General features: G+C 47.0%; 37 protein-coding genes (1 of these 37 running past the window's edge). 13 read left to right on the forward strand and 24 right to left on the reverse strand.

Annotation, left to right across the window (positions count from 1 at the left end):
- Positions 1–321, forward strand: a 321-nt coding sequence (locus tag HQM11_16595; protein MBF0352653.1) for a hypothetical protein, incomplete at its 5' end; no start/stop codon positions are given.
- A 72-nt stretch (positions 322–393) separates the two neighbouring features.
- Here HQM11_16595 and HQM11_16600 read toward each other — a convergent pair.
- The 9 genes from HQM11_16600 to HQM11_16640 all read right to left on the reverse strand — a co-directional run bounded on the left by HQM11_16600 (position 394) and on the right by HQM11_16640 (position 10,167).
- Positions 394–2,613: a hypothetical protein gene (locus HQM11_16600; GenBank protein MBF0352654.1), complete on the reverse strand. Its 2,220-nt coding sequence runs from the start codon at positions 2,611–2,613 to the stop codon at positions 394–396.
- A gap of 18 nt (positions 2,614–2,631) precedes the next feature.
- The gene (locus HQM11_16605; GenBank protein MBF0352655.1) at positions 2,632–4,776 is read right to left on the reverse strand and encodes a chemotaxis protein CheA; all 2,145 of its coding nucleotides are present in this window, start codon (positions 4,774–4,776) and stop codon (positions 2,632–2,634) included.
- Positions 4,773–5,138 carry a response regulator gene (locus tag HQM11_16610; protein ID MBF0352656.1) on the reverse strand — a complete coding sequence of 122 codons (366 nt, stop codon included), beginning with the start codon at positions 5,136–5,138 and terminating at the stop codon, positions 4,773–4,775. The genes HQM11_16605 and HQM11_16610 overlap by 4 nt, the downstream gene beginning before the upstream one ends.
- 26 nt (positions 5,139–5,164) lie before the next feature.
- Positions 5,165–6,232, reverse strand: a complete 1,068-nt coding sequence (locus HQM11_16615; GenBank protein MBF0352657.1) for a chemotaxis response regulator protein-glutamate methylesterase — start codon at positions 6,230–6,232, stop codon at positions 5,165–5,167.
- A gap of 40 nt (positions 6,233–6,272) precedes the next feature.
- Positions 6,273–7,112, reverse strand: a complete 840-nt coding sequence (locus HQM11_16620) for a protein-glutamate O-methyltransferase (GenBank protein ID MBF0352658.1) — start codon at positions 7,110–7,112, stop codon at positions 6,273–6,275.
- Between the two features lie 11 nt (positions 7,113–7,123).
- A complete protein-coding gene (locus HQM11_16625; GenBank protein ID MBF0352659.1) occupies positions 7,124–7,720 on the reverse strand; it encodes a chemotaxis protein CheD in 597 nt (198 codons plus the stop codon).
- A gap of 80 nt (positions 7,721–7,800) precedes the next feature.
- Entirely contained in the window at positions 7,801–8,289 is a 489-nt protein-coding gene (locus tag HQM11_16630; protein ID MBF0352660.1) for a chemotaxis protein CheW, read from the reverse strand.
- 100 nt (positions 8,290–8,389) lie between these two features.
- Positions 8,390–8,698: an STAS domain-containing protein gene (locus HQM11_16635; GenBank protein ID MBF0352661.1), complete on the reverse strand. Its 309-nt coding sequence runs from the start codon at positions 8,696–8,698 to the stop codon at positions 8,390–8,392.
- A 14-nt stretch (positions 8,699–8,712) separates the two neighbouring features.
- Complete coding sequence (locus HQM11_16640) at positions 8,713–10,167, reverse strand: diguanylate cyclase (protein ID MBF0352662.1); 1,455 nt, start codon at positions 10,165–10,167, stop codon at positions 8,713–8,715.
- A gap of 172 nt (positions 10,168–10,339) precedes the next feature.
- On the opposite strand from HQM11_16640, the gene HQM11_16645 reads away from it, so the two are divergent.
- Positions 10,340–11,098, forward strand: a complete 759-nt coding sequence (locus HQM11_16645; protein MBF0352663.1) for a PrsW family intramembrane metalloprotease — start codon at positions 10,340–10,342, stop codon at positions 11,096–11,098.
- A 31-nt stretch (positions 11,099–11,129) separates the two neighbouring features.
- On the opposite strand, the gene HQM11_16650 is transcribed toward HQM11_16645, so the two are convergent.
- The 4 genes from HQM11_16650 to HQM11_16665 form a co-directional block, all read right to left on the reverse strand.
- Positions 11,130–11,873 carry a hypothetical protein gene (locus tag HQM11_16650; protein MBF0352664.1) on the reverse strand — a complete coding sequence of 248 codons (744 nt, stop codon included), beginning with the start codon at positions 11,871–11,873 and terminating at the stop codon, positions 11,130–11,132.
- 14 nt (positions 11,874–11,887) lie between these two features.
- Positions 11,888–12,430 carry a protoporphyrinogen oxidase HemJ gene (hemJ, locus tag HQM11_16655; GenBank protein ID MBF0352665.1) on the reverse strand — a complete coding sequence of 181 codons (543 nt, stop codon included), beginning with the start codon at positions 12,428–12,430 and terminating at the stop codon, positions 11,888–11,890.
- A 67-nt stretch (positions 12,431–12,497) separates the two neighbouring features.
- The gene (locus HQM11_16660) at positions 12,498–13,337 is read right to left on the reverse strand and encodes a 23S rRNA (adenine(2030)-N(6))-methyltransferase RlmJ (GenBank protein MBF0352666.1); all 840 of its coding nucleotides are present in this window, start codon (positions 13,335–13,337) and stop codon (positions 12,498–12,500) included.
- 18 nt (positions 13,338–13,355) lie between these two features.
- Positions 13,356–16,007, reverse strand: a complete 2,652-nt coding sequence (locus HQM11_16665; protein MBF0352667.1) for a nitrate- and nitrite sensing domain-containing protein — start codon at positions 16,005–16,007, stop codon at positions 13,356–13,358.
- Between the two features lie 117 nt (positions 16,008–16,124).
- Between HQM11_16665 and HQM11_16670 the strand changes: the two genes are divergently transcribed.
- From HQM11_16670 to HQM11_16680, 3 genes are all read left to right on the forward strand, one after another.
- Positions 16,125–17,654: a glycosyltransferase family 39 protein gene (locus HQM11_16670; GenBank protein MBF0352668.1), complete on the forward strand. Its 1,530-nt coding sequence runs from the start codon at positions 16,125–16,127 to the stop codon at positions 17,652–17,654.
- A gap of 272 nt (positions 17,655–17,926) precedes the next feature.
- Positions 17,927–19,618, forward strand: a complete 1,692-nt coding sequence (locus tag HQM11_16675) for a LysM peptidoglycan-binding domain-containing protein (GenBank protein MBF0352669.1) — start codon at positions 17,927–17,929, stop codon at positions 19,616–19,618.
- 129 nt (positions 19,619–19,747) lie between these two features.
- Positions 19,748–22,348 carry a tetratricopeptide repeat protein gene (locus HQM11_16680; GenBank protein ID MBF0352670.1) on the forward strand — a complete coding sequence of 867 codons (2,601 nt, stop codon included), beginning with the start codon at positions 19,748–19,750 and terminating at the stop codon, positions 22,346–22,348.
- Positions 22,349–22,710: 362 nt separating this feature from the next.
- Here HQM11_16680 and HQM11_16685 read toward each other — a convergent pair whose 3' ends face one another.
- Together HQM11_16685 and HQM11_16690 are read right to left on the reverse strand one after the other, a co-directional pair.
- Positions 22,711–25,287: a hypothetical protein gene (locus HQM11_16685; protein ID MBF0352671.1), complete on the reverse strand. Its 2,577-nt coding sequence runs from the start codon at positions 25,285–25,287 to the stop codon at positions 22,711–22,713.
- Positions 25,288–25,409: 122 nt separating this feature from the next.
- Positions 25,410–26,807, reverse strand: a complete 1,398-nt coding sequence (locus tag HQM11_16690) for a B12-binding domain-containing radical SAM protein (protein MBF0352672.1) — start codon at positions 26,805–26,807, stop codon at positions 25,410–25,412.
- Between the two features lie 529 nt (positions 26,808–27,336).
- Here HQM11_16690 and HQM11_16695 point away from each other — a divergent pair.
- Complete coding sequence (locus HQM11_16695; GenBank protein ID MBF0352673.1) at positions 27,337–31,464, forward strand: response regulator; 4,128 nt, start codon at positions 27,337–27,339, stop codon at positions 31,462–31,464.
- A gap of 16 nt (positions 31,465–31,480) precedes the next feature.
- On the forward strand, positions 31,481–33,871 hold the full coding sequence (locus HQM11_16700; protein MBF0352674.1) for a CHASE domain-containing protein: 2,391 nt from the start codon (positions 31,481–31,483) through the stop codon (positions 33,869–33,871).
- Positions 33,872–33,949: 78 nt separating this feature from the next.
- On the opposite strand, the gene HQM11_16705 is transcribed toward HQM11_16700, so the two are convergent.
- The 7 genes from HQM11_16705 to HQM11_16735 form a co-directional block, all read right to left on the reverse strand.
- The gene (locus tag HQM11_16705; GenBank protein MBF0352675.1) at positions 33,950–34,375 is read right to left on the reverse strand and encodes a response regulator; all 426 of its coding nucleotides are present in this window, start codon (positions 34,373–34,375) and stop codon (positions 33,950–33,952) included.
- Entirely contained in the window at positions 34,356–37,508 is a 3,153-nt protein-coding gene (locus HQM11_16710; GenBank protein MBF0352676.1) for a response regulator, read from the reverse strand. The genes HQM11_16705 and HQM11_16710 overlap by 20 nt, the downstream gene beginning before the upstream one ends.
- Positions 37,509–37,664: 156 nt before the next feature.
- A complete protein-coding gene (locus HQM11_16715) occupies positions 37,665–40,319 on the reverse strand; it encodes a response regulator (protein MBF0352677.1) in 2,655 nt (884 codons plus the stop codon).
- A gap of 84 nt (positions 40,320–40,403) precedes the next feature.
- The gene (locus HQM11_16720) at positions 40,404–40,820 is read right to left on the reverse strand and encodes a hypothetical protein (protein ID MBF0352678.1); all 417 of its coding nucleotides are present in this window, start codon (positions 40,818–40,820) and stop codon (positions 40,404–40,406) included.
- 120 nt (positions 40,821–40,940) lie between these two features.
- On the reverse strand, positions 40,941–42,272 hold the full coding sequence (locus HQM11_16725) for a PAS domain S-box protein (protein MBF0352679.1): 1,332 nt from the start codon (positions 42,270–42,272) through the stop codon (positions 40,941–40,943).
- Positions 42,269–42,652, reverse strand: coding sequence for a hypothetical protein (locus tag HQM11_16730; GenBank protein MBF0352680.1), 384 nt, complete (start codon positions 42,650–42,652; stop codon positions 42,269–42,271). The genes HQM11_16725 and HQM11_16730 overlap by 4 nt, the downstream gene beginning before the upstream one ends.
- Positions 42,653–42,755: 103 nt before the next feature.
- Positions 42,756–45,491, reverse strand: coding sequence for a PAS domain S-box protein (locus HQM11_16735; protein MBF0352681.1), 2,736 nt, complete (start codon positions 45,489–45,491; stop codon positions 42,756–42,758).
- A 168-nt stretch (positions 45,492–45,659) separates the two neighbouring features.
- Here HQM11_16735 and HQM11_16740 point away from each other — a divergent pair, with 168 nt between their 5' ends.
- The 3 genes from HQM11_16740 to HQM11_16750 all read left to right on the forward strand — a co-directional run bounded on the left by HQM11_16740 (position 45,660) and on the right by HQM11_16750 (position 49,719).
- Positions 45,660–46,763: a DUF2817 domain-containing protein gene (locus tag HQM11_16740; protein ID MBF0352682.1), complete on the forward strand. Its 1,104-nt coding sequence runs from the start codon at positions 45,660–45,662 to the stop codon at positions 46,761–46,763.
- A gap of 330 nt (positions 46,764–47,093) precedes the next feature.
- Positions 47,094–48,986 carry an aminotransferase class I/II-fold pyridoxal phosphate-dependent enzyme gene (locus HQM11_16745; protein MBF0352683.1) on the forward strand — a complete coding sequence of 631 codons (1,893 nt, stop codon included), beginning with the start codon at positions 47,094–47,096 and terminating at the stop codon, positions 48,984–48,986.
- Entirely contained in the window at positions 48,973–49,719 is a 747-nt protein-coding gene (locus HQM11_16750) for a hypothetical protein (protein ID MBF0352684.1), read from the forward strand. The genes HQM11_16745 and HQM11_16750 overlap by 14 nt, the downstream gene beginning before the upstream one ends.
- Positions 49,720–49,876: 157 nt before the next feature.
- Here the strand turns inward: HQM11_16750 and HQM11_16755 are convergent, their stop codons facing one another.
- On the reverse strand, positions 49,877–50,674 hold the full coding sequence (locus HQM11_16755) for a hypothetical protein (protein ID MBF0352685.1): 798 nt from the start codon (positions 50,672–50,674) through the stop codon (positions 49,877–49,879).
- Between the two features lie 575 nt (positions 50,675–51,249).
- Here HQM11_16755 and HQM11_16760 point away from each other — a divergent pair.
- Entirely contained in the window at positions 51,250–52,467 is a 1,218-nt protein-coding gene (locus HQM11_16760) for an iron-containing alcohol dehydrogenase (GenBank protein MBF0352686.1), read from the forward strand.
- A gap of 105 nt (positions 52,468–52,572) precedes the next feature.
- On the opposite strand, the gene HQM11_16765 is transcribed toward HQM11_16760, so the two are convergent.
- Entirely contained in the window at positions 52,573–54,942 is a 2,370-nt protein-coding gene (locus tag HQM11_16765) for a CZB domain-containing protein (protein ID MBF0352687.1), read from the reverse strand.
- A 265-nt stretch (positions 54,943–55,207) separates the two neighbouring features.
- Here HQM11_16765 and HQM11_16770 point away from each other — a divergent pair, with 265 nt between their 5' ends.
- Positions 55,208–56,350: a hypothetical protein gene (locus HQM11_16770; GenBank protein ID MBF0352688.1), complete on the forward strand. Its 1,143-nt coding sequence runs from the start codon at positions 55,208–55,210 to the stop codon at positions 56,348–56,350.
- Between the two features lie 98 nt (positions 56,351–56,448).
- Positions 56,449–57,671, forward strand: partial view of a DUF3488 domain-containing protein gene (locus tag HQM11_16775; GenBank protein ID MBF0352689.1) — the 5' portion only. Its footprint extends 817 nt past the window's final position; the window shows 1,223 of its 2,040 coding nt (coding positions 1–1,223); its start codon is at positions 56,449–56,451; the stop codon falls past the right edge of the window.

The raw sequence follows: 57,671 nt of genomic DNA on the forward strand, positions 1-57,671 counted from the left end.
AAAAAGGTTTTTTATATAAATGAAGTCCTCCGTGAAACCCTGATTTTCAAGTTTTCTGGTGCATATTCCCTTTTTTACTTTGTGTTCTTCGTGTACTTCGTGGCTAAAAAAGTACCTGCACAGCTCGAAAAATTCCTGTGCGAAATTCAGGCTGCTGAACTGCGTGATGAAAAAATCATTGTGGGGATTGCCCTGTTTTTTGGCCATAGCTCGGATTTTTCACAAGGTGGAGGCTGGACTACGTCTATAACTGGCCGGACTTGTAACCCACCTCTTCCTGAGAGTAAAGCAGGATTTGTGGAGGCCGGTTTTTGTCAATGATTGTTGTGGTCTAATAACTTTGGAACAAGCCGATGATCTCAGGGAGAAAAAAGCGGTGGAACTGGAATCAGCTTAAAACAAATCAACATTGTCGCCAAGATCAACAGTCGCTTCTTTTTCCTGCTTTTTGGGAGTCGGGGATTGTGCGGTTTCAGCATCAGGAGTTTCCTGATCTGGTTCCGTTGCGGGCGAGGCCGAATCAAATAAGTCGACATTTTCTCCGATATCCTCACTGACGGCAGAAGGCTCTGTGTCTTGAGTTTCAGTAGTTTCCGGGTTCTCTGTCGAATCAAACAAATCGACATTGTCATCATCCTCCACTTTGTTGGATTGATCCTCCGAATCAAACAAATCAATATTGTCATCATCCCCGGTGCTTTGCTGATCGTCATCAGAACCAAACAAAAAGACATCCTCCACATCTTCGTGTTTCATGGAATAAACATCAGAAGACGGTTTAGCTCCATTTTCAATAAGCAGTGAGGAAACTTCTGCTGCCTGCGCTTTGACAGGTTTGATGTTCTGCTTTTTGCGGGCATTCCGTTGTGCGAGAAATTTTTGGTGAATTTCCCGCTGACTGTGCATGGTATAGCGTTGGGCCAGTTCTTCGAGATCCTGATCCAGTTGAGAATATTCATCTTCCAGACCACCGGGAACCAGTTTACCAACCTGATCGTGAATCACTTTAAGACTACGGATGATGGCCTGAAGCTTGGTTCGCATCACCTTGTCAAACTGGACACTCGCAATCACACTGGCAATTTCAGTTTCCAGTCTTTTGGAAATATTGGAAACTTCAACCATCGATTGCATGACGGTTTCGTCATCGTTGATAATTTTTTGAACAGCTTTGCGGGTTCGTTGATAGGTTTTGTCAGTGGTTTGAAGCTGCTGATTGAGTTTTTCCGTCAGATCACGTTCATACTGCGCAAAGCTATGCAGTATTTCATTGATCGCGATGGTTTTTTCATTGAGTTCTTTTTGGGCACTGTTGGACAGTCTGCGGATGTTTTCAGACAGCACACTCAATACTTTGCCTTCTTCACCGGCACGGATGGCTTTGATGACAGCATTCAGTGTCAGATCATCCAGATCTTCCTGGATTTCTTCAATGTTGGCCACCTGTTCAGCCACCAGCCCAACCTGTTTGCTGACAATACCGATAGATCCTACAATCCGGGTTGTAATATCTTTGCTGGAAGATAAGGTTTTCAGCAGGGTTTTGAGTTGGTTGTCTGTCACTTCAACACGTTCCGTACTGGAATTCGCCATTCGCAGAATATGATCCGCTTCCATGCTCTGAGATGTAGCAACTTCAGAAATCACCGCAAGATGTGATGAAATCTTGTTGGCTGTCTGGTCGGTTTCCCCGAGAACATGTTCAATCTGGATAATCTGGAGTTCTACAACCTTGCTCATCCAGTAATAAAACAACGTTTTTTCTTTTTTCCTGGCATGCAGGGCATCTCCGAGTCTGGCAACAATTTCTTCAAAAGCCTGGCTCACATGTTCCACCTGCTGACGGGAGATGTCATGATATTGCAAAGCTGTCACCACCTCGCTCATTTCCGGAGTGATTCTGGAGGCCAGTTTCTGAATGTTTTTACAATGTTTGCGGGTGTCCAGGGTCGCGTTTGAAAGTTCATTGATGATGTGCTGAACACTATGACGGCTGGAATCCAGCTCTGAGTTGAAGGTGTTGAGGTGTCTCAGGCTTTCTTTGCCAATTTCCGTAATTTGCTGGGTGGCCTGCCTGGTGGTGGAATAAATGGCATCAATATACTGAATGATTTGTCGATAAAGATTTTCTACAGATTCTGCCACCGCATAAAAATCATGTTTGCCGACCCTGGCAATTTCGATTTTCATTGAAACACCAAGGAACCGTATGGAGTGGCATAATTTTTCCAGAATCTCGGTCAAGGTGGTAACGGAAGCCATTTTCACATTCAGCTCTTCCAGTCCATTCAACACATTTTCAATTCTCTCAGACGCTGATCCCACCTGATCATAAGCATGATCAAACGATTTACGGAAGGCATCAATATTCAGTCCATCCCCGCTTTCAATCATACGGATGATGTCACTGGCACGACTGAGATTTTGAGAGCATAAACCGAAAAATTCATTGAGACGACTGCCAATGGCCAGAAACTCACTTTCAGTTTCCTTGGAGAGTGAATTCATGGCGTGAATGGCCTCTTTCAATTGACGTTCCCAGGTCCGATGTCCGCCAAGACGAAATTTCATCCAGGAAACCCGGGTTTTAATATGATGATAAATCGCGGCCATGAGCTTCAGACAATAAAATTAATGGACAAGGGAAGATTCGATTTCTTCCGCAGAATGAGTCAACTGATTGATATCCAGAATCAACGCTACCGTGCCATCCCCGAGAATGGTGGCACCTGAAATTCCTTCCACATCACGATACATTTTTCCGAGCGATTTGATCACGGTCTGGTGTTCGCCGATGACATAATCCACAACAAATCCAACCCTGCGGTTACTGACTTCAGTGATCACAACCTGTTCAATTTCAGGGGGTTCGCCATCCAGTCCGAATTGCTCCCGCAAGCGGATATATGGTATGATTTCGTTGCGGACATAGGCCACATGTCGATTATGCGCCTTGGCCACATCTTCTCTGCTCAATTCAACACATTCTTCGACAGAAGAAAGCGGAAGCACAAAGAATTCCCTGTCAATTTTTACCAGCAGACCATCAATGATAGCCAATGTCAGCGGTAATTTCAGGGTGATGGTGGTTCCCTGTCCCATTTTGCTCTGGATATCGATACTGCCCCGGAGCGCATTGATACTTTTTTTCACCACGTCCATGCCGACACCACGACCTGAGACACTGGTGACTTGCTTTGCGGTTGAAAAACCCGGCGCAAAGATCAGATTAAAAATCTCCGTATCCGACATTTCCGTATCATGATAGAGGAGTCCACGTTCCACAGCCTTGCTGCGAATGGCGTTAACATTCAGGCCCGCACCATCATCCTGAATCTGAATGAGCACATGGGCGCCGGAATGCGCGGCTGTCAACAGGATTGTTCCCTCCTCAGGTTTGCCTTCAGCAATGCGGGTTTCAGGGGATTCAATACCATGATCGATAGAATTGCGGATAATGTGAACCAGTGGATCATTGAGTTGTTCAATGACAGTCTTATCCAGTTCGGTTTCAGCACCTTCAGTTTGAATCACAACTTTTTTGCCAAGATCATTCGATAAATCACGGACCAGTCGGCGGAATTTATTGAAGGTTGAGCCAATCGGCAACATTCGGACACTCATGGTATTATCTCTGAGTTCCGTTGTCAGTCGTTCGACTTCTTCAGAAATCAGGGTGAGGTCTGAGTCACTTTTCATGTTGGCCCACTGGGTCAGTCGGGCCTGAACAGTCACCAACTCGCCAACCAGGTCAACCAGTTTGTCCAGTTTTTCGGAATCAACACGGATGCTTGAGGACGATTCACCCTGCTGTCGTTTTTCATGGGTATCACGAACCCGGTGCTGTTCCGCCAGAGCGGATTGAATTTTATCCGGAGGCACCAGTCCTGAATCTTCCAGTATTTTACCGATGGGCTTTTGTCCGCCCAATACCTGCTGAAGATCTTCCGGTTTGAGATCTCCGCGTTCAATCAGAATTTCGCCGAGTTTTTTATAGTTACCCTCCTGAAATGTCGCATCATCAATGACATCAATGTGAACCTCACAGACATCTTCGACAAAAATAAAAACATCCTTGATCGCATTGATGCCCCGATTGGTCGTCAACAGAATATCCCAACTCACATAACACAGTTCAGGGTCCATCTCTTTAATGGGTGGAATCAGATGCGTGTCCGCAATGATCACGGCTTCGCCAAGCTCCTGTAATTCTTTGAGCAACGGTGCCGGATTAGTACCATTGGCAAAAATGTCAGTGGAGGGCGTAAACCGTATACGGAAGGTGATGGTTTTTTCAGGATCAGTGTCTTGCTCCAGAGCAGGCTGCTGTTTTTCCTGACGTGACTGTTGTGCTTTGGGTTTTTCTTCAGGTTGCGTTTTTTCTATGGGTGCGGAAAGCAGATTGCGAAATTCCAGGACGATTGCTTCACCAATGGACATATCCACACTTCCCGGTTTGTCATGTCCTTCAAGCAAAGCTTTGATATGATCATGCGCGGACAATGTCAGCGCGATCAATTTGGGGGTGACCGGCAAATCGCCATTCCGGACACGGTCATAGGTGCTCTCTACTTCATGGGTGAATTCAGCGATGTCATCGTGGCCGAACATGGCGCCTGAACCTTTGATGGTGTGCATGGCACGAAACGCGCTGGCAATAATGTCCATGTTTTCCGGATCCTGTTCCAGTTCCAGCATGGCGTTTTCCAGTTCGGCCAGTCGTTCAGTCGCTTCTTCCCGATATACCTCTTTGATTCTATCAAATTCGTCACTCATCCCATCACCTTTTTAACCACCGCTATGAGTTGATCCGGTTTGAAGGGTTTGACAATCCACCCTGTCGCTCCGGCACTTCGTCCTTCCTGTTTTTTAGTATCCTGGGACTCGGTCGTAAGCATGACGATTGGTGTGAACTTGTGGGCAGGATTCGCGCGCAGTTGTTTGATAAGCTCAATCCCGTCTACATTCGGCATGTTCAGGTCCGTGATGACCATATTCACACTGTGTTGCTTGACCTTGTTTATCGCATCAGCACCATCTACAGCCTCAACCACCTCATATCCCGCGTTTTTCAGAGTAAATGTCACCATTTGCCGGATACTGGGCGAATCATCGACGGTCATTATCACTTTGCCCATTTTGCTCCTTCTGTCTTGATTTCTGGTTAATTACAAAGCTTGATCACTTCACGGGCAATGCTCTCCAACGGAAGAACCTTGTCCACACATCCTAATTTGACGGCTTCTTTCGGCATACCATAAACCACACAGGAAGCCTCATCCTGCGCGATGTTATAGCTTCCCATTTCTTTCATTTCAAGCATTCCTTTGGCGCCATCATCCCCCATTCCTGTCATAATTACACCCACCGCGTTTTTACCAGCGTATCTTGCGGCTGAGCGAAACAGGACATCCACCGAAGGACGATGCCTGGTGACCAGTGGACCATCTTTCACTTCCACATAATAACGGGCACCGCTTCGTTTGAGCAGCGTATGTTTGTTGCCCGGAGCGATCAGTGCGCGTCCCCTGACAACAGAATCGTTATTTTCCGCTTCCTTGATCGAAACCTTGCACAAACTGTCCAATCTGCGAGCGAACGCCGCGGTAAAATTTTCGGGCATGTGTTGCACAATTACAATTCCCGGAGAATCCTCAGGAAGTGCTTCCAGAAAAACTTTCAAGGCTTCTGTTCCGCCGGTCGAGGCCCCGACGATCACGACCTTTTCAGTTGTCTGGATCATGGAATGTGTTGGCGCTCTGGCAATCACCGCATCCGCGGTCAGTTTAGGCTGTGGGGTGGAAGAGGCCCTGGATGAAATTTTCCTGGCCTTTGCCATGGCGGCACCTTTCACCACATCACAAATCATGATCTTGGCTTCTTCCAGAAATTGTTTGGTTCCCAGCCTGGGTTTGTGGATGATATCAATCGCGCCCAGTTCCAGTGCTCTTAAAGCGGTTTCAGAGCCTTTGTCGGTGAGACTGGAACACATCACCACCGGTATCGGATGTTGGCTCATCAGTTTCTGCAGGAACGTGATGCCATCCATTCTCGGCATTTCCACATCCAGTGTGATCACATCAGGAATCACGCTTTCCAGTTTATTTGCGGCCACCAATGGATCACTGGCCATTGCCACTACTTCTATCTCCGGATCCGATGAAAGAATCTGTTCCAGGGTTTGTCGGACAATGGCAGAATCATCAATGATCATAACCTTGATTTTATTCATGATAACCGTCAGCTCAATGGTTGAAAATAAAGACTTCGAATCACTTCTTTTTATAAATGGTAGGTGAAACCTGCACCAGCGGAACGTCCATCCCATGCAAGGTTTCTGAGTGGCCTACAAACACATAGCCACCATCATTCAGATTGCGGCAAAACTTATGAAATATTTTTTCCTGAGTAGGTCGATCAAAATAGATAATCACATTACGGCAGAAAATAATGTCATACCGCTCTTTCAAGCCATAGTCTCCATCCATGAAATTCAAACGGCCAAACGTAATCAGACGTCGTAATTCAGGCACGACTCTCAAATTCGGTTTTGCTGGATTCTTGCTTTTCATGAAATATTTATGTTTAAAATCCAGGGGGATCCCGACCACCCGATCAGGGGGATAAACCGCCCTGTGCGCAATTTCAAGGACTTCCATGGAAATGTCCGTTGCCAGAATTGAAAACCCTGAAATAGCTGATTGATTTCTGGAATGGAACTCGGAAAGGACCATGGCCAGGGTATAAGGTTCTTCGCCACTTGAACATCCAGCACTCCAGACTTTCAGGCTTTTTCGTGAACCGTGCTGTTGCACCAGGTCAGGGATTGCGGTGCGAGTCATGTAGTCAAAATGGCCGGCTTCCCTGAAAAATTCGGTTTTGTTGGTAGTGACCTTGTTAATGAACGGGATCATTTCCTGCGCTTTCCCTTCAGGGCTGAACAGAAAATCAATGTATTCGGTGAAAGAATTCAACCCGAGCAGTCGCAGTCGTTTCTGCAGACGTGATTCCAGCAACACTTTCTTGATCGGAGGCATCTTGATGCCAAACTCCCGATGAATGAACTGGCTCAAACGCTGAAAATCATGCTCACTTAACGTGTTGTTGATCATAGGGGGATCTCTTACCACAAATCAATTTCAGTTGTTTCTTTCTCCTGTTTTTCAAGAGAACGTTTCCAGTATTGTTCATCACGTTGGACAATCTCTGTTCCATAGGTTTTCTGGATTTTTCGAACATGCACAGAAAAATCCATGGCGGAAAAGTGTATCACGCGGCCATTGTCTCCGCCCAGATCAGCCGCGATCAGCGGAATTTTTTCTGTGGCCAGATACTCCCGAATAAAGCGCGCGTTCACTTGCCCCACGCAGAAAAAATTAGTCGAATCATTAGAATTCTGAAGCATATTACCCCCACCGAAAGCCTTGGCCTTCAGATATTCTTTGCGTGCGCCGTTTTTGATCATTTCATTGATCAGCAATTCCATGGAATGAATCCCATACCGACCCGCTTCGGTGATCTCAACCGGTAAGGCTTTTGAATAACGCTTATTGCTCAGCAAAAAGTGGTTCATCCCAATAATTTTCCGGACAGGATCATACAGGCATGCGGCAACACAGGATCCCAGCAACGTGGAAATGATAATAGGCTCTTTTGTCGCGTGAAACTCCCCCGGATCAATCGTGATTTGGGGGTGTCCTCTCCAGATTCTTTGTCGCAAATATTCCTCATTTAAAAGAGTGACCTTTTTATTTTTCCGCAAACATCAGGTGCCGTCAGCCAATCGCCCGTTCACAGGTTTCAACCATTGAGCATTCCCAGAGATTCTGAATCAAAAATTTTATTGATATTCAGGATGATAATAAAATTATCTCCGTGCTTCCCCATGCCGTCAATAAATTCAGTATTCAATCGGGTTCCGATTTTAGGTGCCGCTTCAATTTCAGAAAGTTCCAGAACCTCCTGAACTGAATCCGCAATCGCCCCCAGCAGCAGATGATCGCCTTCCAGTGTGATTTCCACAATGATAATGCAGGTATTGATGGTTTTTTCTGTGCGGGTCATTCCCAGTTTCAGTTTCAGATCTACAACCGGAACCACGCTTCCACGCAGATTGATCACACCTTTCATATAGTCGGGTGTCTGTGGAACCCGTGTCACAGACTCAAATTCCAGCACTTCCCGTATTGAACCGATATCCAGCGCGAAGATTTCATCATCCAGTGTGAACGTCAGATATTGTTCTACGTTATCCAAACTTTCATTTTTTGATTTTTCGTTATGTTCCATGGGCATACCTCTGGACCGGGCCTTCTACCTTCGATGTGAATAAACAGGATTTCCATGGATAGACAAGATTTAGAAATCCAATGCAGGACAGTTGCTTCTGTCAACCGAAACAAAGCCATTTTTTCTGGTTGAAACCAACGGTGTCTACCAATTGACGTAATAGCGCGGGGCAAAGGCCATCCAGTTGGACGGTTTTTCCTGATTTGGCCGCTGTTTGAGACAAAGAATAGAGCAATTGTACAAAAGATAAATCAGCCTCGGTCAAGCCACTTAAATCCAGTTTGAGAAGCTGAACTTTATCCAGTGCCTCGACCAAGCCTGTTTTCAACTCTTTGGCATAACCAATCGTTGAGTGGCCCTGGATGCGCAGTTTTCCTGTCTGATTATCTTCTGAAATAAATTCTAACATGGTTTCCTTTGTTATTATTCTTGCGGATGTAACGGTTCAGCGGCTACCACAATATTGCGTCCAGATTCCTTTCCGCGATAGAGGCAATCATCCGCTTTTTTCAGGAGCATTTCAACATCTGTCGCATCATCCGGATAGGTCGCAACCCCTATTGTTACCGTGAGATTTCCTGTGGGTTGCATTTCCTGGTGAGGTATGACTTCATCCTCAATCGCTTTTCTGAGTTTTTCAGCGACCTTGATCGCCGCGTCTTTATTGCAATTGGGAAGGATTACGACAAATTCCTCGCCACCAAATCTCGCGGCAAGATCCCCGTTGCGAACATTCTGGGCAAACACAATTGCGACGGTGGCCAACACCACATCGCCCATCTGGTGTCCATGGGTGTCATTGTAAAATTTGAAATTATCCACATCTGAAATGATAAAGGAAAACGGTTGTTTGGTGTCAGGATACAAAGTCAGCAGGGCACTGACGAATTCATCCATTCTGCGGCGATTCGCCAATCCGGTCAACCTGTCTGTATCGGCCGCCCGTTCAACCCGGTCCAGTTCACGATGCTTGTAATACCAGATCCTGAATTTGGTCATGGCATGTTTAAGATCAAACACCGAGTAGGGTTTTCCCAGAAATTCGTCTATTTCCCGTTCTACCAGCAACAACCGGTTGAGCGAGTTGTTGCAGTAATTACTGATGATAAAAATCGGTGCCCCATGAACTTTCAGGGCATTGATCAGGTTTTCAACAGCCGCCAGTTCTGATTCCATCATGTGAGGATACTGGACATCGACAATCAGGAGGTCAAACCTGTGGTCCAGCGGACTATCCAGATATTCCTGCGGATCCGCATAGATGACAGGTTCACATTCGCTCCATTCCGAATAAAGCGCACCCTGGATGATCATACGATCTGATTCATTGACATCAATGATCGCGACTTTGGGTTTGTCAGACGAATGGACTCTCTGATTTTTGCGAATCATCGACTGTGCGGTGGTGAGCTTCAATTTTTCAGCGAGAATATGCGCGAACAAAAAATAAAAGACCGGCACCAGTTCGTCATCATTCTGAACCTTGAATACTTCATGTGGAAACGAAACCAGTTCACAATCGCTCTGCGCGATCACATCGGCAGATCTTGGTCCCGGTGAAATGACCGACATCTCACCCGCAATGTCTCCCGGACGTTCCAGACGCAGGATGAATTTTTCCTGGCTCATCACATCCAGTGTTCCTTCGACCAGAATAAACATTTCCGGAGGCATGGTGTCGCCATCCTTGATCAAGACTTCATCTTTTTTCAAATGCAGGAGATAGCCTTGTTGAAGAACCTTTCGCAGAACAAGTTTTCCCGCCTTCTTAAAATACCTGCTTTCCTGGAGAATATTCAGGATCACTTCCAGGCGTGGATGAGTCACCAACAGTTTCGGATTATTTTTATCTGGTACTGATAAAGGGGTACGAAGCATAGATCTCCTCTTGACATTCCATTGTGGTTTTGTAGGGTTTATTCACCAGTCATGCCATAAAAATCAAGAGGATTGTATGTTTATACGGATCCGGGGTAAAAATAAAATAGTTGTAAACCATTTATGACGTATTGAATATTCTCCTGTCAATTAAAACTTCTGGAAATCGTTTATGCTAATGTATGTGATCAGCTTTGTTGTGACACCACTGTTGCTTTGGGGGTGGGGATTGTTACGGTTTCATCGTTACAAACGGTTGAACCTTAAGGTGTTAATGCTATTTTTTGTTGCGGGAGCCGTCAGTGGTTTGATCGCGCTGTTGATGAACCACTCGATTGAAAAATACACCATGTTCTGGCCTGATGCGGAAGAGCAGTTACTGGGAACCTGGGACACTGGAATGCCTGTGTATGCCTATGGTTTCTGGTTTCTTGTCGGCTTTAATGAGGAATTTGCGAAAATGCTGGTGCTGTTGATGTTGTTTTTTCCGTTCAGGTTCATTGAGGAACCGCTGGATGGTATTTTTTATTCAGTCACAGTGGCCATGGGATTCGCGACCCTGGAAAATCTGTTTTATGTGAGCCAGTATGGTTACTCCATTCTGATGACGCGTTCCATTGTCACCTTGCCGGCTCACATGTTCATGAGTGTTCCGGTCGGATACTTTGTGGCAAAATCGAGATTGTTGCTGGAGGTTCGGCCACTCCCGCCACTGGGCATGACCTATAGCATTCGTTATATCCTGGCCGGTTGGTTTCTATCTTCATTTCTGCATGGATTTTATGATTTTATCCTGTCAACAGAATGGAGAGTTTTCGCCTATGTTCAAATCCTGCTCATGATCGCAATGGCTATTATCCTGAGCCGTCATGTCATGCGAGTCTCGCCCTACAAACCGCCCGCAGAGTCCCTACACACGTCAAACGGTTGAGAGAAAGGTTAGCTGTGGAAATCAGATGTCTTCAACCGTTGGGGGATGATGCCTGTTTGATCTGATACTTCAATTGGGCAATCGCTTCCATCATTACCATCATGAGTGACGGTGAGGCCTGAAACCGTTGAATAACCGGGATAATTTCAAACAAGGCTTCATTCAGCAACCCTGGATCTGATTGTGTCGAGGTGGCTTCATGAAACAGTTTGGTCAAAGACATGACTTCCATCAGGGACTGGGTCTGTTCCATTTCATGTGTGATCATTTTGATAATTTTTCTGAAACGTTCCGCTTCACGGTTTTCTTTAGTCAACAGAACCAGATTTTCGAAAGCTTCCCGTTTGGCGTCACCCGAGGCCTTTTCATAGGTGCTGAGTTCAACTTCAAACAAGGCACGGTTTTTGAGGGCAAGGGCCTTGTCATAATCCGGTTGCCCTTCGAGGATCGTGTTCAACTGGGCAAATGCGGATTTGTATCTTTTTTTCTCAAAATACCATTCGCCCTTGAGATAGGAGATTTGCGACACAGCCTGAAGGGCTTCCGGATATTTTTCAGAATCGGGAGGCACCTGCCTGAACAAAATCAACGCGGACTGGTAGCGTTTTTTGCCCAGTGCTTCCATACCTTTTTCAAACGGGGATTTTTTGTATTCTGTCCAGTATTGCTTCAAGGGGGCACAGGCCGACAACCCTGTCAGGAGTAAGGCCATAAGCAGCAGTTTTTTGACAGGAATTGTTCTGCTTCGGTATCCCCGGGAGAAAATATGAGCCATCAGTCTGTTCCTGTTCATTGTTGTGAATTACGAACCTTTCTTTGTAGTGCAACCACAATACCAACAATCAGAACCGTGAGGATGAGAATCCCGATGCCAAGGCCGACGAACGAAATAGCGTTCTTGAAAACAACCATGAACACAATGCTGATCAACAACAGGGTTGGAATTTCATTGAACATTCTCAAATGCTTGCCTGTCATTTTGCAGGTACCCTCCAGCAATTGTTTGCGCACCAGCCCGCACCAGTAATGATAGCCCAGCAACAACGCGATGAGAAACAGTTTGACATGCAACCAGGGCTGAAAGCCCCAATACATGATCAGGGCTGTACCCATCACAACCGTCAGGACCATGCCCGGCTGGGTTATGGCATACCACAGTCGTTTTTCCATCAGGGCAAACTGATTTTCAAAAAGTTTTCTTTCATACTCCGGTTTTTCAGAGGCTTCCTGATGGTATACAAACAACCGTCCCAAATAGAATAAACCGCTGAACCAGACAACAACGCCAATAATATGAAGTGATTTAAGCCAAAACACGAGGTCTCCTTGCAAGAGGTGAGAGTAGACAATCAGGTTGAGGGGAAATCAGATACACGCAGACGGGATAAACTGCCAGTGTTTACTCGGGATTCAACCACTGAAGTTTAAAAAAACCATCTGCCGGTGCCAATTGATTGGTTAACCAGGGCAGAAGTTCTTTCAGTTGATTTTGAAGACACCATGGTGGATTGATGAGGATGAGTCCACTTCCGGTCATTTTTCCTGAGGCATGATCGGGAGCCACGCAAAGTTCTGTATAAAGCATTTTGGGAATAGCGGCGTCACAACAGGCCTCCAGTAGTCCTTCCACCAGTGTCCGTTGAACAACCGGATACCAGAGCATGTACGTTCCTGTCGGGAAACGGCGATAACCAGCATGCATTCGGGAGATGACCTCAGCATAATCACGGGATCCTTCATAGGAGGGATCAATCAGAATCAATCCCCGGCGCTCACGGGGGGGCAGACAGGCCTTGAAGGCCTCATAGCCGTCACCACCGGAAACAGATACCGAGGCGCTATTCAGAAATTCCTGTTTGAGGACTTGCAGTTCGGTGGGATGTTTTTCCCACAAAACCATGCGGTCATGCTCACGCAGGCAGTAGCGGGCAATTCGTGGAGAGCCAGGATAATAAGACAGGTTCTCTCCGAAATTAAACGCTTGAACCGCTTTCAGATAGGGTTCAATTTGAGGATGCGAGGCGGGTCGATGCCACAATTTACCGATGCCGTTGAGATATTCACGATTTTTCTGAACAAACTCAGAATCCAATGGATAGCCCCCAGCTCCCGCGTGGGTTTCGAGATAAAAGACAGGTTTATCTTTCTGGATCATGTATTCAATCACCAGCGACAAGACCGCATGTTTGAGAACATCCGCGAAATTACCCGCATGGAATCCGTGCCGATAACTGAGCATAATTTTTCCGGTTCAGGTTCAGGTTTTTTGCTCGATCGTATCCAGGAGTGAAACGATGACATTGCTCATGGTAACCAGTTTCTTATATTCCATTTCAGCCCTGGTTTTATCGACTTCCTTGAGAGAGATGATGGTTTTGACAAGCTGGTGCAGTTTTTCATGATCAAATTCCAGTTTTTTCATTTCCTCAAAATGGCCATAGGCCGCGATCCCTTCCGCATAAAGCCATCTTCCCAGCATACAGTCCTTGTGTGAAACAGCTTCTTTGACGCTCAGGGTTTCCCGTCCATCGAGATAATTCCGCAACCGTGTTTTCCATGCCATGTGCTGGGAGCGAGCCAGTGAGAAATCCATATTTTTTACCGGCAATAAGGTCTGATTGGTTGTTGCCTCCAACCTGAAAAATGCCACAAGTTGCCGGAGATCATTGCTTGTATGGCGGATATCCCTTGCGTTCTGCACGGACTGACTGGAATTTTCCGCCAGCAGATTGATCACTTCTTCCAGTCCGTGGATGGTGCTGTTGAGTTTGTTGACACCTCCGGAAAGTTCTGAGGAGGATTTCGCGATTTCCCTGACCCCCATTGTGGCTTCAACGGTAGCATTGCTGACTTCGCTGGCACTTTGGGCGGCATCGTTGATCGACCGTGTGATTTCATTCAGGCGCATGGAAGCTTCATTGGTATTTGACACCATCTGTTCACCTGATTTGCCAATGTCCGTCAGAAACCGGCTGATTCTGGCAGCATCCTGTTTTTGGGTTTCTATCAGAGAATTAATCGCGTCATTGCTTTCCGCTACATCCTGAATAATAGTTTCCACTTTTTGTGTCTGTGACAGGACACTCTGACTGAGTTGCTGAACCTGTGTGATTTCCTGATTGATCTCGCTGGTCGCTTCCGCGGTCTGCTGGGACAAAGCCTTGACTTCACTGGCGACTACCGCAAAACCTTTGCCCGCCTCGCCGGCGCTTGCGGCCTCAATGGTGGCATTGAGCGCCAGCATGCTGGTCTGGGACGCAATATCATCAATCAGTTTGACCACCCTCGAAATCCGTTGAGCTTTTTCCTGAAGTTGCTGGACCGATGTCAGGTTGTCCCGGGACCGTCTGGTTGCTTCAGCAGAATTTTGCTTGGCCTGCTGCGTTTGTTCCGCAAATTGTTCCAGGGATTCCAGCATTTTTACGGCATTGGAACTGACGGCGTTTAATTCGTTGGTGGTCTGCGTTACATTCTGGTTCACAGCGTTCATGTTCCCGGAAATATCACGACTGGACGAGGCGACTTTCCCGATCTGTGTGCTCAGGCTTGAAATCATGTTGGAAATCTGTGACAAACTGGCTGAGGCCTCTTCGGTTGCGGCTGCCACTGTTCCTATGTTGTTTGTCATTTTATGGGAAAATTCAACCATCGACTGGGCTTCAGCCTTCATTTCATCAGGACTGCTTGCCATCTGGTTCACACCTGCTTCAATTGATCCCGCTGAGGCTTCAATCGATTGGGTTGCGCTTATAATGCCACCGATGATTTTCCGCACATTGCCGACCATTTGTTTCAACGATTGCAACATCAGGCCGATTTCATTTTTTTCATGGACTTCCAACTGGAGCGCTAAATTGCCTGAAGCCACTTCATTTCCGGTGAAAATGGTCATTTCAAAGCCTTTTTTTAGATCAATCAACATGAAGCACACAATCAGTATGGAACTTCCAATAATCGAAATAGCCAGCAGACTCATGGTCCAGACATCCGTAAGGGCCTCACTTAAAGCGATCTCCAGTTTTTGAAGAATTTCACCTGCCATAAAATCTTCTATTTCATGCAGAAGATCAATCCTGCCGGTTGAGACTCTGAACCAGTTTTCCGCATCTTCAGTGAATTGTCCCTGCGGCCCCGCGTCCATGGCGATTTTCCGCAGGCGCATTGTGTCTGTGATCATGGCACCGTTCATCAATCTGTTGTATTGCGCCAAAGTTGTTTCAGAGGCATTGTCCTGAAAATTATTCAGATACACATCCTGACTGCTGACAAGCCCCACAAATTTTTCATACAATCCCGGACCAAACCGTCCCTGACCAAAGGTATTGCTGAGGGTTGCCCGTTCGATACCGGCTTTTTCCTTGGTTCTCATGAGCTGTGAATAGGCGTTGATCTGAAGGGTCAACTCACCGCTCAAACCCAATTTTGAAATTTCGGTAACACCTGACAAAAGATTCTCAATGATTGAGGTGTAATATTTAAGTTCCTCAGCAACGGGAATACTCAAACCGTCTATCCTGGTTCGAATGGACATTAATTGTTCCAGGTCACCTGTGGCGTCATGCAATAAATTTTCACTTTCTTTTGAAAGTATTCCGGATTCAGTTTCTTTGATAAGGGCTTCAAGGTTCATTATTTCCTGGTCAGTATCCCGACGCTGTTCCGGCAGGGAATCTCTGAATTTATTGCCCTGACTGCCCAGAAATCCAGCCGACATTCCCCGTTCTTTCTGAAGTTCATGCACCAGACTGCTGGATTGAACAATAAGTTCTGACAGAGATTTCAACTTCCTGTTGAGATTGATTGCACTGACACTATGACTGATATCCAGCAAGGCAAAGCCCGCACAAACCAGAATCAGAAAACCTAGCGTGACTATCAACTTGTGAGTGATTTTGATTTCTTTAAGCATGAGTTCCTCATTTTTTAGTAAGTTTTTCAGAAAAATCTTTTGTTTTTATATAAATAACCCCTGTGAATGGCAAGAACATTAATGCTGCTCTCAAGGCAAATTCCCGGAAATTTTGATATGATGCAGGTATTGAAAGGCGTTGATCTTACATCAAAAAAATGGATAGCAGGATTGTTTCTGCTGCTGTTTGTGATCCGGTTGTACCATCTGGATGGTCCCCTTGTGGATCGGCATAGCTGGAATCAGATTTCGACCGCCGCCACGATCAAATACATGACCATGGACTGGAAATATCTGCTTTATCCCACGGTCGATGTTTACGTGGCACCCGGCTATGAAAGCCGGGTTTATGCCCAGGAATTTCCGCTTTATCACATCCCGGCGACCTTGCTGAACCAGTGGACAGGACACCTTGAAGCCTCTGCCAGGATCGTCACCATTGCTTTCGGGATGCTCGGCTTGTGGGGTTGGTTTCTGCTTTCACGTAAAACCGCAGGTGATACGGTCGCATGGTGGACCACCCTGTTCTGGGGGTTCTCTCCGCTCAACTGGTTTTATCAGCGGGCTGTGATGGGTGATACCAGCATGGTGACCGGCATGATCTGGGGCTTGTATTTCTTTTATCTCTGGCTGGAACAACAGCAAAAAAAGTATTTGTTTTATGCTCTGCTCTGGACAATGGCCACAGGGTTGTTCAAACCGTTCGGGTTGGTGATCGGCGTCAGTTATCTGGCACTCATTGTTTTAAGAAAAAATTACTGGTGTTTCCGTCGTTGGGAAATTTATGTCGTTGCCCTGCTGGCATGGCTACCAACCCTCTTGTGGATTGCCCATGCGCTGACCCTGGAATCAGGCATCAGTGAGTTTGCGGATGTCAACAACATGAACCAGATTCGGCATCCTGAACTTCTGCTTCAATGGGAATTCTATTCCACCCTGATCGGGCCTAGATTGCTGGATTCCCTGCTCACGCCCTGGATCGGCATTTTTTTTATCGGAAGTCTGTTTTCACTTCGTGTCACCGCTATTCGTTATCACATTCCCATCGCCTGGATGAGTGGCTGTCTGATGTATCTGGTCATTGTTCAGCATGGAAATTTTCAGCATGAATATTACCAGCTTCCTTTCGGTCCCGGACTATGTTTGCTGGCGGGACTGGGCTTTGAACAATTTCTGGGAAAAAACATGAAATATCCAATGGTCCAGACATGGTTTGCCCGACTGATGATTGTATTGTTCATCCTGCATGCAACAGCCTATTTTTATCGCTTCTCACGGTATGACGAAGGCAGCTATGCAACAGGCAGGAAAATCGCGGAACTGAATGACACCCCCGAGGCTCGTGTGCTGGCATGGGATATTGGTTCTAACAAATGGAATCAGATGATTTATTATTCCGGTTTGACGGGCTGGTGCCAGAACAGGGAACTCACGCCGGAACTGCTGGAATTATATCGTCAGCATGGAGCACGCTGGCTCGGAGTCAACATGCTGAAGGAAACCCATTATCCCACCTTCCGCCCCCTGCTTGAAAAAATTGAGACCGCCTATCCACTGGTATGGAAAAATGATCAGTATCCTGATCGTTATCAGCGGAAAACAATGTCGCTGATCTTTGATCTTCAACCGGATGCGGGGTTGCCTTGAACCTGCCAACAAAGGAGTGATGCTTAAAAAGGTGAAGGGTTTGCATAGCTATTTCAAAAAATATTCGATGCCTGGTCTTTCCTATCAGAAATAAAAATGATAAGTATCAGACCATAAATTTTAATCATTTTTGGTCGGGTACTTAACTGTCATCCCGATCCTTTGGGATTTTATTTTTTTGTAAGCCTTATGTCGAAAGGACATATTTTGAATTACGCGACCGCGACTCATTATTTTTGTGATCAAAAAACCTCAATTTAAAGTTGGTAATCATGCAGTCAAAAATTTTGATATGTCTGGTATTTTTTCTGTTTCTTCAAGCCATGCCCGTACATTCCGCGGATGAAGATGTTTTATTTCCCAGATCCCAGATCATAAAAATTCAGGTTTATTTCTGGAAAAAGATATTCACTGAGATCAAGGTCGATGAAGGCGTGTTTCATGACAGTGAACTGGTGTTGCCCATCTATCGCAAAATTTCATTGACCGGACTGAGCAACCGTGAGGCCAACTCCCAAATCAAACAGGCCCGGCAGGAAATTCAGGAAAAGCTGAGTGATCTGGCCCAGGCACTGGAACGTGGCTGGAATCTTACCGCCTCGCAACAGGAACTGCTGGACAAATTCTATGTCGGCATCACACCGGATGAACTCCGGCAATCCATGGACCGCATCCGGTTTCAGGGTGGTTTGATGGAACGGTTTAGGCAGGGAATCATCCGATCAGGCGCATACCTGCCCTTTATTCAGGCCACGTTGCATGAACAGCGATTGCCGTTGGCTCTGGGCTATATTCCGCATGTGGAGTCCTCGTTCAACCTGATGTCTCATTCAAAAACCGGTGCGAAAGGCATTTGGCAGTTTGTCTACAGTACGGGTCGTGAATACATGAGAGTCACCCCCTATGTGGATGAACGTAAAGATCCTTTCACTTCCAGCAAGGCCTCAGCCAGATTGCTCAAGAAAAACTTTGAATTGCTGAATTCCTGGCCCCTGGCAATCACAGCCTACAATCATGGACCAAACGGACTTAAACGGATTGTTGAGACCATGGGGACTGATGAACTGGGACACCTGATCCGGCATTATAAAAGTCGCAGTTTCAATTTTGCCAGCAAGAACTTTTATGCTGAAATCATGGCGGCCTGGGATGTGGCCGCCAATTACCGTCAATATTTTGGTGAACTGGATCTGGATGAACCCATCTATTTTCAGACCGTCAGGCTGTCCCATGCGATGTCACTGACCAGTTTAACCGCCTTGCTGAACTATTCACGTGAAGAGATTCTAAACCTCAATCCGGCACTCCAGTTTCCTGTTTCTCAGGGGTATGTCCCCATTCCGGATTATTATCCGGTCAAACTGCCCTACCATCCTTCAGGAATCCAGTTCAATCCGGACCTGGCAAGGGATACCGAAGCTCAAGTCGTGAGCAGTGAACCTCGAAGCGTGGTCGTTCGTTCCGGGGACACCCTGTTTGGCCTTGCACGAGCTAATAACCTCACGGTGGAAGAACTGGCGCAACTGAATGGAATTCCTATGGATAATCCTGTCATCTATCCGGGAACAACACTCAACCTTCCTGCGGTTTCAAATGAAATTTCTGTAGAAATTTCTTCACGATCCCCGTTGACCCGATATGTTCAGGTTGGCTCTGGAGACACGCTGAAGCGCATTGCCAGGACGTATAATGTGGATATCGACGATCTCATGACTGAAAACCGCATCACCCGGGAAGACAGCCTTTTTCCGGGGCAATCTCTGAAATTGCCAGGGAAATGGTTGCCTTATCTGAAAGAACTTGAAACCACTGCCAGAATCCGCAAACGGGTTGTTCAGCGTGGTGACAGTCTGTATAGCATTGCCGTGGAAAGCGGAATCTCTCTGAGTAAACTCATGCAGGCCAATGGGCTGACACACACCTCTGTGATTTATCCCGGGCAGGAATTGGTGATCAGTCTGTAAAGGGCACGAGCAAACTTTTACAACTTTTTCTTTTGCCATTCCTGAGTGTTTTTCATGAACCACCCCACCTCGTTCTTCCATCCATTCCCTAACTCAGGGTGTTGGCGTTCCAGATGGACGATCCTGTTGATGATATGCCTCCCCCTATGGGCTGGCTGTACTGTCAACACCCCAGCCATACACGGCGATGAAAGCCAAAGCATCCTCACAGCTATCCGGATTTACCCCTCCCACTGGCTCGGCTATTTGAGACTGTCCCAATATTTTCAGCAACAGCGCGAATGGAACAAGGCCATTGCCGTGCTTGAAAACGCCCGGGAAGTTGTTTCGGACACCACCCCTGTCATGAGCGCGCTGGGAAGGCTTTATCAAACCGTTGGTCAGAAGAATCAGGCCTTGAGTCTGTTCAATCAACTGCTGGAACAGGATCCGCAAAATTCGGTTATTCTCTTTGAACGCGGACAGTTTTTCCTCAGAATGGGTCGTGTGGTGGAGGCGATCAAAGATCTGGAGAAATCCATCAACATGAATCCTGATTTTTTTGATCCACATCTGGTTTTAGGGATCCTGCGTATCAATCTGAAGCAGGTTGACGAAGGGTTGGTTTTGCTGATCAAGGCCGCGGAAATAGAACCAAGGCATCCGGAACTCTGGCATCAACTCAGTCTGGCATGGCAGGAAAAAAAAGATTGGCCCAAAGCCAAAAACGCCATGTGGGAAGCTCTCCAACTCAATCAGGAACATTATTTTTATTTGCAGTCTTACGTGAGCATTCTGGAACATCTCGAATTTACTGAATCCGTGTCCACGGAGATGGAAAATATTCTGGAAACCATGCTGACACTGTTTCCTGAAGATGCCTGGACTCATGCGCATTATGGCAATATGGCGCTTGTCCAGAACAAATATGACGTCGCTGAAACATATCTGAAGCAAAGCCTGAAATTCCGGGACGATTACGCCTGGGCCTGGTTCCGGCTGGGATTGCTTTCCCTGGCAAAAGAAAATCCCGATCAGGCTATTTCACTGTTGGTCAGAGGATTGGCCTACGAACCTGACAACGCCTGGGCTTACAAACAACTGGGAGACATTTACTTACGGCAACAAAAAATGGATGACGCGATACGGGTGTATCAAAAGTTGCTGACTCTACCGGAAAAAGAACCGGGTCTGTATCTTCAATTGAGTCAGTTGTACTGGTCAGAACTCAACTTCAACAATGTGGAAGCCACACTGAATAACGGCCTCAAGGTTTTTCCAGATTCTATCGAATTACTGCGGGAAATAGCAAAGTTTTATGAGTTCAACCAACGCTGGTCGGAAGCCCGGAAAACATATCAGCAACTCCTTAAAATGAACCCCAGGGATCTTGGCGTTCTGGGAAAACTGGGAATGCTGGAAAAGAAAGATCAGCACTATGGGGAAAGTAAAACGTATTTCAAAAAAATTCTGGAATTGCAACCCGACAATGTCTGGGCCCATATTGAACTGATTTATACTGTTTTGGAAGATGATCAGGATCAGGAAGCAGAACAGCAACTTGTGCAGTTCATCCTCAAACATCCCGAGGCGGAATGGGGCTATGTTCAACTGGGATTGCTGAAATTCCGTCTCAAACAATGGCCCGAAGCGGAGTATGTCCTCAGCACAGGTTTGAAAAAGTTTCCCAAATCCGGGTGGTTGGCTCAGGCGCGGGGACTCGTGTTTGAAGCGACCGGACAATGGGAGCAATCCTTGTTCTGGCTGAAGAAGGCTCAGGAGTCGCGTCCCGGCGAACTGCTGTTGTTGACACGACAGAGTCACGTTTATGCCAGAATGGGACAAACCGGGATGGCTGAAAAACTGCTGAAACAATTCATGTCCAGCACAGACTGGCATTTGTGGGAATGGTTTCATCTGCTGACACTCCAGCCTGAAACGGCACAAGCGGCCTGGCTGGGTAAACGCTATGCGGAGTTCATCCCTGTTTTTCAAATCATGCTGGATCATGATTATGCGAAAGCAAGATATCTGATGAGCCAATCCGGCCTGCAACCGGACGAGCTTCAGGGATTGGAAACATTGCAGAAAATCCTGGATGGCCAAACCCCGACAATCCTCAATTATCGGGGTTCGGCTTCATGGCTGTTGTTTCTGCAAGGGTCCGTGGCAGAAATGAACCAGCAATTTGCCCAAGCCCTGACCATTTATCAGAAACTGCTGCTTCAATTTCCCTTTGATCCCTGGTTGCATCAACGCCTGGGAGTCCTCAATGAAAAATTGAAAAATTACAAACAAAGTGCTGAGCAATATGCCGCGTTTTTGAAAACCTTTCCTGAATCCACGTGGGGACAGTTTCGTCTGGCCGTTGTGCAGGGATTACAGGGACAGGAAATGAGCGCGATTGACATCTACGAAAAAATTCTGGCACGCCAAACAAATCATTCTCCCAGTCTGAACAACCTCGCCTGGCTTTATCTGACAGGGACGAGCGCCAAACCTTCAAGGAAAGATCGTGCGCTGGAACTGGCCTTGCAGGCCGTGGAACTGGACGAATCCGATGACAATCTGGACACGCTGGCTGAAGCCTATTTTCAGTCAGGTAATATTGACATGGCCCTACAGACGATAAAAAAAGCCATTCTCCGGAGCGACACACGGTCTGGAAAATTTGATTATTTCCTCACACAGTATCAGCGGTTCCGTCTTGAACAGGCTGATTCCCTGCCAGCAGTTTATATGGATCCCTGAGAAGGTGATCCATCCCACGTCTCATACGAAAACCGGAAAAAAATATACGGGGAATGGTAGCCCCGGGTTACGTCCCAATGTCGTCAACTTAAGGCGTTCTGAGCAGGGGAATCCCCCTTTTCAAAGGGGGCATGGGGGATTTAACGCTCAGAATTACATCCCCCTAACCCCCTTGAACCAAGGGGGAATTGAAACACAGCACCATTCAGAATGCTTAAGTTGATGACATTGGGTTACGTCCCGGGGAGTGCGACAAACCGTGGAATTTCATCGGGACGTAACCCGATGCTACCGTCCTGGAAATAAGATTTTACAGCAACAATTCTGGTTGGTTATTTCCGGCGATCGTCTCAGTCAGGGGGTTACCCGAAAAAATAATGGAAGGATGTGGTTTTTTCGGTTTTGGCATGATCGGGATCAATATTCAGAATGGCGATGACTTCAGTGCGAACGCCGGGTTTGACATTGAACACCACCAGATCCGAGGTTTCCATGATTTGAAACAGACCTCGTCCCGCACCACCTTTTTCCTTGTTCAAACTGCCGGCCCGACCTTCATAGCAGCTTTCCAGATAATCCAGCACAGTGGTTCGTCCAAACGCGCCAAACGGATCTTCAACCGAAATGGCCAGCAGGACACCATCGCAGGCATAACGGAACGTGGCATACTCGTTTGGTTTGAGTTCAATCGGAATGGTTCGGGAAAGATGATTGTAAATGGCTTTTCCGTTGACATCGGTTGGAGCGTCATAGATCGAGTTCATCAGTAATTCTTCGGCCACCATTTCACATTTGGAAAGCAGATTGCGGCGCACGCCCAACTTGTTGAGATAAGCGGCCATGTGTTGAACCAGCTCCGAGCGAGTTTCACTGCTCACCACAGGATGTGCCTTCACGTCAACCCCCCAGTTGAGATATTTTTCCAGTCCAAACCAGTCATGACTGATCAGTTTGCTGACGGTGGTGGTGATATTTTTCAGAGTGAAACTCCGATCTTCATCATTGCGGGAAACAATGTTTGAGATGAACGGATATTTCCTGAGTAAGGGCAAGTATATCGGCGCGTCATCCGAAGTCATGAACACGGTTTGAACGGTTTCAGAATGATCCTTGGCAATCTGTGCCAGTTCGATCAATTCAGTATCGAAACAGACAATGTCATAGGTTTGCTGATCCAGCAATTCCCGGCCTTTTTCAACGGTAGACGCGATATCCAGTTCCAGTCCGGTTCCGCCCAAAGCCAGTTTGTCAATGATCTGCTGTTTTTTATTGGTGGAGGCCAGCAGAACCCGTCTGTTTTGAATGGCCTGTTCATGCTGATACAGGGAACTGATAGGCCTGAGCAATTCTTCAATCTGATAAACTTCTTTCAGGGCTGATTGAAGCTGTTGCTGATTTTCAGCGTTTTTCTGTTCGGCAAGCGTTTCATGAATCTCTTTCAGAGCCTGCAAGTGAGTTTTTTCCAGCACATTCAGGTTGACCATCAAGGTTTCCTTGATACTGCTCAAATCCTCCAGTTTGCGGTTGCTGGCCTGCAATTGCAGATTTTGCTGTTCCAGATTTTTGTGAGAGGTATCCAGTGCCAGAGACGATTCAATCAATTGCTGGCTCAAAGCGGTCTGTATGGCCAGTGAGTCCTCCAGTTCATTTTTTTTCTCATTCAATTCATGAGTTCGCTGTTCAACTTTTGCCTCCAGTCCTTCGTTGTATTCTTTCTGCAGATCCAGTGCTTTCCGCTGAGCAAGAAATTTTTCCTTGCGATACGTGTTGATACGGTCGGCCAGTCCCAACGAAAGCAAGGTCACTTCAATGGCGGCACCCACCTGAAACCCATAGGTCGTCAAAAACATGACAGGCACCACACCAAACTCACGCAAGGCCGCCAGAAACGCACCCAGAAAAAATGTTGTCCAGGCCAGGAGATAATACCGTGCTGGTGTGTAGCCCTTTTTCAAACTGAGCACACCGGCAGTCATGGATGTGATGATCAGCAGGACCACTGTCAGCACGCCGATTCGTATGCTTAGCGCATAGCCGATTATCGGTTGGAGGAGAATGAGAAGCACACACCATACCGTCATGCTTATGAGCATTTTATTGGTTCGGGGAAGGTAGTGAGCGGTATGAAGATATTGTTTGGCAAATAACGTGAGAAACAACAAAGTCAGATTCAACCCGAAGGCCAATCCGTTATTGGCCAGCCAGGGAGAATCCGGCCAGAGATATTCATAGGCCAGTCCGTTCATGGCCATTCCCAGCAATGACAATCCCAGGATGTACATGACATAGTAAAAATAACTGCTGTCTCTCACCGAAATAAAAATAAACAGGTTATAAAACGCCATGACAAACATGATCCCATAATAGAACCCCAACCCATACACTTCCTTGTTGATTTTTTCCGAAAATGCGATGGGAGACCATAACGTCAACGGAATCTGCACATTGCCGGAATTGACCACACGGATATAAAAATGGTGGGTATAATCAGCCATAATCTTCAATGGAAAAACATGGTTCCGGTAAATCACCTTCCTGTCATAAAATGGAATTTGATCACCGCCTTTGAACATCTCATAGTTTCCATCAGCGTGTTCAAAATACACATCCACATGATCGATCAGCGGATAACCCAGTTCCAGCAACCATTCATGCGGGGCATTGCCGGCATTCGTCAAACTGAACCGAACCCAGAAGGCCGATTTGGAATAACCATAATTGGGAACAGGTTTTTCATTCTTCACAAAGCGGGACGCATTGCTCTCATTCCGTACTTCCGCAAAGGTCATTGTGTTGGTGGGATCTTCCAGAATCTCCAGAACAGGACCCAGTTCATAACTGGCTTCTGAACGGATTGTCAGCGTTGAGGCCTGCACCTGGGCGATCATGAGAAACAGCAGGCATGAGACATAACCGGTTTTCAGGAAGATCATTTTCATCAAAAAATTCATAAAATTGCCTTAATGTTAAAAATAAATCGGGCGACGGTAGAGACGGGTTTCAAACCCGTCTCTACGCACGATCAAAAACCAATCTGCGATGTCGGGTTTCAAACCCGTCTCTACACCGGTTCAGGGGTTTTCTCAGGAATTTTCCAAAGAGTGACATCCTCATTCACATAGGACTTTCTGGATTTCAGATTGATGACCATGATCCGCGCGCATTCTTTGATGCTTTGGGTGGTAGTCAGGGTGCTCAACGCTCTTTTCGCGATATTTTTGAGGGAATAAAAATCCATACCGATCTCTTTGACGGCATGGAGAAATTCCAGGGTATCCATTTTTTTCAGATCATAATGCACACCCATGATGAAATGGTCAGTGATTTTCTGCCAGTCTTCCGGAAATTGTTTGAGATGCAGGCGCCCTTCCCGTTTCAACTGTTCAAATGTTTCGGTTCCGGGAAAAGGCTGAAGAATCTGGAGACGCAAAATATCAAAGCCCGCGATTTGAACAAATTTTCTGGTTTCTTCCAGCACCCGCATGTCATCAGAATCGCTTCCCAGCAGGATCTCGCCCAGAACCATGATTTTACGTTTCTGGGCATTCGCAATGAGTTCAGGATATTTATCCACACCAATCTTCAGATTCATCACCTTGTTCATGTCTTTGAGGGAATCAGGATTGATTGATTCAAAGCCGATCGACAACAGCCTGCACCCTGCGGCCGCGGCCAGATCGAGAGCTTCATCATCCTGCAGTGCATTCACCGAGGCGTAACAGGTGAACTGCTTGAAATTGAAACTGCCTTTCCTGCGTTCTTCGGCCATTCTCCGGCAGATTTCCTTGAACCGGGAAGCGTCACTTTTGGAATAGCCATACATGTTGCCATCCGTAATAAACAGGGTGTCATAGCCTTTGGGAATCCGTTTCAGATCGGTGATCACTTCTTCCACATCCCGTTTCCGGTATTTGCCATCATAAAACTTGTTGATCGAGCAAAAATTGCAGTCAAAGGGACACCCGCGACTGGTTGAAAACGGCAAAAATGAATATCCGGGTTTGAACAGCTCATAACGCGGAAATCTGATGCCATCCAGAGAATGCATCCCGCTTTTGTGATTATAAACTTTTTGCAGACATTTGTTTTCAAAGTCCGTCAACATCTGCGCAATCACCTGTTCGCCATCACCGATACACACAGCGTCACAAAATGGTTGGGCTTCGTCAGGGCACATCGACACATGCACTCCGCCAAGAAACACCGTCACCCCCCGTTTTCTGAATTCTGTGGCGACTTCATAGGCTCGGTTGATGGTCAACGTCGTGGTGGATAATCCGACCACATCCACCGCCATGTCGAAATCAATCGTTTCAATCTGCTCATCAACAATGGAGACATCCCAATGTTCCGGGACATAGGCGGCGAGATAGCCAAACCCCAGTGGAAAAATGGTCTTGATGTTCCGGTCCAGTTTCACGGCAGTGAATTTGGGTTGAATGAACACAATTTTAGGCATAAATCACTCCCTGAAATGTCGGCTGACACATGAATGAAACATCTTATCGTCCGGAAATACTCCAGCACAATCCTGATCTACCTCTGCTTGTAACAATTTTTTACGTCCGTTGTCCAGAGTCATACTGCTTCCTGATAAAAATTGATCCGGGGAACCTTATTTGTTATGATCTCTGACTCGACATATCCTTTTTATTTTTATAAGGCTAAGGCTAAGAATAAGTACCCGACCATCAATCTTTAAACATTTTTTCTGGTTCCCTACCTCTGGTGCAAGGCTGTTAAGTTAAGAAATTACCTGCGAGACAATCCCCCTTTTCAAAGGGGGCAGGGGGATTTAAAGATCAGAATAACATCCCCCTAACCCCCCTAAACCAAGGGGGAATTGGTGCAAGTGCCTTCACGGTGCTTAACAGCCTTGGCCGAGACGTCAGGAACCAGATTCATGTTAAAAAACTTTTGAGCGGGTACTTCCTTCGCCCTATAATGATTAATTCCGGCTACGTTTTTACCCTTGAATGTGAGGATGCATGCCCCCGAAAACAACAGTCACCAAGGATCTGACTGAATCCATGGATTCCAGTCAACAGCAGAATATTGAGACTTCAGAGTTTGAGAGAGAGGAACAGGTTGTTGTTGGCATCGGCGCCTCAGCAGGAGGTCTGGAAGCCTTGCAGCGTTTGCTGGCAACACTGCCGGATCAACTCAATCTTGCCATTATCATCGCTCATCATCTGGATCCTCATCATCAAACAATTCTAGGGAGCCTGCTGGCACGTTGCACAGAAATTCCGATTGTGGACGCTGAACACAATGCGCCCATTGAAATGAATCATATTTATGTGACGCCACCCAACAAAGACATCATCATTGCCAACAATACCATCCAGTTATTGGAACCAGTCACGACCACAGGCTCCAAGCCCTCCATTGATATTTTTTTCACTTCGCTCTCACGTGAAAAAGGCAAATATTCCGTGGGTATTATTTTGTCCGGAGCAGGCTCTGACGGTGCGTTTGGTGTTAGAGCCATCAAAGCCGCGGAAGGCGTGGTGATTGTACAGGATGAACTCTCCGCAAAACACGATGGTATGCCACGTTCCGCAATTCAAACCGGCTGTGCAGATCTGGTGCTGGAGCCTGACCAGATTTGGTCTGAACTGTTGAGACTGCTCCATGCCAGAGAATCAGCCCGGACGCATCAGGACAATATCGACAACCTGAACCAACTGCTTCACAAAATATTTCTACTGATCCTGGAACACACCGGGCATGATTTTTCAGGATATCGTGAAAGCACCATATTCCGCCGGATTGACAGAAGAATGCTGGCCACTAAAAGCGCCAGTCTGGAGAAATATATTGAATATCTGGAACAGCATCCCGCTGAAATCCGAATGTTGTTCAATGAGTTTCTCATCCATGTGACATCCTTCTTCAGAGATCCTGAAGTGTTTGAGGAACTGGAAATTGCCATCCGTAAGATCATTGCCGCCAAAACCGGCAACGAGCCCATTCGTGTATGGGTTCCGGGATGTTCCACAGGCGAAGAGCCCTACACCATTGCCTTGCTGTTTGCCAAACATCTGCAACACAGGATCTATGATATGGATATCAAAATTTTTGCCACTGATCTCAACGAAAGCGCGATCGCTGTTGCCAGAAAAGGTTTGTATTCAGTGAGTTCCATTGAAAATGTCCCGGCGTCGTTGCGCGAACGTTTTTTTTCTGAAGGCGCCAATACCTATCAGATCCTGAAACAAATCCGGAACATTGTTGTGTGTTCCCTGCACAATATTCTCAAAGACCCCCCTTATCTCAAACTGGATCTGATCAGTTGCCGCAACATGCTGATTTACATCAAACCTGAAAAACAGAATGAAATTTTCTCACTGTTTCATTATGCCCTCAATCCTGACGGCTATTTATTGTTGGGAAAATCTGAATCAGCCACACAATCCGCGGAGTTGTTCACGATCATTGACAGTAAAAAGAAGCTGTATCAACGCAATCTCGCCTTCAGTTCAGAAGCTCTTTTTTCCAGAGCCAACAGTCAAAACCTGCGCATCGCATCCCGGAAAAAGCCGGAATCCACAGGCACTCTGTCACCTGTGACGCTGGTGCAAAAATACCTTCTGGAACATTATGTGCCCTGTTCTGTGCTCATCAATCAAACCGGTGATATTCTATTCATACAGGGGAATATTGTTCCCTGGTTTGGAACAGTTTCCGGAAAGCTGGAAACTAATCTGTTCAAGCTGTTGCAACCGGAATTGAGAGTTGAACTCCGGATTCTGTTGAAAAAAGCCATGGAACAGCACGTACCACTAAAAAGCCATAAAATCCCGTTGGGTTCGCCGCCGACAAACCGTGCGATGACGCTCACCATCCTTCCTGTCCTGGAACAAGCGCAATACAAGGACTGTTACATTGTCTGTCTGCAAGAGCTGGCTATTGCCCCGCAACAGTCCGATGACGCGCCTCCCGATAGGGAAATCCAGAATCGTGTGACCGAGCTTGAACAAGATCTCGCGACCACACGGGAACACCTGCAATCCATGATGGAAGAACTGGAATCTTATAATGAGGAACTTCAGTCGGCCAACGAAGAACTGCAATCCACCAATGAAGAACTGCAATCGACAAATGAAGAACTGGAAGTCTCCGGTGAGGAACTGCAATCGACGAATGAAGAACTGCTGACAGTCAACGACGAATTGAATGACCGGACCATGGAACTGAATCATTCCAATGCGGATCTGCTCAACATTTTGAACAACAGCGCGCCCTTGATGGTCCTGGATAGCCACCTGAAAATCACACGGATGACACAGTCCATGAGCACGGTTCCCGGAATGGACCCGGATCATATCGGCATGACAGTGACCTCTCTTTTGTTTCCCACCGAACTGAGGCCTCTACACGCCTGGTGTCAGGAGGTCCTTGAGAGCAATGTCAGCTTATCCCGGGATGTTCAGGTGAATGATAATTTTTTTCAAATCCGGATTTTGCCTTATTGTGATGAAAATGAGGTCACTACCGGAGTGATTCTGGTGTTCATTGATCTCACTGATTATAAAAACATGGAAGTGGCGTTGAGAGAGGCCAAAGAAAAAGCGGAATCTGCCAATAACGCAAAAAATAATTTTATTGCGAGCATCAACCATGAAGTACGGGTTCCGCTCAATACCATCATTGGTATGTCTGAACTGCTGCAAACAACCGAACTGAGCGATACCCAGCGAAGCCATGTGGAAATCATCAACAGTGCCAGCAGTACTCTGATTGAAATGATTTGGGATATTCTTGCTCTGGCTGATGCGGACAAAGAAAAAATAGCGCTGGAACAGGTTGATTTCAATCTGAAAGATCTCCTGGAACGCAACATGAAAATTCTGGCGTTGCGCGCTCAACAGGCCGGGTTGTCTTTTGATTATTCCATAGCGCCGGATGTACCGGTCAATCTCCTCGGCGACCCCTTCAATTTAAGACGCATTCTCTACAAACTCATTGGCAACGCCATTCAGTTCACCCCGTCAGGACGCATTACCCTTCGAGTTCAAAATGAATCTAAACCCGGAGATCATCAATGTCATTTGCGTTTTTCCATTCAGGATACAGGAATTGGAATTGACCGGGAGCAGCTTGAAACAATTTTCGATAGAGTCACCCGGGAGGATCGTTCCATGACCGGGGACTTTGGCGGAACCGGGACAGGATTGGCCCTTTGTAAAAGTCTGGCAGAACTGGCAAAGGGCAGCATTGCTGTCCAAAGCGAAGTTGGCAAAGGCAGTGTCTTTCATTTGATGATGCCCTTTGCTCTGAGTGAGTTAAATGCTATGACGGTTCTCACGGAGGATTCTGACTTTTCAGAAGAACGGATACATACAGAAAATGATGCGGATGAAAATCTGAACATAACTCAGAAACTTCCACCTTTACGGATTTTACTTGTGGAAGATATAAAAGACAATCAGACCATATTCACACACCATCTCATCCAATGGGGGGCAACGGTGGATGTGGCATGCAACGGACTGGAGGGAATCGCGCTGTTTCAGAAAAATGAGTATGACCTGGTTCTGATGGACATTCGCATGCCTGTTATGAATGGCTATGATGCCACCAGAATGATTCGTGAAATTCAACAGAAAAAACGCTCAACACCAACACCGATCCTGGCACTCACGGTAAATTCCGTTCAGGAAGAGTTACAACTTGCCATTGATGCGGGATGCGACGGAGTCATCACCAAACCACTCAAAAAGGACACCTTGTTCCGTAAAGTTCTTGAAGTAATCCATAACACCTCTGACCCGTCTCACACTGAGGCCAATGAATCCCTGGTGGCCTCAACGCGCCCCCCCCGACTTCGGATCACCCTGGGATCCGATTTCCGGGAGGTGATGCCTCAGGTCAGGGATTTTCAGCGCAAGCAAATCCAGTTGGCCGTCACAGCCCTTGAGCAACAGGATTTTGAGCAACTGCGAATGATCGCGCATAAAATCAAAGGTATGATGACACATCCCCGAATCAATGAACTGGGAGCACATCTGGAACAGATCGCTAAAAATCAGGAGTCCCGGGATTGTAGAAAAATCCTCGGAGAGATTAAAAAACTCCATGACCTGCTTGAAATTGATTATGAACAACCCTAACTTTTGAGTTGATTGAATGACACGAATTCGTGATCAATTCTCTGGAAAATCAAATTTTCAAACACGATTTATCGATATTATTCACAATCCGGCCGCCGCATGGGTCATCCTGTGCGTGTCTCTGAGTTTAACGGTTGTTGCCTATTTTTTATCCGTCTCGTTTGTACAACAACGACGCTCTGACCAGTTTTATTTCCGCTCCCTTGAGATTGAAATCGCCATTAAGGAGCGTCTCGATATCTATGAACAGGTTCTCTGGGGGGGCGTGGCCTTTCTATCACAAACCGAAAAGCCCACCCGGAAACGCTGGAAAAACTATGTGGAACAACTGAACCTCATCAATCAATGGCCTGGAATTCAGGGAATCGGTTTCAGCATTCCAGTCTTGCCCGCAGACAAAGAGTCCCATGTCACCGCCATCCGGGCTGAAGGATTCCCTGAGTATGACATCAAACCCACCGGAACCCGTGAACTGTATTCCGCCATCATCTGGCTGGAACCGTTTGACTGGCGCAATCAACGAGCCTTTGGCTATGACATGTGGTCCAATGACATCCGGCAAAAAGCCATGAGGCGCGCCAGAGATCAGGGCGTGGCCGCGACTTCCGGAATGATTTTGCTGGTTCAGGAAACAGAAAAGGACATCCAGAAAGGTTTTTTGATCTACACCCCCCTGTATGACCAACCCGCCCGGACATTGTCGTCACCGGAAGACCGCAGAGCACATTTTGTCGGTTGGGTTTACGCGCCCTTTCGCATGGGCGACCTCATGAAGGGGATACTTGGCAGCGAAGACACCAGCATAGAGTTTGAAATTTATGACGGGGAACAAATGACTTATGAAAACCTGTTATACAGTTCCTCGGGGCGTTCTCATCCAGAGTCTTCACAGACACCCGTTTTAAACAGGACTGAGACGATCACCCGTCAGGGACATCCATGGACTTTATATTTCAAAACACCTGATGATTTCACCTTCAAAAGCGATTATAACCAGCCCCGATTTGTGGTCATCGCCGGAACATTGATTGACCTGTTGCTGTTTTATGTGGTTTATTCCCTGTATTTCGTCAATCGAAAAGCAGAAAATATTGCCCGAGCAATGACAAGGGAACTTGAACTCACAAAACAAGGCCTGGAAGAAACCGTAAAAACTCGAACAGGCGATCTGCTACAGGCCAGAGACGATCTGATCCGGCAAAACAAAGTTCTGCTTCATACCAGGGAACTGGCAGAAGCCGCCAACAAAGCCAAAAGTGAGTTCCTGTCGGTCATGAGTCATGAAATCCGCACCCCGCTGAATGCCATTCTGGGTATGACAGAATTATTGGACGAGACCCCCCTGACAACCGTTCAACAGGAATACGCCTCGTCCATCATGCGAAGTGGCGAAACACTGCTTGAACTGGTCAATCATGTCCTTGATTTGTCACGGATCGAAGTCAACCGGATGGAACTGGAAATCATCCCGTTTGATCTGCATGAGTTGATCCGTAAACATGAAACCATGTTACGGTTGTCCTCACAGAAAAAAAATCTGGAGTTGATTTATCATCTGGCTCCCGGGGTTCCCGCCAGCCTGCGGGGAGATCCAGCCCGACTGAGGCAGATCCTGACCAATCTTGTGGGCAATGCCATCAAATTTACAGAACAGGGATCCGTGACCCTCCAGATCGAGCAGGTGCAACAGACTGAATCTCCACCCGGAGAGGTGCTTTTGCGCTTTTCTGTGCAGGATACCGGCATTGGAATTCCCGACCATCGACTGTCATCCATTTTTGACAGTTTCACCCAGGTGGATTCTTCGACAACCAGAAAATATGGAGGCAGTGGCCTGGGATTGACCATTTGTAAAAAACTGGTTGAGCTGATGGGTGGTCAGATCCATGTGGAAAGCAAAGAAGGGAAGGGAAGTCGATTTTACTTTGAAATTCCATTAAGCATCGCCCCTCCGGACAATTCCAAAAAAATCGAAAAACCGGTTGCAACGCCCCAACTGGAGCCTAGGGCCGAAACAAAACCCCTTAGAATATTGCTGGCTGAAGATTCGTTTGACAACCAGTTGATTATCAAAAAACTTCTTCAAAAACTCCAGACCTCGGTTGTGCTGGCCGAAGATGGAAAACAGGCACTGGAGCATTTCCAGAAAGAAGACTTTGATCTTGTGCTGATGGACATGCAAATGCCGGTCATGGATGGTTACACCGCCACCCGTCTCATTCGTCAATGGGAACAGGAACACCACCGGACTCCGATCAGGATTATCGCGTTGACGGCGCTTTCGTTCAAGGAACAACTGGAAAAGACAACGGAAGCAGGTTGTGATGGCTATCTGATCAAACCCTTCACCCAGAAACAGTTTGAACAAAAGATCCTGGAATCGCAGAGAACTCCAGAGGCGGTCTAATGCCGGGCTGTTCAGTTTTCCGGTAGAACGACGTGCCCGTCAAACATACGATTTTTATAAAACTTTTGCCATTCCTTATCAGGATTCATGGTGTCCCTGAGGGTGATTTTTATAATACTCAGCGGTATGACCAAGAATCGCCGCGATTTTTTCCCGGGTAGCAGGTTTGACAATGCAGTCCTCACAGCCATGTTTGGAAGAATCGGCCCCCTTTTTATGGTAGTTTGTGATCATCGTAATCATGATGATTCTGATTTTCTGAGCCGTTAAGTTTGAATAGTTTTCCCATTCCCGAATGTAACTCATCAACTGTTTGCCATTCATGCCGGGCATATCAATGTCCAGTGTCATCAGTTGGTAGGGTTGTCCTTTGGCATGTGCCAGATGAAACCCCTGGATGGCTTCCAGGGCATCGGAAAACACATCACAGGTTCCATAAGGACCAAGCAGAGCCCTCAAAGATTCACGAGCCACCAGACTGTCATCAACGATCATTATTTTCATGATATTCCTCTTGATTGAAATAGGTTTCCAGTTCTTGTTTCTGGCTTATCAGTCGCGAAATCAGAACATCCGCTCCATCAAATTTGCCGGAATTTCCAAGTTTTTCGAGTTCATAGGCTGTTTCCGTCATGGCATGGGCCGCAAGGATGCTGGCTGAGCCTTTGAGGGAGTGGGCTTCACGGCCCAGAAGTTCACTGTTTTTTTGTAAAACAGCATTTTTCATACGTTCAAACTGCTGTTCAGTGAGGACCAGAAATTTGGACATAATGTTTTTCCAGAGTTTCACATCGCCGTCAAACCGCTCCAGAGCCTCCTCATAAATCATGGGAGGCGCTTTGCTCACCGGTGAAGTTGCCGGCGCAACCGTCTCATTTTCTGTTGTTCCAGACGTTGCCTGAAGACCATGATCTTTTGGCCTCTCAGGAGCTGATGGCAACCATTTGCTGAACACTTCAAGAATGCGTTGACGGCTGAAAGGTTTTTCGAGAAAGTCATCCATCCCCGCGTCAAGGCAGGCATCCCTGTCACTTTTAGCACTGCTTGCTGAAAGCGCGACAATCGGAATACGCAATCCGGACAACTCTTCCATTTCCCGGATTTTCCGGGTTGCGGTCAAGCCATCCATCACAGGCATGTTCACATCCATCAGAATCAGATCAAACAGGTCTTGCCGCAACAGAGTCAACACCTGTTCACCATTTTCCGCCAGCGTGACCTCACAGCCGAGACGCTTCAGACTCGCCATGATCACTTCCTGATTGGTGGGGTAATCTTCGGCCAGCAGAATTTTTCCCTGAAATTGTGAAGCAGCGCTCCCGGTTATGGATCCTTTGTCTGAAGCTGTTTTTCGCGTTTCTTTCGCAAGGGTCAGCCAGACGGTGAACCAGAAGGTGCTTCCCCGACCCGGTTGACTTTGCACACCAATCTCTCCCTGCATCAGCGTCACCAGTTCTCTGGAAATGGTTGTCCCCAGTCCGGTTCCGCCAAATTTTCGGCTGATACTGCTGTCTGCCTGAGAAAAACTATCAAAAATTGTCTGTAAATGTTCTTCCGCAATACCAATTCCTGTATCCTGAATGGCAAAATACAGTTGGACCTGATCCCCTTTCTGTTCCTGTTTCCGCAGAGTGAGGGAGATGCTTCCGGAGGCGGTAAATTTGACGGCATTGCCGAGCAGATTTGTCAGGATCTGGCGCAAGCGTGAGGCATCACCCACCAGCGTTTCCGGCAAATCCGGAGCAATGTCACGGTGAAACCGCAGTTTTTTTTCTTCTATCCGGGGCATCAGGAGTTCCGTGAGTTCCTGAATAAAGGGTTGCAGAGGGAAGGGATTGAGTGCCAGTTCAAACTTGCCGGCGGCAATTTTCGCGTGATCCAGCAGGCTGTTGATGAGTTCCAGGAGAATGACGGATTCTTTCTGAATATAGCGGGTGTAGGCATGACAGTCCGCGGTGGTGTCCGCGGTCAGCACAAGGTCCGAGAAGCCGATGATCCCTGTCAGGGGGGTTCTCATTTCATGCGACATTTTGGCAATAAAATCGGACTTGGCCTGATTGGCCTGCTCTGCCAGATTTTTGGCATTTTGCAGGGTGATCTCGATCACTTTATGCAGAGTGATGTCTTCCAGGCCAATATCCACCGCAAGGACCTTCCCATTCTGATCCAGACAGGAATAATAAAACAACTGATACTGGCGTTCTCCCAACGTTGGATGTTGAAACTGAACTTCGCGGGGCAACTGCTGGATATTCTGTTCAAACAGGGCGGCTTGTTCAAACAGGATGTGAAAACATTGTTGCCATTGTTGTTGCTGGTCCGGGGAAGAAAACAGGATTTCCTCAACCGGTTTTCCCTCCAGATCATTCCGGCCGAGATACCGCACACACTGCGTTGAATAATCATGGGTGATCCTTCCAGTAGAATCCACTTTCACCAGCCCCTGGTGGGTATGTTTGAGAATTTCACTGAATCTCCGGTCAGTTTCCAATAACCGGGATGAAGAATCTTTGAACACTCGTTGCCATAACTCAGGCAACCGGTTGACAATTGCCATGAATACGCCCCGGTCAACTTGCAAAACATGGCAGGGAGTCAGGGTTCGCACCGTAGCTGAAGCGTATATTTCTTCTCTCAAGCAGGACATTTCGCCCACAGAACCGCCTGCGGTCCGATGCGCGACCAGTTCGTCGTTGACCAGAATTTCCAACTCACCGGATTCAATGAAATAAACGTTATCCGCAGGTTGGTCCTGCCTGAGCAGGATGGTGTGAGGCGGCACCGCCATTTCAGTCATGCTCTCGGTGAGAGTGATGAGATCAAACGAACTGAGTTCACTGAACAGCGGCAGTTTTTTAAGCAGTGCAATCCGGCCCTGTCTTTTATGGATGGATTGAAGGTCTCGCTCCTTGCTGATTTTGATAAAATTTGACAGATTTTCACCATAACGACTGGTCATACGTATCAAGGTGTCCATCAGTTCCTGATCCAGAAAATTCACTTCAGACGCAAAACGATTCAACACTGTTTCCATAGCGTTCTGAATGTCCGGGGGGATGGCATTCCATTGTTTGAGCACCTGCCGATGGTGTTCCAGTTCCTCAGCGATTTTCAGGCGACTTCGACGCTCCTGAACCAACTCGATCTCATCCCGTTCCACACGATGTTCCAGACGCTGAATCAGCTTTTCACGTTCGTCCGTGAGTTGTTTGAGTTCGAGATACATGGCTTTCATCTGGAGCGTCAACCGCCTTTTTTCCAGGGCGTTCGCAATGGAAAACAACAGTTGACTGGGATGATCCAGCGGTTTGAGCAGAAAATCAGAGATGTGAGCTTCGAGCAGCAATCGATTTGCTTCTTTAAAATCACCATGACCGGTCAACACGATGAAGGCTGTGTCTGGATTGATCTGGCGAATATTGTCAATCAAGGCACTGCCTGTCATACGAGGCATCCTCAAATCCACAATGATCAAATCAAAGGGTGTTTTTAAAAATTTTTCCAAACCATCCACCCCATCGATGGCCGAATCCACGTCATGCGGCGTCTGTTTCAGAATCTCCAGCAACAGTTTGCGAATATACGGGTCATCATCCACGATGAGAATTTTTTGATTTGCGGTTGTGTCAGGAGTCATTTCTGCCTCGATGGTGTTGTTGCAAAAAGCTATGAGTCATGGTGCGTGTCTGATCTGTTTGCAGGATCATTTCGGGCGACCCGCCGGTCGCCCAAACGGTTTTCCGCAATGATGTAGGGGCGACCCGCCGGTCGCCCTAAATCCATATCACAATCCTCAATTTTTCAAGGGGATATTCAACACAAAGGCTGTTCCCTGCTGCGGTTCGGTTTCAACCTCAAGCGAACCGCCCAATTCTTCAATCATCGCTTTCACCGCATCCATTCCCACACCACGTCCTGAAACATCGGTTACCTTCGAGGCGGTGCTGAATCCCGGTAAAAACAGGATTTTCCAGGCAACCTGACGGTCAATCCATTGCTGAAGCAGAGAGGAATCAAGACCCGGATGAGAGCGTGCCTTTTGAATCACTTTATCCAGATCAATTCCCTGCCCGTCATCTGCTATTTTAAGGATCAGGTTGTTCTCCACCCTGGAAATTCCGAAGGTGATGTAACCCCATTCGGATTTGTCCCGTCGGGAGCGTATATCGGGTGTTTCAATTCCGTGGTCCATCGAGTTCCGCAGTAAATGTATCAGTGGTGCTTCGAGTTTTTCAAACAACTCATGGATGATTGCTACCGGTTCGGTTTCATGAATGCGGAATTTCACCAGTTTGCCTAACTGTTGACTCAATTTCGCGATTTCATCAGGCCAGTGTTGAGTCAGTTTTTTCACAGGAACCAGATCCACCTGATTCACAATCTGCCAGACTTTCGGGTTTTTTTCCTGCTGAAGACTCTCTTTCAGCAGAGCAAACTGTTCCCGTGAAAAGACAATCCCCATCATTCTGCGTTTCACCTCTGGTTTCATGGTATCCAGAAGGGCATGCGCATACTGCATTTGTGCGTCCAGTTGGTTAAGGCCCTCTTCCAGTTGTGTTTTGGCAGATGGTGGATCCAGATCGTTCCGGTTGTCACGACGCAAGGCATCTTCAAGCTCATGGGTAATTTTTTTCAGGCGATCAAACAGAAAAATTCCGCTGATTCCCTTCAGCGTATGCAATTGCCGCATCAGGTCAACCCGGGCCTTGAGTGTGTCGTCGGTCGGCGTTGCTGACAAGCACTGAGCAAATTGTTGGACCGATTCAGTCGTTGCTTCCGCAAGTCGCAGAAATTGTAAAAAAGAATCAGGGTCTTCATAAATTTTTTGAACAACCGCTCTTTCTTTTTTGAGTTGCTCTCCTTCACGAGCCAGTATTCTTTCCTGAGTGACATCATCAATACCAACATCCAGGGCCACCAGTTTCTTTTCCGCATTGCGGCAGGGATAATAACTCAACCGGTATTCTCTGGACTCTCCTCCCAGAACGATGGTTGTTTCTTTGGGAAACATATCCGTGAGCATGTCAAAGCCCATCACGGTGTTTTCAAACAGAAGCGTGAAGGTGAGTCGCCATTCTTCCTGATAGCGCGGATTGTTTGGAAATAACAGGCTTTCAGCAGATTTTCCCATCAGTTGACGGGTACCCAGCAAATGGGTGCACTGAAGGGAATATTCATTGGTGACGTTTCCTGTCGGGTCGATTTTCATCAACCCCTGAGAACTATGTTGAAACAACTCGCTGGTGCGCTGATTGCTGTCAGTCAGGCGCTGGCTCATGTCACGAAAAACCTGCTGCCATAACTGCGGCAACCGGTTAACGACCTCCATAAATTCATCCCGTTCAATTTGCAGAATACGACATGGTGTCAGTGCCCTGACAGTGGCTGAGGCGTTTTCTTCGCCTCTCAGACAAGACATTTCCCCCACAGAATCCCCCGGTGTCCGATGAGCAACCAGCTCATCGTTGACCAGAATCTCCAAATCTCCGGCTTCGACAAAATAAACCTTATCCGCAGGTTGTCCCTGTGTCAGCAGAATCGTATCCGCAGGCACCTCCATTTCCCGCATTTTTTCAGTGAGGGTGATCAGTTCGAACGCATTGAGTTGACTGAACAGCGGAAGTTTTTTCAGCAGGTCGATCCGCTCCTGTCGTTTGTGAATGGATTGGAGATCCTGTTCTTTACTGATCTTGATAAATTGGGATAGATTGTTGCCATAGCGACTGGTCATGCGAATGAGGGCCCCCAGCAATTCAGGATCCAGATCATTCACCTCAGAACCAAAGCGATTCAACACGTCTTCCATCGTGTTCTGAATCTCGGCAGGAATTGAATTCCATTGATTGAGCAAGGTTCGATGCTGAGCCAGTTCCTCAGCAATCTTCAACCGTTGCTCCCGCTCATTCTTCAATTCCATCTGACCCTGTTCAACCCGAAATTCCAGTTTCTGGATCAGTTTTCCCCGCTCAATGGTGAGATCACGAACCAGCCTGTACTGTGCTTTCAATTCAAGGTTCAAGCGTCGTTTTTCAAGAGCGTTTGTGATGGAAAACAGCAATTGATTGGGATGGTCCAGTGGTTTTAACAGAAAGTCGGAAATGCCATAGTCTGTCAACAGGAGGTTTGCCTGAGTCAAATCGCCATGCCCGGTCAATACGATGAAGGCCAGATCAGGGTTGGTTTTGCGAATACTCTGAATCAGGGCGCGACCATCCATACGAGGCATTTTAAGATCGACAATCATCAGGTCATAAGGTTGTTTTTTGTCGTCAGCCTCTTTGTCCGGAGAAATAAATCGTTCTATGTATTTTTGAAACCCCTCCTCTCCATCCATGGCAGAATCCACTTCGTGCGGAGTCTGTTTCAAAATTTCCAGCAAAAGTTTACGAATAGACGGGTCATCATCCACGATCAGAAGGCTTTGACCCCTTGTTTCCTCAGAAAGCATGTTTACCTCGAAGACTGGTGAAAATAAGTATTGTTCCGGAACATCAAAAACAGGTTGTATCAGTTAAAACACCGGGCAACCTATTCACAGGTCTGTAGCGACGTGCGCATCGTGCGTCTCTACTACTAGCTTTTTCAACCAGTCCACTGCTTCTGTTTCAGAAGTGAAAAGTCTGGTGGGAATGGAATAATGTTCCATGCTGATAATAAAATTGCCAATGATCTTGCTCAGTGGTGATGAAACCAGCAACGCAAGTGCCAAAACTACTTTGGAACCCTCGTTCGCAAAATAGGATCGAGCGTCTTTGGTTATAGCTTTTATTTGCCGGAGATCGACCAGCAAGGGATATCTTTTATTGCCAAAAATAGGTACTGTTTCAATATATTTCCTTGAATCCTCTATGGTGACAACCGCCTTCGGCCTATGCGCAAAATGAATGATGCCTTGCTCTTCATCAAACCAGATTTTTCCTTGTGAGAACTCTATTGCCTTGGATTCCATATTGATTCCTGAACATTATTTTTTGTTCTTGGCCTTGTGTTGAGAGAAGGGCGACCGGCGGGTCGCCCCTACGTACGGCCTGATCATTGCGTTGTTGTACGGGCGACCGGCGGGTCGCCCCTACGGGCCCGGGCAGGGGAACGAGAGTTCAAACACGGTGCCTTGATCTTTTTTGCTGGAAACCGTGATGGTGCCCTGGTGTTCCTTCACAATGCCATAACTGATGGATAATCCCAATCCTGTTCCCTTGCCCACTTCCTTGGTGGTGAAAAACGGATCAAAAATACGGTCGATCATCTCCCTGGGGATACCACAGCCGTTGTCTTTGAAGCGGATAACAACCTCTCCGGCTCCAACCGGTTGAGGGCGATGTTCTGTCTGTATGACCACCTGAGATTCCGGATTTCCATCCAGAGCGTCGCGGGCATTGCTCAACAGATTGATAAACACCTGCTCCAGTTGTGAGGCATTGCCCATGATCTGAGGCAACCCTTCTGCCAACTCCCATTTCACTTCAATGTTGCGCAACCTGAATTGCTCATTCAATAAGGTGAAACTGCTTTCCAGAATCACAGGCAGATCAATCAGTTTCGGCGTTTGAGGACTGTGTCTGGCAAAGTTTCTCAAATGATTGATGATCTTTCGCATACGGTCGGTTTGCTGGACGAACTCTTCAAAAGTTTCATAGGCCAATTGACCGGTAAGGGCTTCCGGTCCCATCTGGAGGCGCAATTGCGAGATGTTCCGCAAATACGCCAGCGGTTGATTGAGTTCATGAGCAACCCCGGTTGCCAACTCTCCGATTGAAGCCAGTTTGGCGGACTGCACGAGTTGAGTCTGTGTTTCCTGAAGCTGTTTGTTGGTGCTCATCAACGCATCGACAAATTTTTGCAGTTTAATTTCCGCTTCTTTTCGTTGGGTAATATCCTGGGCGACACAGGCAATTGCGTGGATGTTGCCAGCGTCATCATGGATCACAGAGGCTGAAAACAACATGGGAATCTTTCTATGTTCTTTGGTCACATAGTTTATTTCCAGATTATGAATGGTATTCTGTTGGTTGAGCAGATCACCATATTCCCTGAAGAGTGTGTCCGTGTCGTCCAGAATGATGCGGAAGGACGTTCCCACCAGTTCTTTTTCCTCATAGCCCAACAGCGCCAGCGTAGCAGGATTCACGGTTTGAATGATCGCCTCTGCATTCAGGACAATCAATGTATCAACCATGGATTTAATGATGTTTTCATAATAATTTCGAGCCGCTTTCAACGAATTTGTAGAATTCATCAGTTCTTCTGCCAGCATGTTCAAGCCACCCAGGATCGCGTCCAGTTCATCACCAGCGTCAGAGACAGTGCCTCGTTGCTCCAGATTTCCGGCAGCCAACGCAATGACCAGTTCCATAATTTGAGAGATTCGTTCATCCCCTGCAAAGGATATTTGATGTTTCATTGAAGAAATTCTCCCAACCAGCGAAGAGCCTCTGTTTCAGAAGTAAACAGTCTGGTGGGAATTGGCCCCTTATCCAAACCGATAAAAAAATTACCAATCATCCTGCTCAGCGGGGATTCCACCAGTATGGCAAAGGCACTGAGATTTTTTGCGCCTTCTGAGGCCAAATAGGCTCGTGCGGCTTTATCCACAGATTTTGAATGCCTCGCATCCACCAGCAATGGCCGTTTTTTATTTCCAGTTAATTTATTTACGAGTTCCACGTTATTTCGCGCATCTTCTAATACTAACTGTGCATTGGTTTCATAAATCATTCGAACAATGCCATCTTCTCCGCGGAAGCCTTTACATTGGGATCCTCTCACAATTTCTGAGTCCATACTGTTTCCTGTTCATGTTCTGATTTGTGGGTGATCCGACCTTTTGTCGCTTATGCTGTGATGTACGGGCGACCCGCCGGTCGCCCCTACGGTTGCGGTATTATTAAGATTCATTCTGATTTGTGTTATCCCGACAGGGAAACGTCAACTCAAATTCGGAGCCTTTGCCTTCTTCGCTGGAAACCCGGATACTGCCACCATGTTCCTGAATGATGCCGTAGCTGATGGACAATCCCAAGCCGGTTCCCCGCCCAACTTCCTTGGTGGTGAAAAAGGGATCAAAAATGCTGGTTAAATTGGATTCCGGGATGCCACAACCATTATCACGGAACCGCATGAGAACCTGTCCCGGCCCCGCTGACTGAGGCTGGAACACGGACTGAATGGTTAATCGGGCCTGCTCGACGCCCTCCAGCGCATCCCGTGCGTTGCTCAGCAGATTGATAAAAACCTGTTCCAGTTGAGAAGCGTTTCCGGAAATTTCCGGTAAAGACTCAGCCAGTTCATAAATCACCTCAATATTCCGATGACGTAATTGTTCATTCAACAGGGTAAAGCTGTTTTCCAGCACAGCGTGCAGATCCACCGGTTCAAAAAATTTGGGTGACTGACGCGCAAAATCTCTCAAGTGATTGATGATCTTCCGCATCCGGTCCGTTTGATCCACAAATTCCGCAAACGTTTCATACGCCAATTCGGGAGAAAGCGCTTCAGGTCCCATCTGAATACGCAGTTGTGAAATGTTTCGCAGATAGGCCAGCGGTTGATTCAGTTCATGGGCAATGCCTGTGGCCAATTCCCCGATCGAGGCCAACTTGGCGGATTGCACCAGTTGTGATTGTGTTTCCTGGATCTGTCGATTTGCGGCCAGCAGATGTTCAATGGTTTGTCTCAAGGAGATCTCAGCCTTTTTTCGATCGGTGATGTTCTGTGCCACACAAACGATCCCATCCATCTGCCCCTCACGGTCACTCATGACAGACCCCGACAACAGCATGGGAATGCGATCCCCGGTTCTGGTTCGATACACAACTTCCAAACCTTGAATCACTTCTTTTTGAATGAGGTCCATCAGCGGCGTATGAAGAAACTGCCTGGTTTCGTATCCTTCAATGATTTCATCATGGCGTTTTCCTATCAGTTCGTTCTCGCTATAGCCCAACAGATTCAGTGTCATCGGATTCACAGTCCGGATTGTTCCATCCGGGTTGAACACAATCAGAGTGTCCATCATTGAATACAGAATGTTGTCAATATAGTTTTTCGTTGAAACAATTAGTTTTGCGGCTTCTTTGATGGCATTAATTATCTGGTTGAAGGCCATGGTCATTTGTTCGAAGTCTTCCTGTGTCGGAATATGACTTTCCAGTTCAGCATCTTGCGATTTCATTTTTTCAATAAGGCTTGTCTTGAAAAGATCTGACGGAGACTTGAACGCAAAGTTCAATATTTCATTGGATTTTTCATCGTAAACTCCCAGCAAAGATTCACTCAAACCGATGATTTCGTTCAGGGGCGTTCTCAACTGCCGGGATGTGCTGGCTAAAAACTCATCTTTGAGTTGATCAAGTTTTTGTAACTGCCTGAAGGATTCCTGTTGTGTCTCCAGAATTTTAGCTTGAACGGCCAATGTCTCCTGTTGCGCGATATATTTTTCCTTCCGATCCTGATTGATCCGGTCAGCCAACCCCAAAGAAAACAGGGTAACCTGCATGGCAGACGTTATATCAAACGCATTGTCTGTCAGAAATGATGTTGCCAGAACGCCAAATGATCTCAGCGCATAAATAATTCCACCCGCGATATTTACTGTAAACGCCATCAAATAATAACGTGCGGGCGCATAGCCTTTTTTCAGGCATAATAAGGCCGTCCAAACCAAACCGGCACTACCAGTGACATGCAACAGGAAAAGGAAAAGAATGACAATTTCTAAAGACACCATAAACATTAATCCGATTGATCCTGCAAACAGGAACATCCCGAAAATATAAACAGAATCCCACATTGGGATATAGGTTTTTGTTTTCAGAAACGAACGGGAAAACTGAGCGGCAAAGATCCCGAAAAGACTCAGAAAGAACGGAACCGCATTGTTGCCCCACCATGGATAATCAGGCCATAGATACTTGTAAGCCAAACCATCCATACTCAGTTGAAACAAACAAAATGCCAGAATGTGCAGAACATAATACAGATAGGCCAGTTCCCTGAGGCTGGCGAACAGGCTCAGATTATAGAACAGCATCACCAGGATAATTCCGTAATAGAGTCCTAATCCGTAGTTGGATTCTTCCAGATGGTTCGTCCAGGCAACGGAAGACCAGATGGTCATTGGAAGGATGATCGCTGTTTCGCTTTGAATTCGAAGATAGAACCGTTGGCTCTCTGGAAGTGGCTTATGGAGGCGAAACAAAAAAAAGCGATTCTTGAATTCCCGTTGACTAAACGGAATTATGTTCCCATTTTTAGTGATGAGCCAGTTGCCTTCAGCAGAAGGTTGATAGAGGTCAATCCTGTCAAGTCGGGGAACACCGATTTCCAGAAACCATTCTTTCTGAACCTCCACGCCATGCTGAAGGTCGAAACGCACCCAATACACAGATTTGGTAAAACTGAAACCCGGTGTTTCTTTCTGGCTCGGTTTCCAGGAAGATTCGAGTTTAGATGAACTGACATCCCCGATCGTCCATTGGCCAGCCTTGTCTTCCAGAATATCCAGATAAGGTCCCAGTGAATAATGATCTTTACCCGATTCCAGCATCACCGGAGTTGCCGCCCAGGAACAGGTGTTCCCGAACAACAATAATACAACCAGAATGACATGCCATGGGTTCATAAATCAATCCTTCATCATCCGGTGAACGTCTCGCAGTTTTTGTGCGCTGAAGCACGACAAAAAAATAAGTTGAACGTTCCTAAAAAAGCCATTGCGGGATTATTGTTCGATATGTTATGCAGATAAGCAGATTCTTGCTTTTTCTTAATCTGTTTGAGCATAAATACTATGTCCGATGAAACACTGTTTGCACAAACCTATGACACGTCCCGCGATTTATTTGTTGCAGAGGCCGGACAATATGACAATGCAAGAATTCAGGAATTCCGCACGGACCCGGAGGCCTCACTGTTGACTCATACCCTGCTGTTGCCGGCAATCACGAAGCCGCAACGGTTGCTGGTCATCACGTCCGGAATTCATGGCGTGGAAGGCTATATCGGCAGTGTGATTCAACGGCTGTTTCTTAAATCACTGGACTCATGGATTGACCGCAACACCACCGGGATATTGCTGATCCATGCAGTGAATCCCTATGGTTTCAGGCATGACCGGCGAGTCAACGCGAAAAACATTGATCTGAACCGGAATGGCTTCACCGTCTCAGGAAATTTCGATAAACACCACAATCAAGCGTATGAACAACTGCAATCCTTTCTGGAACCCCGGAAATGCTATGCGAGTTCACGCTTGTTCCGGGCACAAGCCCGCAAACAGATTGAGCATCACTCGCAAGCCACCGTGTTTCAGGCGGCGGCCGGAGGACAACATCATTCACCACAGGGAATTTTCTATGGCGGGGACTCGCAGGAACCCGAAGTGTTGCGATTGAGAGAAATCATCACCGAACACGCAAAGGATTATCCAACGGTGTTTCTGATTCATCTGCATTCAGGTTTCGGACAATGGGGGCATCTGCATCTGCTTTATCCAACTTCACCGCTGGTTCAGCATGAACTGCTGGAAACCCTGTTTGCCGGACTGTCGATCAATGACTACCTCCGGAAACACACCGCTTACGAAGTGGTGGGCAGCCTCTGTGATTTTCTGGGAGAACCGTTGCGGGCAGAAGGTAAAACATATCTTCCGGTCAGTTTTGAATATGGCACGCTCAACACCCAGACCATGGATGGTTTTATGGAAACCCTCCGTCGGATGATTGTGGAAAACCAGATTCACCATTGGGGTGCCAAAACACCTGAAATCGCAACACACGAACAGCAATTGTTTCGGGAAATGTTTTATCCGGATGATCCAGCGTGGCAACGATCCGTGATGGACCAGACACAAACCGTTTTTTCAACCGTTTTTTCCCGATTCCATCAAATTTAGGAACATCATCGTAGGGGCGACCCGCGGATCGCCCTGAAATTTGATGGTCGCATGAATCATATAAACCGTGGGCAACCAGGGCGACCCGCCGGTCGCCCCTACATAAATGGACAACCGTAGGGGCGACCCGCCGGTCGCCCTCATAATATGTCGATCACATTAAACACGTGGGCAACCAGGGCGACCCGCCGGTCGCCCCTACATAAATGGACAACCGTAGGGGCGACCCGCCGGTCGCCCTGAAATTTGCCGGTCGCATGAATCATATGTCGATCACATTAAACATATAAACCGATTGTCAGAACCTAATTTTTTTTACAGGGGAACATTATGAATCCAGCGTTGAATTCTGATATTCCAAAAGCCATCATTCTGGCAGCGGGAACAGGCAGTCGACTTAAACCATTTACAGAACATCTGCCCAAATGCCTCACGCCGCTGAATGGTGTTCCGATTCTGGTCAATGCGCTGACACAACTTTTCACCGCCGGTGTGCGTGAGACCATCATCGTGGTCGGACATCTCAAGGAAAAAATCATTGACGCCATTGGCCCCGATTTTCAGGGAATGACCATCACCTACATTGAGTCCGACGCTTATGCGAGAACCAACAATATTTATTCCCTGTGGTTGGCCAGAGAATACCTGCATGACGACATCCTGCTGCTGGAAGCTGATGTGTTTTTTGAGGGTGGACTGCTGGAAAGTCTGCTGGCCTGTTCAGGCAAAAACGCACTAGCGGTTGACCGCTATCAGCCCCATATGTCCGGAACCGTGGTGAAAACAAAGGCTGATGGAACAATAACCGGGTTGTTCACCAAAAAACAGCAGGTGTCCGGTTTTGATTATGGGAATGCCTGGAAGACCATCAACATTTCCCTGCTCCGGAAAAACTTTCTGGAAGCCATGCTGCTGCCTGACCTGGAAGATCACATCCAACAGGGAATTCATGGCGTTTATTACGAAGTTCTCCTGCAAAAAGAACAGCCCTGGAAGATCCCCGGTTCCCTGGTCGCAGTGCCCTGTGAACAGTTGCGATGGTATGAAATCGATGATGAACACGACCGGGCTATGGCCGAATATCTGTTTGCGTCACAGGAACAGCGTTATGAATTGATACAGCAACAGCATGGCGGCTTTTTCCGTTATCCGTTTGTGGATCATGCGTATCTGTATAACCTCTATTTTCCGCCGGATGATGTGATTCGCCATTTTGAAAGCCAGATGCGGGAACTGGTGCTGCATTATCCTTCCGGACAACAGGTTCTCACTGAATTGATGGGCGGCTATCTCGACACTTCGCCGGAACATCTGCTGGTTTGCAATGGCACCTCAGAGATCATCAGGGTTCTGGGACGAAAGCTCTGCCGGAAAATGATTGTTCCTGTGCCGTCGTTCAATGAATATCTCAATGCACCGCAACCCGAAAAAGTCATCCCGTTTAAATTGAGAGCGCCTGACTTTCAGTTGAACGTACAGGAATTTTTTCAGGCGATTGAGGCCTCAGAAGCAGATCTGGCAATTCTGGTCAATCCCAACAATCCGACCTCGCAAAGCATTCCCAAAGAGTCGCTTGTCTGGCTGTTGGACCAGCTTCAAACCACAAACTGTCAGTTGGTGGTTGATGAATCATTCATGGATTTTGTGGATGATCCACCGCATGTTTCAGTGGCGGATCTTCTTGAAAAATATCCGTGGCTTTCCATTTTGAAAAGCCTGAGCAAGTCTTATGGCATATGCGGTTTGCGGCTGGGATATTTCATGACGGCCAACCCCTTGCTGATGCAGGAACTTCACAAGGAAGTGAGCATCTGGAACATCAATGGCTTTGCGGAAGCATTTTTGCGAATTTTGCCCCGATACCGTGAGGACTTTGAAGAAAGTGTCAGAAAAGTTCGTGCGGACAGGGATGACCTGTATGAAGCACTAGGCAAAATTCCCGGAGCTTCTGTGCTGAGGCCCCAGGCCAACTATATCTTCTGTCATTTTTCTCAGGAGAACATGATGGCTAAAGACCTCGCCCGCATGATGTTCGTCCAGCATAATATTCTGATCAAATCCTGCGCGGAAAAAATGTCTGACCCGGCCCATGAATATTACCGCATTGCCTGCCGGACTCATCAGGAAAATCAACGGTTGGTTGAGGCGCTGACTCAATGTCTGCAACTCAAAAATTCCATGCTTCAAACCACCAGCCCCAAGGATCTTCATGCCTCGCTCTGAAAAAACCATCACACGCGAAGTGCCGACGAGTTCTCTGACCAAAGAACAATTTGATGCCATCTGGTCGGTTTATGCCCCCTATCACGAACGCGACCGTGCTGAATTTGAACGCACCTTGTGTCTCAATCACAAAGTGTTGATGTTTCATGACGCTCAGACTGAAGCTCTTCAGGGATTTCTGGCCGTGAGCGTGTTTGATGTGCAGGAGGAGGAGCGTTCGTTTGTTATTTTATATTTTGGCACACTGGTGATCCATTCCGGTTTTCGGGGACAGAACATTGTGCAGAACATGGTATTGCGGGAATACCTGGGAATTCGGCGACGTTACGGCTTCAGAAAGATCTATTTCATTTTTTCCAGCCTGAGCTACATGAGTTATCTGGCGATGTCACACACTTTTCTGGAATACTGGCCCCGGAGAGAACAGCCAACCCCGCAATATGCTCAGGAGGTGCTGACGTATCTGATCGAACAGATCTTCAAAGGGAAATATGACCCGAGCGGAGTGAGTCAGGGAACCGGACAAAAACGGGTCACCGATCAAAAAGTAACAGGAACAGAAACGAACCTTGATCCACAGCTCGCATTTTATCTCAAAAACAACCCCGGCCATCAGCATGGCGATTGTCTGATGTGCTTCATTCCGCTCTACGAACTGAATATTCTGACCTTGATCTTCAAACGACACGTGCAGCGACCCTTGAAAAAGTTGTATAAAAACCTGTTTCAATAAGGCACGGCAAAAGAATAACTGACCACAGTTTTTTAACACACACCCCTTGTCCAGGTCTGTAGCGACGTGCGAATCGCGCGTCGCTACGCATGCCCGGCAGGAAATGTTTTATGAAAAGTACAGTTATTTTTCGAATGTTCCTAAGTCTGCATTTTTATCATGGCCGTTGCTTCAATTGATTTACCATGTCCTGCATCACACTCCGCATACGATCGGCTTCCACTTGCAACTGCTGACGACGAACTCTGGGATCGTGCCCCAACTCTTCTGCCTGAAGAATTGGATAATAACGTTTTGTATAAACCGTAAGATGAGGAATGCGGGTCATGAGCCATGGCAAGCCATAATGATCGGCGTTTTTCAGAAAAGCGTCATCAATTTTGTCCACAAACGGTTGAGCCAACATGATGCTTTTCAAGAGTTTTTTCCGCCATGGCTGTTGGATATTGATTGTTTTCTGCCATTTCTCAAAACCTTTGCAGATGACAAGCATGATGTCACAGCGTGCACGCAACGCAATTTCGATGGATTTGGGAGAACGAAAAGGCTGAACATCCAGACCATTGCCATACATGCTATATTCCCCTTCAGGAGCCACCCCCAGAAAATCCATCTGATTGTCTTCAAAAAGCTGAATATAATCCTCCACACCAAACCGTTTCTTCCCATGCATGGGCAGTCCCAGAGCCTTTGCCAAACCAGGAAAACTCATCACTATTGGATGGGCGATCGAATTGAATCGTTTGTGCCCAAACCCCAGTTTGTTCATGCGACTGATCATGGCGCAGGCACTGGCAAGGGGGCCACTGAAAGGGCCATGATTGAACACGGCTATTGTTCGGGTTTGTGTTTCCATATAATTTTCCATGTCAAAATCATCGAGATAATCCACCTCCTTGACAAACATGGATAATAACACCTGGCTGACAGTCGCAATCTGTTGAATCTGTGGCATGCTGTTTCTCCTGTTATCATGAATTTTTTCCACCTGCAGGTGGTTTGAAAATGAGCCGCTAAGAACGCTAAGAACACGAATAAAAAGGTTTTTTATAAATGAAGTCCGCAGTAAAACCCTGATTTTCAAGTTTACAGGTGCATATTCCCTTTTTTACTTTGTGTTCTTCGTGTACTTCGTGGCTAAAAAAGTACCTGCACAGCTCGAATTTTTTCATAAAGCTGACTGTGTCACTTCGAGTTGAAAGCGAGAAATCTTAAAAAAAATCCGCGCATTTCTCATTGGGATTGGTTTAATGGGTTTCTTAACGAGAATGTCCATGATAGACAAATGGATTTTTCCCGCAGTCCGGTTTTTATTGATGAAGACCCTGCTTGCCATTTGACAATGACTCCTTTTATGTTTACTGAGTGAAGAGTCGTTGTCATGACGTTATTCACCAGTCCACTACGATCATCGTCAGAGGTTTCTGTTTTATCGAAACAGTTCGTCGATAATCCAGATTTGTAGATTCGCATCATTTCAAAGGAGCTACCATGATACAAAAAGGAATTTCAATGATTGAAGATATCGGCATGTCCGTTGTCCCCTTCAAACTTCAGGTCAATGGGTATCAAAACTACCAGAAAGTGTTGAAGGAAGTGGCCAAAAATCTTCCGTTTCCCGCACCAACCTTATTTTCCGGACCGGGATCTTCCCTTGAGTTGTGCAAGGCAATCGCCTATATGGGCACCAAAAAACTGTTGATTGTCACAGATGCCATGCTGATAAAAATCGGATTGCTGGATAACATCAAGAAAGCCCTGGAGCAACATAAGGTAGAATATGTGATTTATGATGGTGTTCTGCCTGACCCGACCTTTGCGCAGGTGGAAGCCGGATTGACCGTGCTGAAAAAAAATAAATGTGACGCGGTTCTGGCTGTTGGCGGTGGATCCTCCATGGATGCCGGCAAACTCATTTGCGCACGAGCGACCAATGACAAACCTCTGCCAAAATTTGCCGGACTGTTCAAGGTCTTCAAAACAATCCTGCCCTTGTTCGTGATTCCAACCACTGCTGGTACTGGCTCAGAAGTCACCATTGCGGCTGTTGTGTCTGATCCTGTGGCACACCAGAAAATTCCGGTGATGGACCCGAAACTGATCCCAACCATGGCGGCACTGGATGGAGCGTTGATGACAGGTTTGCCGCCAATGATCACCGCCGCGACAGGAATGGACGCATTGACCCATGCGGTTGAAGCCTATATTTCAGCCAATGCCATGCCCTCCACAGACAGTTACGCGTTGGCGGCAACCCGGTTGATCATGGAAAATCTGACCAATGCGGTGAAAAATGGTCAGGATGTGGAAACCCGCCAAAACATGGCACAGGCATCCTATTACGCGGGACTTGCTTTCACACGGGCCGGAGTGGGATATGTCCATGCGATTGCCCATAACTTCGGCGCGTATTATCACACTCCGCATGGGCTGGCGAACTCCATTGTACTGCCACATGTTCTGGATTATTCCAAGGAAACCTCCATGCCACGCCTTGCTCATCTTGCGGTTATCAGCGGATTGCAAAAAGGCAAGGAATCCGATCAAAAACTGGCTGATAAATTCATTGCTCACATTCGGGCGATGATGAAGGATTATAATATTCCGGAAAAACTGGAAGCCCTGAAAAAAGAGGATATTCCCGCCATTGCCAAAGCAGCCCTGAAAGAAGCGCATTTCACCTATGCGGTGCCCAAATACATGGATCAGGCTACCTGCGAAAAACTGATCAGTAAAATGATGGTGTGATTAGTCAGAATTAAAAAGCCACTATCAAACGGATCCTTATCCGGCCTGTAGAGACGCGCGAATCGCGCGTCTCCGGCGGCACACCTTCTTGTTGAAGCAGGCGGTTCATTGCGTCTGTTGTTCCAGTTGATCCAGCAAATTGACAATTTTTTCACTCAGAGTCGCAATGTTTCGTGACTGTTTCTGTGCTTTTGCGGACTGTCCCTGAGTTTTCAACTGAATGATTGTTTTGATCAGCTCATGAAGTTTGGTATGTTCTGACTCAAGCGTTTTGATAGTAGACAAATTCCCCCACTTGTTCATGGCCGTTCCATAGAGCCATTTTCCCAGATCACAATCACGATGCGAGACGGCTTGATCTTCAGTCAGACTTTCCTTGCCCTCCAGAAAATTCTGAATCCTGCTACGCCATAGCAGATGCTTGGTTTTTGCGGCTTCAAAATCAAAAACAGCGTCTTGATTTCTGCCAACGGCCCGTTGTCTCTGGTCAATTTTAAAGAAAGAGACCATTTCCATTTGTTCACCGCTTTGCATGGAAAGATCGTCTGAAGCCGCCGCCATTTCCTCGGAAATGGTAGCGTTGCGCTGAATCGTTTTGCTCAGTTGCTGAATGGCACTGTTGATCTGGGCAATGCCACTTTTTTGTTCACCGGCCGCAACTGTGATTTCCCGAACCAGTCCCGCTGTTTTCTGAATGTTGGGAACCAGTGTTTGAAGCATGTGTCCGGCTTTCTCGGAAACCTCCAGACTGGATTGTGAAAGTCCCATAATCTCGGCCGAGGCCACCTGACTGCGTTCGGCCAATTTTCGAACTTCAGTCGCAACCACGGCAAAACCTTTCCCCTGTTCACCCGCTCTGGCGGCTTCAATGGCGGCATTCAGTGCCAGCAGATTGGTTTGGCGGGCAATTTCATCAATGATGGAAATTTTTGAAGCGATTTCACGCATCGCCTGAACCGCTTCAGCCACAGAGTCACCACTCAACTGAGCTTCTTTTGCGGATTTGTTGGCGATATTTTCGGTATTTTTTGAATTTTCCGCAGTGTGTTCAATATTGGCGGACATTTCTTCAATCGAAGCGGATGTTTCTTCAATGGCAGATGCCTGTTGGGTTGAACCATGAGCAATTTCTTCAGCGATGCTTTTCAATTGAAGACTTTTCTGATTCATCTGCTCAGAGGACTCCACAATATGCCCGATGATGTTCCGGAGATTTTTAATCGCGCTCAACAGACTTTTACCCATTCGTCCCAGTTCATCATGAAAATCGAAGGATTGCTTCACATTGAGATTGCCCTGCGCCAGTTGCACCGTCACTTCAGACACGGTGATTAAGGGGTGGGTGATGCTCCGGGTCAGCAGGAAGCCTAATAATCCTGAAAGGGCGAGGCCCACCAGCACTGCCAGCAGAATGCCCTGCCAGACAGATCGTGTGGTGGCACTGGCCATATCAACAGTCCGGGCAATGAGTATTCTGGATTCTTTTTCGATGGTCTGTAGTTGCTCAATCATGCGCTGGGCGATGTCATCCGCATGCGCATCCAGTTGGTTCAGATGAGCCCTGATCTCCCGTACTTCATCCGCCAACTGAATCAGCCGGGTTCCTGCCGACTGAAATTTTTCTGAATGCAATTGTTCAACGGCCATCAGCGTCTGCCGGATTTCCGGAACCGTGACGGGATAGATCCGGCCTTCCCGGGTTTGTGCTCCATTTTTCAGGGCAGTCACCCATGTTCCAAAGTCGCGGATACTTTCCAGATAGGCTTCCCGTGTTTGTTGAAGCCGATCCTCCTGATCAGCACGCTGGTATTCCTGCAACCAGATCCAGGAAAGTGCCAGAGTTGTTTTCATTTCCATCGACATATCCGCCCAGGTGTTTTCAATCTGTAGAACAGATGCCGTATTGCCTTTTTCAATAAGCGTCTGAATCCGTTCCTTGACCTGACTTTCCAGTTTTTCCGCCAAGGCAATGACCTGTTCAAAAATCACGAATGATTCACGAAGGGTTTCCTCCCGGGTTTGCATGAGTTCATTACGTTTCAGAACATTTTCCTGAATTTTTTTGATCTGAGGTTGGAGTTGCGTGTTATGAAATTCATCCGTGTCTGTCACCACCTTCCGCAGTTCTTTATCGCTGGTGGCATAGAAGGCACTGCCAGCAATATTTCCACCGCTCAGAATCGCTTCCGCATAGCTATCAAAATGCGCGATCATCTGCTGATGCGCATTCCAGGCATCGTTCAAGTCCTGTAAATTGTCAGCTTCGATCAGTTCCATGATGAGTTGCATGTCTCTGGATACCGAATAGGTCATTTCCTGGGAAGCCTGAATCAGGGGTGTTGTCTCATTCAGCAGGCGCGTGGCATCATTCACCCGCATGACCCCGTTGTAAGAATAAACACCCGACGCCACAAGAATGCCGCACACGAGTAAAAAACCCGTAATCAAGCGAATAGAAATGGAAACGTTTTTCATGTGTTCTCCTGCGTTATTTCTGTTTTTTGAATGTGATTCAATACGTTCATGTTTCTTTCATGAACCATTTTCAGACTGAAGGTCAATAAAAAACTGGTTTGACCCGTATTATTTGTTTCCCGAGAATGTTCGATTCCTTTCCTTCAATCTGGTTATTGCCGTTTTGCGGCGCTTAAAACTTTTCATAATCAAATTGTTTGTGATTGCACATCCCATACTGGAAGGTTATATACAACCATCTCATCAGTCTCATGTCAGGAGGATTATGAATCAGCAATTGAATCGGGAAACAGCAGAAGGACTGCTGCGAAGTCGGCAGTTAGAATCCATGACCATCATGGATATGGTGGATGACATTATGGATGATGTCAAAATGACAGAATTTGTGCCAGACTCAGTCTGCCAGATTGATCCGCGAACCGGAGAACTGGTTGTGTATAACTCATCCCGTGCCAAGCGGATTCATACGACAACCAGCCAGGAGCAGAAAACTACGTCAGAAGAAGTATTCTGTCCCATCTGCAGTGGTCAGAGCACCGGCATTATTGATCTGACCCCTCAGTCAGAAGGCTTCACCTTCATCAACAAAAACCTGTTTCCAATTCTGCATCCGATGGAGCATCTGCTGGAAGACGCGGTGTCGACCCCCTTGTACGCCGACCCGTTGCACCACGGCAGGACATCGTATGGTTTTCATTTTTTGCAGTGGACCAGTTCTCTCCATGAACGGGATTGGCACAACATATCGCATGAAGACGCATTGATCTGCATGGAACGCCTGGCATGCATGGAAAAACAGTTGCTTTATCAAGCCAAGGGATTCATGCCGCCCACCTCGAGTTCCAATAGCGGTCAGCCAACCTATGGTTATGTTTCGATTATCAAAAATTACGGCCATGAAGCAGGAGCCTCGCTGACTCATGGCCACCAGCAAATTGCCCACAGCAACATCATGCCCCAGCGTTACTTCAACAATCTTGGTTTTCTAAGCCGCAACAACCGTACTTTTGCAGAATACATGCTGAAGGAAAATCCAGCCAAACTCATGATTCACGATTATGGTGCGGCCGTACTACTTGTGCCGTACTTCATGCGACGACCTTATAACATGCTGCTGATCATGAAAGATTTCCACAAACAATATCTTCATGAACTGAATCTCGAAGAAAAGACAGCTCTGACCCGGGGACTGCAAGACTCCATCAAGGCCCTGATGACAATCATGCCACAACTGGGAAAACAGCCTGCCTACAACTTGAACATCAACAATGGTCCGGGAGCAGGATTGTATGTGGAAATTCTGGCGGCAACCCAGATTACCGGAGGCTTTGAGCAGATCGGCCTTTGGGTATGTCAGGCAAGTCCCTATGACATTGTGAAAACCATTCGGGAAGTGTTGAAATATTGAACAGCAATTTCGCCACGTCTGAAACTGGCGAAACAACGACTATGGCCACTCTAAACCACCATTTATACAAAATTTTCATCACCCCAGAGTTGCACTGAATGTTCCGGTCACTAACCATAGCCAGCCTTTACAAATATTCCATGCTGGGACTGTTGGGTTTGACCTGTGTGCAGCTTGTTTACAGTCAGATTCTGTCATGGCCGGTGATGCTGAGCGGATTGGTGCTGTATGGTTGCATGGTGCTCAATTATCAGTCTTCCCGACCGCGATTGAGCGACAGGATTACCGGCGGTTTTCTGATTCCTGTACTCGGTTTCTGTTTGTATCGGGTGATTGTTGAAAAAAATAATCCTGTTCAGGAAGCTCTGGTTTTTATCTTTTTTCTGAATGTCATCTGGCAGGGAGGACGCGCCAAACTCGAAGACTACTGGAACCGGCACAGTTTTTTGTTTCTGCTGAATATCCTGACCACCAACATGAATCTGGACTGGATCAGTTTTCTGTTATTCATCCTGTTCATGATGGTTTCAGTGCCTGTGATGGGGGTGGGGTTTTTATATCATTATGAAAAAAAATCAGTTTCGTTTGTAGAACAATCCCAGAAACTGCGCTGTCTCCTGCCTGTGCTCAAAGGAACTCCGTTTGTTCTCGCCGCCGGCTTGCTCCTGTTTTTTCTGATTCCCCGATCCCCCTTTGCCCTTCTGAGCCTATCCCAGAACCGGTCAATTCCCGCAACGGGCTACACCAATCAGGTGGCCCTTCTTGGCGATGGTGAAATTCAGGTTGATCAACAGGCCATGGTTCGTGTCTATTCGCCAAGTCCTGAATGGGCTGACCGTAATCCGTCCTTCCGTTTTATCCGGGGAAATACGCTGGACGCGTTTGATGGCAGACGCTGGCATAAAACAGATCCGATGGTCCAGTCTTTCCGACCGGGACAGGAAATCATACTTCACCGTGATTCATCTCTGGCAAAGAAAGCTGTGGAGTTGACCTTTCTGCTGGAAGCAACCCTGGACAAGGAATTGTTTGTTCCATGGGGGGAACTGATTCATTTCAACCCGGCCAATTTTTATAACACACTTTTGCAGGATGAAAGTGGAAACCTGATCAGAAAAAATATCCGTCAGATTCGAACCAAATATGAGACAGGAATATTACCAGAACGTTTTTTCACACGGCTGACCGATGCCCAGAAGGCACGATACCTTCAGATCCCAACAGACTCATGGCAGGGATTTTCTGAATTTCGCAAATGGGTTGAAACCGTGTTGCCCCAAAACAAGGATGCCACTGAACTGACAAGACTGTTGAAACAGCA

This window comes from SAR324 cluster bacterium, from assembly GCA_015232315.1.
Lineage (GTDB): Bacteria > SAR324 > SAR324 > SAR324 > NAC60-12 > JADFZZ01.

Coding starts and splice junctions, on each gene's coding strand:
- HQM11_16650 (MBF0352664.1), bottom strand. CDS start 11,873: ATGGCTCATATTTTCTCCCGGGGATACCGAAGCAGAACAATTCCTGTC.
- HQM11_16750 (MBF0352684.1), top strand. CDS start 48,973: ATGCCTCGCTCTGAAAAAACCATCACACGCGAAGTGCCGACGAGTTCT.
- HQM11_16710 (MBF0352676.1), bottom strand. CDS start 37,508: ATGACTCCTGACACAACCGCAAATCAAAAAATTCTCATCGTGGATGAT.
- HQM11_16765 (MBF0352687.1), bottom strand. CDS start 54,942: ATGAAAAACGTTTCCATTTCTATTCGCTTGATTACGGGTTTTTTACTC.
- HQM11_16730 (MBF0352680.1), bottom strand. CDS start 42,652: ATGGACTCAGAAATTGTGAGAGGATCCCAATGTAAAGGCTTCCGCGGA.
- HQM11_16620 (MBF0352658.1), bottom strand. CDS start 7,112: ATGATCAACAACACGTTAAGTGAGCATGATTTTCAGCGTTTGAGCCAG.
- HQM11_16610 (MBF0352656.1), bottom strand. CDS start 5,138: ATGGGCAAAGTGATAATGACCGTCGATGATTCGCCCAGTATCCGGCAA.
- HQM11_16735 (MBF0352681.1), bottom strand. CDS start 45,491: ATGAACCCATGGCATGTCATTCTGGTTGTATTATTGTTGTTCGGGAAC.
- HQM11_16670 (MBF0352668.1), top strand. CDS start 16,125: ATGATGCAGGTATTGAAAGGCGTTGATCTTACATCAAAAAAATGGATA.
- HQM11_16705 (MBF0352675.1), bottom strand. CDS start 34,375: ATGAAAATAATGATCGTTGATGACAGTCTGGTGGCTCGTGAATCTTTG.
- HQM11_16745 (MBF0352683.1), top strand. CDS start 47,094: ATGAATCCAGCGTTGAATTCTGATATTCCAAAAGCCATCATTCTGGCA.
- HQM11_16685 (MBF0352671.1), bottom strand. CDS start 25,287: ATGAAAATGATCTTCCTGAAAACCGGTTATGTCTCATGCCTGCTGTTT.
- HQM11_16665 (MBF0352667.1), bottom strand. CDS start 16,007: ATGCTTAAAGAAATCAAAATCACTCACAAGTTGATAGTCACGCTAGGT.
- HQM11_16645 (MBF0352663.1), top strand. CDS start 10,340: ATGCTAATGTATGTGATCAGCTTTGTTGTGACACCACTGTTGCTTTGG.
- HQM11_16725 (MBF0352679.1), bottom strand. CDS start 42,272: ATGAAACATCAAATATCCTTTGCAGGGGATGAACGAATCTCTCAAATT.
- HQM11_16675 (MBF0352669.1), top strand. CDS start 17,927: ATGCAGTCAAAAATTTTGATATGTCTGGTATTTTTTCTGTTTCTTCAA.
- HQM11_16680 (MBF0352670.1), top strand. CDS start 19,748: ATGATATGCCTCCCCCTATGGGCTGGCTGTACTGTCAACACCCCAGCC.
- HQM11_16635 (MBF0352661.1), bottom strand. CDS start 8,698: ATGTTAGAATTTATTTCAGAAGATAATCAGACAGGAAAACTGCGCATC.
- HQM11_16660 (MBF0352666.1), bottom strand. CDS start 13,337: ATGCTCAGTTATCGGCACGGATTCCATGCGGGTAATTTCGCGGATGTT.
- HQM11_16630 (MBF0352660.1), bottom strand. CDS start 8,289: ATGGAACATAACGAAAAATCAAAAAATGAAAGTTTGGATAACGTAGAA.
- HQM11_16695 (MBF0352673.1), top strand. CDS start 27,337: ATGCCCCCGAAAACAACAGTCACCAAGGATCTGACTGAATCCATGGAT.
- HQM11_16700 (MBF0352674.1), top strand. CDS start 31,481: ATGACACGAATTCGTGATCAATTCTCTGGAAAATCAAATTTTCAAACA.
- HQM11_16615 (MBF0352657.1), bottom strand. CDS start 6,232: ATGAATAAAATCAAGGTTATGATCATTGATGATTCTGCCATTGTCCGA.
- HQM11_16740 (MBF0352682.1), top strand. CDS start 45,660: ATGTCCGATGAAACACTGTTTGCACAAACCTATGACACGTCCCGCGAT.
- HQM11_16690 (MBF0352672.1), bottom strand. CDS start 26,807: ATGCCTAAAATTGTGTTCATTCAACCCAAATTCACTGCCGTGAAACTG.
- HQM11_16715 (MBF0352677.1), bottom strand. CDS start 40,319: ATGCTTTCTGAGGAAACAAGGGGTCAAAGCCTTCTGATCGTGGATGAT.
- HQM11_16600 (MBF0352654.1), bottom strand. CDS start 2,613: ATGGCCGCGATTTATCATCATATTAAAACCCGGGTTTCCTGGATGAAA.
- HQM11_16755 (MBF0352685.1), bottom strand. CDS start 50,674: ATGCCACAGATTCAACAGATTGCGACTGTCAGCCAGGTGTTATTATCC.
- HQM11_16605 (MBF0352655.1), bottom strand. CDS start 4,776: ATGAGTGACGAATTTGATAGAATCAAAGAGGTATATCGGGAAGAAGCG.
- HQM11_16640 (MBF0352662.1), bottom strand. CDS start 10,167: ATGCTTCGTACCCCTTTATCAGTACCAGATAAAAATAATCCGAAACTG.
- HQM11_16720 (MBF0352678.1), bottom strand. CDS start 40,820: ATGGAATCCAAGGCAATAGAGTTCTCACAAGGAAAAATCTGGTTTGAT.
- HQM11_16770 (MBF0352688.1), top strand. CDS start 55,208: ATGAATCAGCAATTGAATCGGGAAACAGCAGAAGGACTGCTGCGAAGT.
- HQM11_16760 (MBF0352686.1), top strand. CDS start 51,250: ATGTCCGTTGTCCCCTTCAAACTTCAGGTCAATGGGTATCAAAACTAC.